The sequence below is a fragment of the Frankia sp. Mgl5 genome (genome assembly GCF_023242985.1).
Lineage (GTDB): Bacteria > Actinomycetota > Actinomycetes > Frankiales > Frankiaceae > Parafrankia > Parafrankia soli.
Genome location: NZ_JALKFY010000607.1, coordinates 1 through 56,863, shown reverse-complemented (window position 1 = coordinate 56,863; position 56,863 = coordinate 1). Strand labels below are relative to the sequence as shown.

Genomic DNA, 56,863 nt, shown 5'->3' with positions numbered 1-56,863 from the left:
CGAGGGAACCCGGCAGGGCAGGGCGTTCGTGCTCGAATACCGCATCGTCCGGGCCGACGGAACCGTCGCCTGGGTCCGCGAGCGCGGCCAGGAAGTGCACAGCGGCAACGGCCGGAGCTGGTTGGACGGGGTGATCTTCGACATCACCGAGTGGAAGCTGACCGAGGATCAGTTGGAGCAGTCGCGCCGCCAGCTCGCCGTGGCCGACGAACGCCAACGTATCGCCCGGGAACTGCACGACGGGGTGATCCAGTCACTGTCCGGGGTCCTGCTGACGCTCCAGGCGGCCGAGACACTGGCCGACCAGCCTGACGCGACCCGCGCCCGCCTGGCCGACAGCGTCGACCGCATCGACATCGCGATCCAGGAAATCCGGGATTACGTCTTCAACCTGCGTCCGGCGTTGCCGCCCGACCGGCACCTCTACGACGAGCTCCAGGCCCTGGCGGAGAGCTTCCAGCGTGATACGGGGATTGTCGTCGCCGTCGACCGCGATCCGACGGTCACAGCCGAGCTTGCCCCGCAGGCCGGCGACATTCTTCAGATCGCCCGGGAGGCGCTGTCCAACGTCCGCCGGCACGCGCAGGCCACGACCTGCCGGCTGAGCCTCATCCGGGCGACGGGCACGGCGGTGCTCGAGATCGACGACGACGGGCGGGGATTCGACCTGGCCGCGGCGGCCGGGCGGGGCCAGGGGCTGCGGAACCTCAGCGAGCGGTCGGCGAACCTGCGCGGCCGGCTCGACATCGAGTCCGGTGCGGAGGGCAGCACGGTGACGGTGCGGATACCACTTCCGCCGGGATGAGTGAGCCGTCCGCCTACCGGGTGCCCCGGCGGGCCAGGAAAGCCGCCGCCTCGCCCCGCCGGGAAAGGCCGAGCTTCTGAAGAATGACCGACACGTAATTGCGGGCGGTCTTCTCGGCCAGATTCAGGTGGAGGCCGATCTCCCGGTTGGTCCGGCCGGCCGCCACGAGCGCCAGGATGCGCCTTTCCTGGGCCGACAGCCGGCTCAGCCGCTCGTCGGCTCCCGACGGTTCGCGGGCCGCCCCGAGCCGGATCTGTTCCAGCAGTACCCCGGTGACCGTCTTGTCGACCACGTGCTGGCCGTCACCGACCGACCGGACCGCGGAGACCAACTCATCGCGCCGGATCTGTTTCAACACGTAACCGCTCGCGCCGGCCTGGATCGACGAGATGAGCGCCTGCTCGTCGGGGAACGATGTCAGCATCAGGACCCGAACGTCGGGAAACCGGGTCCGGACGGTCCTGGTCGCCTCGATGCCGCTGCTGTCGTCCAGCCGGATGTCCATCACGACCACATCCGGACGGTGGTCGCGGACCACCTCGACAGCGGTTGAGGCGGAGGTGGCTTCGGCGACCACGACGATGTCCGGGTGGGCTTCCAGCATGGTACGGACGCCCTGACGGACGATTTCATGGTCGTCCACGAGGATCACACGCAGACGGTCGACCACGACGACATGATCGCATGACCTCAGCCGTTTGTGGCCGTTTACCGAAGCCAAGCTCTGAATGCCAATGGCTGCGCGTGGCCGAGTGATCAGATCCGGGCCGCGCCGGCCCCTGGATGGGCACCGGAGGTCGGGGCGCGGTGATGCGCGTGTTACATCGGCCTGATCATCCGCGTCAGGGTCGTGACGGCGGATGGCGAGACAAGGGCGATCATGACTGGACAGGACTGGCTGGCCGCGCGGTTCGACGAACATCGGGCGCATCTGCGCTCGGTCGCGTGTCGGATGCTCGGCTCGTTGCACGAGGCGGACGACGCGGTGCAGGAGTCCTGGTTGCGGTTCAGCTCGGCCGACACCAGCGACGTGGCGAACCTGCGCGGTTGGCTGACCACGGTCACCGGCCGGGTCTGCCTGGACATGCTGCGGTCGCGCGGCACGCGTCGGGAACAGTCGTTGGACGTCCACGTGCCGGACCCGATCGTGAGTCCGGCCGACGGCGTCGACCCTGAGCGGGAGGCGCTGCTCGCGGAGTCGGTGGGGCTCGCGCTGCACGTGGTCCTGGGGACTCTCACCCCTGCCGAGCGGCTGGCCTTCGTGCTGCATGACATGTTCGCGGTGCCGTTCGGCGACATCGCGGCGATGCTCGGCAGGTCTACGGCGGCGACCAAGCAGTTGGCGAGCCGTGCCCGGGGGCGGATCCGGACCGGCGGGCCGCTGCCGGAGGCGGACCTGGCCCAGCAGCACGAAGCGGTCCGCGCGTTCTTCGAAGCGGCACGCGGCGGTGACTTCGACGCCCTCCTCGCGCTCCTCGCCCCGGACGTCGAGATGCGCTCGGACGGCGGCGCCGCCCGCCCGCGGGCCACCGCGGTGCTCCGGGGAGCGGCATCGGTCGCCGGCCGGGCGCTGATGTTCGCCCGGCCGGACGCCGAGGTTCACCCGGCCCTGGTGAACGGGGCTGCCGGCGCGGTCATCACCCTGGGCGGCCGGCCGATTTCGATCATGGGATTCATCGTCCGGGACCGGCTGATCGTCGCGGTCGACGTGCTCGCCGACGTCGACCGGTTGGGACGGCTCGAGTTGTCCGCCTTCGCGAGCTGACGGCAGGGGCGGCGGCCCGAGCGGGGGCCGGGCCGCCCCGCCTCGCCGTTCCTCAGCCCCAGTTGGCGCCCGCCGGTTCCTTGATCGTGGTGTTGATCCGGTTGAAGAAGTTCGTGGTCGCGATCATCAGAATGATCGCCGCGAGCTGCTTGTCGTCGTAGTGCCCGCGGGCCTCGTCCCAGAGCTCGTCGGTGACCTGACCGGGCCGGTCACTGAGTCGGGTGGCCGCCTCGGTGAGCGCGAGGGCGGCCCGTTCGGCGTCGTCGAAAAGCGGAGACTCGTACCACGCCGCCACGGCGAGCAGGCGGTCCGCGCTCTCGCCGGCCTTCGTGGCTCCGGTCACCCCGGCGTGCACGCACGCGCTGCAGCCGTTGATCTGGCTGGCTCGCAGGTGCACCAGCTCCAGCGTCCGCTGTGCCACGCCGCCCGTGCTCATCGCCTTGTAGAGGCCCTGGATCGCCTCCATCGCGTGCGGGAGCACCATCGCCGGGTTGGTCATCCGTGCCTGCATCGTCAACTCTCCTCCTGGGGCGTCTGCCCGCTCGACTGACGAGTCACGGCTATGACGGATCGGAGCGACGGAAGGTAACGAGCACGGGGCCTCTGCCGCGGGACCGTGGACTCGTGTCCGTGGCGACCACCGCGCAGGCGCACAGACCTCCGAGCACGGAAGGTGGACGGCGGATGGTGACAGTGGCGATCGTGAGTCCCGGCGCGATGGGCTCGGCGCTGGGGCGCGGCTACGTCGAGGGCGGCGCCAGGGCCATAGCCTGCGCGGCGGGCCGATCAGAGCGGACCCGCGCGCTCGCCCACGGACTGGAACTGGCCGACTCCCTGGAGGAGGCGGTTGGCGCGGCGGACATCGTTCTGTCGGTGGTTCCGCCCGGCGAGGCGCTCGCGGTGGCCGGGATGATCCGACGGTCGGCTGCCGCAGTGGGCGTCTCGCCGCTGGTCGCGGAGCTCAACGGCGGGGTTGGGCCGTAGGCCGTCACCGCGCAGCCCGCAGGCCGTCGAGCATGACGGTGACGAGGTGGTCGTCGGCGCGGGCTCCCGGCCGGCAGACCATCACGTTCAGCAGGCCGACGACTTCGCGGGGCGGGATGTCCGGGCGCAATGTCCGCTCCCGCTGGGCCTGTTCGACGACGGCTGCGAGCAAGGCGTCGGCCTCGGCCGTCAGGATGGCCACCGTCGGTGCGGTGGCCACCCCCTCGGCCAGCGTCTTGACCAGGGCCAGCGGCAGCTTGGTGCAGTGCTCGATGATGCGCAGCAGGACCTGCCAGCCGGGGAGGTCCCGTGCCGCCTCGGCGCGGCCGAACGCGAGGAAGCGCTCGAGGGTGTCGGCCGCGATGGTCTCCAGCAGGGCCGCCCGATCGGGGAAGTGCCGGTAGAGCGTCCCCACTCCGAGCCCGGCCGCGCTTGCGATCTCCTCCATGGAGACAGCCGCGCCACGCTCGGTGAACAGCTCGCGTGCGGCGGCGGAGATCAGCTCGCGGTTGCGTCGGGCGTCGGATCGCACAGCCTGGCTCCCCCCGGAATCTGAGCCCTCAGATTACTGTCCAAGAGGAAGCGGAACATCCGATTCATCTTGGAGGCATCGATGCGGTTGGGTGTTTACGTGGGCGGGGCCGGTTCCACCCTGGAGGAGATGATCGGGCAGGCGTGCGCGGCCGCCGACGCCGGCCTCGACAGCGCCTTCTTCAGTCAGATCACCGCGTGGGACGCGCTCACCGTCGCCGCGCTCGCGGGGCAGCGGGTGCCGGGCATCGAGCTCGGCACCGCCGTCGTGCAGACCTATCCCCGCCATCCGCTCGTGCTCGCCGGGCAGGCGCTCACCGCCCAGGTCGCAACCGGGCACCGGTTCACCCTCGGGGTCGGGCCGAGCCACCGGCACTTCATCGAGGGCGCCTTCGGTCACTCCTACGACCAGCCGGCCCAGCACACCCGGGAGTACCTGTCCGCGCTGCGTCCGCTGCTGCGCGGGGAGCACGTCGAGCACCGGGGATCCTTCCTGACCGTGGCGGGGCAGGTCGAGGTGCCCGGTGCCACCGCCGTCCCGGTCCTGCTGGCCGCGCTCGGGCCGGTCATGCTGCGCGTCGCCGGCGAGCTGGCCGACGGGACGGTGACGGTGTGGGCCGGTCCCGAGGCCATCGCCGGGCATGTCGTGCCGACGATCACCCGTGCCGCCGCGGCGGCGGGCCGGCCCGCCCCGCGGATCGTGGCCGCCGTCCCGATCAGCGTCACCGCTGATCCGGAGGGGGTGCGGCAGGCGGTCGAGGCGCACGTGGGCTTCGCCGCCAGCTTCCCGGCCTACCGCACGATCCTGGCGCGGGACGGCAGGTCGGCTGTGCGGGAGACGGTCGTCGCGGGAGACGAGGCGACCGTCGCGTCGTCGATCCGGCAGTTCGCCGACGCCGGGGTGACCGATCTGCTGGCCAGCCTCGTCGGCAGCGACGAAGATCGACGGCGGACCCTGCGGTGGCTCGGGTCGCGGCGTCGGGCCGACTGGAATTAGCTGAACGACCGGGCGGGATCGGCGCCTTCGTCGCTCCCGCCCTGGCCGGTCCGCACCGTATCTGGGAGAGCCGTCGCGCCCACGGATGCCGCGGAATCAGCTGTCGGAGTTCCTGTCGGGGATGCGCCTACCGGTCAGCCGGCCCCTGGCTGACCGGTGGACGGCTCACCGCGTGGGTCGGGGACGCCGACGGGGTTGGGCCAGAGCAGGAGGGGGGCGGCGGCCTGGGCGATCGGGGCCAGCAGGGCTGCGGTGCGTCGGGTGGCGTCCGGGCCGAGCGTGTCCCAGGGGGAGCGTGCGAGTCGGTCCGTCGTCGCCTCCAGTTCGCGGGCCGCGCCGAGGGCCGCGTCGGTCGGTGTGCCGGTGGGATCCAGCCATCCGCGGGTGCGCAGCCGGTCGGCGGCGGCGTCCCACTCGTCGTCCGTCCAGCCGCGGATCTGCTGGTAGAAGGCACGGTCGGTGCCGCCTCTGCTGACCCGCCACACGAGGCTCTCCGGGCCGTCCAGGCCCGCGGTGACGAGGGCGGCGACGTGCCCGTCGCCGCGGTGTTCCCGGAGCACGGTGGCGGCGTGCCAGATGATCTCCAGTGGGTCCTCGGGCCAGGGCAGGGCGGCGTTCGCCGCGCCCAGCACCCGCCCGGCGACCGGGACGCGCGCCGCCGCCGCGCGCAGCAGCCCGGCGAGCTCCGCGAGTTCGGCCTGGTCGATCTCGGCGACCAGCGGGCCGAGTGCCGCCCTGGCCGCGCCGAGCCGGACGGCCAGGGCCTTCTCCGGTGCGATGCGGGTCCAGACGTCCGGCAGCGCCCTGGCCACCATGGCCGGCGCGAACCCGAAGAAGCTCCCGACGACCGGCCCTGGTCCGACCGGCCCGAGCGGGGCGACCCGGCCGGCGAAGTACCCGCGCCAGTACCCGCGCAGCCCGGCGTCCTGCCACGCCTGAAGGCAGGCCGGCGCGAAATAGGTGACGGCGTGCACCGGTTCGAACAGCCGCCACATCTGCTGGGCCACGCTCCGCTCGGCCATGGCCCCACCCAATTGCGACCGCCGGCCTGGGTCAAGCTCTGGGAGCCTCGCGCACGGTACCTGCGGCGCTTGACCTTCACGCGAGCGTCAAGGTTTAGCGTCCGGCGGCATGACCGGCCTTTCGCGTCCTGGCAGTCCGTCAGACAGCCCCGCAGGCAACCCCGCAAGCCCCGCCGGGGGCGGCAGTGGTTGGCAGGTTCACCTCGCCGCTCGTCCCGCCGGGTTGCCCGTCCCCGATGACTTCGCCCTCGTGCGGACGACGGTCCCGGAGCCGGCGGCGGGGCAGGTGCTCGTGCGCAATCTGGTCCTGTCCCTCGACGCCGGGATGCGGCTGCGGATGAGCGACGTGGGTGTTCCGCTTCCGCTGTACACCGTCGGCGCCGTGATGGACGGGGACGCTGTCGGGGAGGTGGTTCGCAGCGCCAGCGTTGACCTCGCCGTCGGTGACCTGGTCCACCACGGCCTGGGCTGGCGGGAGTACGCGGTGGCCGACGCGGCGCGGTTCCGGCGGATCGACGACACTGCCTTCCCCACCGTGTCCGCGCATCTCGCGTCCTACCTGACCGCATGGGTCGGGGTGGTCGACGTCGCCCGGATGGCTCCGGGAGACACCGTCTTCGTCTCGGGGGCCGCCGGTTCCGTCGGCGGCCTGGCCGGCCAGATCGCCCGGCTGAAGGGTGCCGGTCGCGTCGTCGGCAGCGTCGGCTCCCCGGCGAAGGCCGCCCACGTGACCGGGCGACTCGGTTTCGACGCGGCTTTCGACCACCACGACGGCCGGCACGCCGACCGGCTGCGGGAGGTCGCTCCGGACGGCGTCGACGTCTATTTCGACAACACCGGCGGCGCGCAGCTCGAGGCGGCGATCGAGGTGATGAATCCGCACGGCCGGATCGCGCTGTGCGGGGCATTGGCGGCGCAGAACGGCGGCACCGGCGCGGCCGGGCCGTCGAACCTGATCCTTGCCATCGGCAAACGGCTCACGATGCGGGGTTTCCTCACGAGCGATCATCTCGACCGCGCGAAACAGGCCCACACCGACGTCGCCGGATGGCTCCGTGACGGCAGCCTGACCCTTGACCAGACGATCGTCGACGGGCTGGAGAACGCCCCGCAGGCCTTCATCGACATGCTGGGCGGTGCGTATACCGGCAAGGTCGTCGTCCGGCTCCCGAAACAGACCCGTCAGGCTACGGTTGTCCGCGGAGGTGGTGGCGGTGCGAATCGGTGAACTGGCGTGCGCGGCGGGGACGACCACTCGGGCGCTGCGCTACTACGAGGAGCAGGGCCTGCTCAATCCACAGCGCGCCGCGAGTGGTTACCGGTACTACGACCGCGAAGCCGTCACGCGGGTCGAAAACATCCGCAGACTGCTCGCGACGGGCTTCACGCTGCAGGACATCCGCTCCTTTCTTGCCTTCCTCGACCGCCCGCTGCCCGACCAGTTCCGTCCGGCGCCCATGTGCCAGGACGCGCTCGCGGTCGCCGCTCGGCGTCTTGCCTCGCTCGACGAACGCATCGATGCCCTGACACAGCTCCGGGACCGACTGGCGCGGCGGCTTCCCGAGCTTGCGGCGAACACGGGCGAGGCGCGTTCGGCGGGGTGGCCGAGGTCCTCGGCGACCTGATCTGTCGCGAACGGCTGACGTTCCGCGTCTGAAAAGTGACTGCTCGGGTGCTCATGGGAAGCGTCTGCGCCTTGACGGGGTAGTAAGTATGCGCTTACTTTTGACCGGGCGCCGCGGCCCCCACGGGTGTGGGTTCCGGCGGGAGGAGGACTGTGTCCACCCAGGCTTTCGAGGACTTCGATCCGTTCGACCTGGCGCACGCCGAGCGCCATCACGCTGTGATGGCGGACATGCGCGAGCGGTGCCCGGTCGCGCGGCTGTCCTCCGGCATGATCGCCGTGACCCGGTTCGCCGACGTCCGCGCGACCCTGCACGAGCCCGCCCCGCGTAACTCCCACGCGGCCACGTGGGATTGACCGCCGAGCCCGCGGCCGAGTTCCTCCACCTGGTGCGGACGAAGTCCCGCGCCATTCTTTCCGTTCTGATGTCCAGTTTTTCGCGTGCTGCGAGTGCGGGTCGGCGGCGCATTGAGTTGGGAGCATTCTCGTGAGTATTCAGCAACCCGAAGCTCGTCCGGATCTCGGCTACCCGCTGATCGACGCCGACAATCACTACTATGAGCCGCACGACTGTTTCACCCGCCTGATCGAACCGGCCTTCGCCGACCGTGCCATCAACGTGCGGGTCGACGCCAGGGGCCGCGGCAAGCTCTACTTCGGCGACCGGCAGTTCCGTTTCATGCGGGTGATCCAGACCGACTACATCGGCGCGCCGGGCTCGCTGCGCCGGATGCTGGACGACCCCGACAGCAAGGACGGCTTCGTCCACCGCGAGATCATCCGCGGCTGGGACCACCCCGACATGATGCAGCGCGACGCGCGCATAGCGAAGATGGACGAGCAGGGCGTCCAGGCGGGCCTGATGCTCGGCACGGCGATGCTGCAGGCCGAGAACGAGCTGCACGACGACGTCCCCGCGCTCTACGCGAACATCCGCGCCTACAACCGCTGGCTGGACGAGGAGTGGGGCTTCAACCGGGACAACCGGATCATCACCGCGCCGATGATCTCCCTGGTGGACGCCGAGCTGGCCACCGCCGAGATCGAGCGGGTCATCGCCGCCGGTGCCCGCGCGGTCGTCATGAAGCCCGGTCCGCTGTGGGGCCGCTCCCCGGTCGACCCCGTGTACGACGGGTTCTGGTCGCGGTTGCAGGAGGCGGACGTCAAGCTCGTCTTCCACAGCACCGACCCGCGCTACCTGGCCACGCTCGGCGTGCAGTTCGGCGAGTCGCCGACGCCGCCCCTGCAGGGCCAGACGCCGTTCCAGTGGTACCTCGTCTCCGGCAGGCCGGTCGCCGACACACTCGCGTCCTACGTCCTGAACAACCTGTTCGGACGGTTCCCGCGGCTGACCGTCGTCGCGCTCGAGTGCGGCGTCAACTGGGTCGTCCCGCTGCTGCACGACGTCGACCACGCCGCGCACATGGGCCGTAAGGGGCACTGGCCGGGCGGTGAGGTGGTCGGCCGGCCGAGCGAGATCCTCATGGAGCACCTCTACGTCTCGCCGTTCTACGAGGAGGACGTGGTCGGCCTGGTCAGGGCGATCGGCCCGGAGCGTGTGCTCTTCGGGTCCGACTACCCGCACCCGGAGGGGGTCCTGTGGCCGGTGGAGTTCGCGGCCAGGCTGGACGGCCTCGACGAGCGTTCGGTGCGCATGATCATGCGCGGTAACGCCGCGCGCCTGCTCGGCATCGAGGACTGATCCCGACCGGCGCGAAACCCGACCGGCGCGAAACCCGACCGGCGCGAAACCCGACCGGCGCGAAACCCGGCCGGTACACAGTCCGTCCGGCGTGCAACCCGTCCGGAACGAAAAGGGAGCGAGCGGAAACGGTGACCGAAGCTGTCAACCGGCCGGCCGGCATGCCCGACCCCGTCGTGGCCCCGGTCAACGAGGGGATGTGGCGGGCGGCCGCGGCCGGGCGCCTCGACGTCCAGCGGTGTGCGTCCTGCGGCGCGCACCGCTACCCGCCCACCGAGGGCTGCTACCGCTGCAGCTCACCGGAGTGGGAGTGGTCGACGGTGCCCGGCACCGGCACCGTGTACTCCTACATCTGGGTGCCCGACCGGACGCGGGCGGCCGAGCCGCGACCGGCCGTCTACAACGTCGCCGTCGTCACGCTGGACGGCACCGAGGGAGATCCCGTGCGGATCCTCAGCAACGTCGTCGACGCCTGGACCCAGGACGACCTCCAGGTCGGGCAGCGGGTCGGGCTCGCGCCGGTGACCTTCGGCGACGGCCTGGCCCTGCCCTGCTTCCGGATGCTGGCATGAGCGGCGGGTTCATCCGGGACGCCGCCTGCATCGTCGGGATCGGTCACTCACAGTACGGAACCCGCGGCTCGCTGGCGCCGCTCGGCCTGACCCGCATCGCCTTCGACGCCGTCCACGACGCCTGCGCCGACGCCGGGCTCGACGTCAGGGACATCGACGGGTTCGCCGGCTACTGCGACGACCCGACCCTGCCCGCCGACCTGGCCGTAGCGCTCGGCACCCGGGAGTTGCGGTACGCCGGCATGACCTGGGGCGGTCGTGGCTCGGGGCTGCCCGGCGCGGTGGCGGGCGCCTACGCCGCGGTCGCCACCGGACTGGCCGACCACGTCGTGGTCGTGCGCTCGATCATCCAGCAGGCGCGGCTGGGGCAGTCGGTGGCCGCCGGTGTGCAGCCGGGGCAGGCGATTGGGCTGTCGGCGTCCTACACCTCGCCGTTCGGCATGGCGCTGCCGGCCGCGATCTACGCGATGAAGGCCCGCCGGCACATGGCGCTGCACGGCACGACGACCGAGCAGTTCGCGCAGGTCGCCATCAACGCGCGGCGCAACGCGGTGAACAACCCCGACGCGCGTTTCCGCACGGAGATCACCGTTGAGGATCATCACGCCTCCCGGCTGATCTGTGACCCGCTGCGGCTGCTGGACTGCTGCATGGAGTCCGACGGCGCCGCCGCCGTGATCGTCACGACGCCCGAGCGTGCCCGGGACCTGCGCCAGCCACCCGTGCGCGTCCGCGCGGTCGCGACGACCGGCGAGTACAAGTGGGCCACCGCGTCGTTCAACACCGTCGACGAGGATTTCGTCAGCACCGGGCACCGCCGAGCCGCCCGCGATCTCTACCAACGGGCGGGCCTGGGCCCCGAGGACGTCGACGTCGCACTGATCTACGACGGGTTCACGCCGTCGGTGATCATGAGCCTCGAGGATTTCGGCTTCTGCGGTATCGGCGAGGGCGGCCCGTTCGTCGAAGGGGGCGCCATCCGGCGGGAGGGCGGCATTCCCGTCAACACCCACGGCGGGAATCTCGCCGAGGTCTACCTGCAGGGCATCACCCACCTGCTCGAAGGCGTCCGGCAACTGCGCGGGACGGCCGTCAACCAGGTGGCCGGCGCCGACGTCGCCCTCTACGCTTCCGGGGTCGGCGCCTCGCCGGGCGGCGGGGTGCTGCTCCGCCGCTGGTGAGCGGCGTCCATCCGGAAGGAGAATCATGAGCTTGTTGGAGAAGTACGGACCCTGGGCTCTGGTGGTCGGCGGCTCGGAGGGAATCGGCGAAGGCTATGCCCGCAAGCTCGCCGCCCAGGGATTCAATCTGGTTCTCACGGCGCGCAAGCCGGGCCCGCTGAACGCCCTCGCCGACGACCTGCGCGAAGCCGGCACGGAGGTACGGGTCTTATCCGTCGACCTGAGCCGGCCGGACGCCCTCGAGCAGACGCGGACCGTGACCGACGACATCGAGATCGGCCTGCTCATCTACAACGCCGGGGCCAACAGCGTCCGCGGGGACCTCGTCGAGCTGGATCCAGAGGTCTACCGGGCGGTCATCGCCGTCAACGTGCTCGGCCAGACCGAGTTCGCGCGGCACTACGGCGGCCTCATGCGCGGGCGGAAGCGCGGGGGAATAATCCTGTCCGGATCGAGCGCCGGTTACATGGGCGCGCCGTCGCTCGCCGCCTACTGCGGCTCGAAGGCCTTCAGCCGCATCTTCAGCGAGGCGCTGTGGATTGAGTGCGAGAAGTACGGAGTCGATGTGCTCCACTTCTGCGTCGGCTTCACGGCCACTCCCGCGATGGCCCGGCTGGGGTACCCACTGGACGCCGCTCAGCCCGCCGACGAGGCCGCGCAGGAGGCCCTGGACAATCTCGCGAACGGCCCGGTGTGGATCGCCGGCGGGCAGCGGTCCGTCGAGAACGCGATCAACCGGTCCAGAGTCGACGACCGCGCCGAAGCCGTTCGCACCTTCGCCACCCCGGGAAGATTCTAGGAAGGCAAGCCTCTAGGAAGAACTGACGGAGCCTGGGTGCGGGACGGTGCCGTGACCGCGGATAAGCAGGTCGTCGTGGTGCCGGCGGGCGGCCAGGAGGTCGTCGAGGTTGTCCCGGGCCCAGCTCCGGGCCGCGTCGACCAGTTGCAGCAGCGACCGGCCGAGGGCGGTCAGCCGGTACTCGACCCGGGGCGGGTTCTCGTCGAAGGCGTTTCTGCTCACCAGGCCGTCGCGTTCCATCGCGCGGAGGGTTTCGGCCAGGACCTTCGCGCTCACCGAGCCGAGGATCTGCCTGAGCTCGGTGAACCGCCGCGGCCGCGCCTCGAGACACAGGACGACCATCGCGGTCCACTTGTCGCCGATCCGCACCGGGAATGCGCTCATCGGGCAGGCCGGATCGAACGTCGGGGCTTCGGCCGCGTTCTCCATCCGGCCAAGGGTAGCCGGTCACGTTGCGGTAACCGGCCCACCGCCCCCTAGTTTCTCCACCATGACAGGAACACAGCCCGCCGGGACGGGACCCCGGCCACCTGCTCAACTGCGCGCTGCCGTGCTCGGTGCCGGTGGCCGAGCCGGACGAGCCGTCAGCCGGGAGCTCGTCATCCGGGGACATCGAGTGACCGGGGTGGTGCGGGACATCCGTCGACACTCCTCACTCGGAGACCTCGGGGTCGACGTGGCAGAGGCGGATGCCACCCGCGGCGCCGACCTCGTCGAGATTCTGCGCGAGGCCGATGTCGTCATAGTCGCCGTGACGCCCTTTTCGGCGCCGCCGCCGTCGTTCGACGATTTTGACGAGGCATTTTACGAACATGTCGTGGCCGGGGTCGCCGGCGCCGCGCGGGGGTCGCCGACGACCCGGCTGATCACGGTCGGGCTGTTCGCCACGCTGACCATGGCCGACGGGCGCACGGTCATGGACGACCCGGCGGTCTTCCCGCCGCGGCTTCTGCCGTTCGCACGGGCCCACGCCCGCGAGCTGCCCGCGCTACGCCGCCTCGCGTCGGCGCACGACTGGTTGGTCGTCACCCCACCCGCGGGGCTGCGGGCCGATGGCGTCGATGACACGGCGGGCTACGCGCTCGTCGAACCGCCCGTCGACCACCGCCTGTTCGAAGGGGTGCTCGGGTACGGCCAGCTGGCGCGGGCCGTGGCGGATCAGTCCGAGACCCCGACCCTGCACCGGACCCAGGTGGCCGTTCTGCCCGCGCCGAGCACAACCGCGGACGAGGCGGGCACCGGAATCGGGTGACCGCGGGCCGTGGCGCGAACGGGCGGCCGCCGGACGCCGGGACGGTGGGATGCCACCGCCCCGGCGTACCCGGATCAGGACCTCGCGTACGGCCCCGTCCAGAGTTCCTTGTAGCGCTGTGCGGCCGCCTGGTGGTAGTCGTAGCCGCAGTCCTTGTCATGCAGGGTGAACTTGCAGCTGTAGGCCTTCGAGCCGTCGAAGTAGGACTCGTAGGCCAGCCCGGTCGGTGACGCGGCGGCGTTGGTGAACACCGTGCGCATCTGCGTGATGAACGCCGGGTCGGTCGAGCCCCAGTCCTGGTCGTTGACGCCCCACTCGGGCACTGCCAGCGGGACGCCCTTCTCGGCGACCCAGGCCGCCCAGGCGCCGATACCCAGCGGTTCGCCGTGCGGCCCGCGCTTGTCCGGGTCGCGCAGCTGGCCGTTGTCGCTGATCGCGTAGAAGTCCGGCCCGGCGGCGTCGACGTACTGCGCGCCCGGCCAGAACTCGGTGACGTCGACGTCCTGGTTGGAGCTCTCGGCGTTGGGGTTCCACACCAGCTTGAAGTCCGGCGAGATGGACTTCACCACGTCGTGCCAGCGGATCCAGCAGGCCTTGAACGCCTCGGCGTCGCCCGGCTGCACGCTCCAGTGGTACCAGTTTCCGTTGAACTCCCAGCCGAGCCTGATGAAGGCGTTCTTGGACGGCCAGTACTCGACGAGCTTGTTCATGAGCGTCGAGATCTGGTCCTCGGACGCGCAGTCCTTCACGTTCTGGTCGCCGGCGAACATCGGCTGGGCGAGGCTGAGCTCACCCGGCCAGGCGGCGTCGGTGAAATACTGCTTGACCGTGTAGAGACCGTTCATCGACCCCCAGGTCGTGACGCCGGTCGCCGGGTCCTTGGCGTCGTTCCAGGTCTCGGAGATCTGGACCGGCCAGCCGCGCCACGAGGCCCATTCATCGTGGTCGGCGTAACCGGTACCGCTCAGCGCGGCCGCGGCGGGAGTCCCGCCGCCTCCGCCGGGCGCCGGGCTGGTGCCCGGCGTCGCCCCGGCGGTGGGAGTGGCACCCGCGGTGGGCGGCGTGCTCGGGCCGGGTGTGCCGGCGGGAGCGGTGCTGGTCGGGGCGGTGCTGGGCGGAACCGTGCTCGTCGGCGCGGCGGTGACCGAGGCGGTCGCGCTCGGTACCGGGCCGGCGCCGCCGCCCGAGCCCTGGGCCGGAAGGCAGGCGGACAGCCCCACCGCGGCGGCCGCGACAACGAGCGCGGCTCGCGCGGGCAGCACGGCTCTGTTTCTGGCCGCTGGTTTCGCCCGCCGGTTTTTCTTCACTGTTGACAGCATTGTCGATTCGTCTCCTCAGACGTTCGGGCATGTCCCCCTCCCCATCCCGTCTGCAATTAACGGCGCCGGTCGCCGGCTTCTCCAAGGCCATCTGTCCGGACGCAGGGCGACCGTAGGAAAACGGTCGTCGGGTTGTCAACGACCGGGAGTTGGGTAACGCCGTGACTGTTGCGGCGACAACATTGCGCGCCGTGTGGCACATCGGCGGCGCCGGCCGGAATTGTGTCCCCGTCGTTTTCGGGGTGATGTCCGCGGCCGGGCGGTCGGCGGGTCACGGGGCGTCCCGGACCGGCTGCGGGGAGCGGACATCCCCGGTGGCGCACGTGGTCCGGGGGCACCCGTGCGGCGGTGCCCGACGGGCCGGGCGCGACGCCGGTTGATCTACCGGTCGGTAGCGATGCCACTGTTCGAACCGCCAGCGGTGTCAGGTTCGCGACCGGCACCTTCGGGTCATGTCTTTCGTCCCTTTTCTACCCTTGTGGCCCCTCGGCCAGCGGCGGTCGCGCGTGCGGCCGGCGGGCCCGGGTGCGGCGATCGCCCCGTTGCGATGGCCGGCGGGGTGGGTCGCCGTCGGCGAGAACACTGGGAGCCACGCGGCGGCTGGTGTCGCGGCCACGACAGGTCGCCGCGTGGCGCCGGGCGTCGAGGCGTTTCTCCGCCGCGGCCGGGGCCTCGAATGCGTGCCGTAATCCGGGCACGTCGCCCCGAATCGCCAAACGTATCCGGACTTTCCTTCTGTTTCGGCCGGACGTGTGCGACACGTGCGTGACGGTGACATTCCGCCGGCCATTGCCGTCGACACGCGCCATGGTGGGCGTCCTGGACACCGGCCGCCTCGCCCCCATATTTTCGTCGCGCATACGGGTTCTACTTATCCGGGCAGTGGTTTACGGCCGAAACGTGATCCGGCGGCAGGCGCGAAATGTGTCCGTCAGGTGGCGGTTCGAGTCGTGGTCGATCTCGCGGTCAGGTCGGAGGGACACCCGGCCGAATGATGCGTGAACGATTTCGATCAACTTTCCGGAGAGTGATCCAGATGCCGTCGCGGGAGCGGCACGCACGAACCGACCCAACTACGCAAGGAGCTTCTTCATGAACAGAACAGCCATTCGTCGCGGCATGGCCATCGCGTTCGGCGGGGCCTTCATGGCCGGAATGGTCGCGGTCGGGCAGCCGGCCGGCGCGGCCACCGGCTCCGTCACCAGCCCGAAGGTCGACGCGCCCGCGCCGGCGAGCGTCTCGAGTGTCGGGGCGTCCTCGACCAAGGCCAGCCGTAACAGCACCGGGGGTGTCGGCGCCGCGCACCTGGACGGCGCCTGCAACCTGTACAGCAACGGCGACGGCGACCTCTGCCTGTGGTACTTCCAGAACTACTCGGGCAGCCACGCGGACTTCTTCTTCTCGGACAGCAACCTCAACAACAACCAGTTCAACTCGCCGGGTGCGGGCCAGGGCTCCTGGGTGGGCAACAACTCGGAGTCCGTCTGGAACTACGACCGCCACCTGACTGCCCGGGTCTACACCGGCGTGAACTACACCGGTACCAACGGAACCATTGCCCCGAACAGCGGGGGAAACTTCACCAGCACGTTCCGCAACAACGTCGAGTCGTTCCAGTGGATCTGAGCCGGACCAACGGCTGATCCGTCCTGATTTCACCGCTCCCGCCGGCGGGACGCTGTGCGGAGCCGGTCCCCGTCACCTGTGACGGGGACCGGCTCCGGGGTCGTCGGCCGGAGTCCGGTGGTGGAACGAGAGGAGACTCGATGCCCTCCAGGGCGGACCGCCACCGGTGCCCTGCTCCCCGCCGGTGGATCGATGCCCGGTGGCCGCGGCGGGCCGCGCGCTGCCTGCTGGCATCCGCGCTGGTGCCGGCGGCCACGGTGTCGGCAACAAGCCCGCCGGCGCTGCTCGACGGCGCCGCGCTGCACCTTCCGCTCGACCGCTACCTGCTCGGGCCGCGGGAGTCCGAAGCGGTCGCGCGGTCCTACCGGATTCTGCTCGCCGAGTGCATGCACCGGTTCGGGCTGCCCAGCCCGCAGCGGTCCGGCGCGGTGGACGGACCGGCCACGCTGAACGAGCGCCGTTACGGCATCACCGACCTGGAACAGGCCAGGGCGACCGGATTCCGGGTGTCGGAGCCCGATCCCGACTCCGGTGCCGATCCCGGGTCCGGCCGGTCGAAGCCCGGGGGACCGGCGGGATCGGCGGGACCGGTCGATCCCCGGACGCTGGAGGTGCTCACCGGGACCGGCGGCGGGACGGTCGCGGGCCAGGCCGTGCCGGACGGCGGCTGTTCCGGTGAGGCGCAGCACCGGTTGACCGCGGGCGCACCGCCGGTCGAGGACATGTACCTCGCCCAGCGGCTCGCCCAGGACAGCTATGTCGACTCCGGACGTGACCCCCGGGTACGCGCGGCGCTGCGGGCCTGGTCGAGGTGCATGCACGGCCATCATTTCGACTACCCGACACCGCTGGCGGCCGCCAGCGACCCGCGTTTCCGCAGCGGGCCGGTGTCGGCGGCGGAGATCACCGTCGCGACCACGGACATCGCCTGTAAGCGGCAGACCAATCTGGTCGGCGTCTGGTTCACCGTCGAGTCGGAGATCCAGCGCCCCGAGGTCGCCGTGAATCGGGAGCCGTTGGAGCGCATCAGGCGCACCAACGAGATCCAGCTGAAGGTCGTGCGGAGCCTCGGACTCGGTTAGCCCTGCCAGCCCGAGGAAGTCAGCGAAAGCGAACCGAAGTTCGGCTTCCAGTCACCAAGCGGAATCACGCGCGACGAGGCCGGATATCCTCCGGCCGGGTTAGGAGAAGTACGCAGCAGTGAAGAGACATCTACTCCGGGCCGCGGCTACCTGTGGATTCATCGGCGCAGTGGCGATGACCCAGTTAACTGCTCCGGGTGCCGCGTCCGCGGCGCCGCCCGACCTCACCGGCCGTTACATCGTGGTGCTGAAATCCGCGCCCTCGGTGGCCGCCTCCGCGGCGGCCGCGACCCGGGCCCGGAATCTCGGTGCCCAGGTGACCCGCGAGTTCCAGTACACGCTGAACGGGTACTCCGCGCAGCTCGACCCGGCGCAGCTTGCCGCCGTCCGGGCGGATCCCGAGGTCGCCTACGTGGAACCCGACCAGGTGGTGCGGGCCGATACCGAGCAGCGAACGGCAGACTGGGGCCTGGACCGCATCGACCAGCGCAAGCTCCCACTGAACCGGGCGTACACGTACGTCTCGACCGGCGCCAGGGTCACCGCCTACATTGTCGACACCGGTATCCGCACCGGCCACCGGGATTTCGGTGGCCGCGCCTCCGGCGGTTTCTCCGTCATCGATGACGGTTACGGAACCGAGGACTGCAACGGCCACGGCACGCACGTCGCCGGAACGACCGGGGGAACGGCGCACGGCGTCGCCAAGTCGGTGCGGCTCGTCTCGGTGCGTGTTCTGGACTGCGCCGCGTTCGGCACCGTCAGCGGCGTCATAGCCGGCGTCGAATGGGTCACCGCCCATCACGGCAGTGGCCCCGCCGTGGTGAACATGAGCCTGACCGGTGGTGCGTCGCGGGCGTTCGACCAGGCGGTGCGGCAGTCGATCGCCTCCGGCCTGGTGTACTCGGTGGCCGCGGGAAACAGCAACGGCGACGCCTGCGCCATCTCGCCCGCGCGGGTGCCCCGGGCGATCACCGTCGGGGCGACGACGACCGCCGACAGCCGGGACACCACGTACTCCAACTTCGGCTCCTGCGTGGACGTCTTCGCTCCGGGGACCGGGATCACCTCGGACTGGAACACCTCCGACACCGCCACCAACACCATCAGCGGGACGTCGATGGCGACCCCGCACGTCACCGGTGTGGCGGCGCTCTACCTGCAGCAGCATCCCGGCGCCGGGCCCGACAGGGTGCGCGACGCGATCGTGGACACCGCGACCCGCGGCGCGCTGACCGACATCGGCGCCGGCTCGCCGAACCTGCTGCTCTACTCACGCGGGTCGGGCTTCTGACCCATCAAGATAGTCAACAATGTTGACGTTCCGCCTCGAGTAAAAACGATCTTGAAAACCTGAGGCAGCCCAGTACAAGGCCGGGCTCGGCGGGGGAGGCGCGCTTCGCGTCAGCCCGCCGAGCCCGGCTCGCGCAGTGTGGCCAGGCCGTCCGCGAGGACGTCGATCGTGCCCCGGGGCGGGAGCAGGGCACGTGAGCTCCAGGGGAGTTCCGCGCGGATCTCCTCGGGCGTGTGCCGGCCCCCCAGGATTCCGCCGGTGAGGGCGGCGACCGTGTCGGTGTCCCCGCCGAGACCGATCGCGGCCGTCAGCGCCGCGCCGAGCGTCGGCCGCGTCGCCACGCAGTGCAACACGGCACCGAGGGTCTCCACCGGGTCGAGGCTGACCCCGGCCGGCGGTGGTGCCCACCGTCCCCGCTCGATCGCCCTCACCAGAGCGGAAAGTGACTGAACCGCGTCGACCCCTGCCAGCTCGTCGGCCTCCGCCGCCGCCACGGCCAGCAGCATCGGCCCGTCCACGCCCTCGACCGCCCAGGATGCGCAGGCGGCGGCGACGGCGGCCGCGGCCTGCGCGACCGGGTCGGGATGGGTGATCGCCGACAGCGCGCGCACCCACTGACGGCGCCGTTCCGTCGCCTCCGGCGCGGTCGCCCAGCCGATCGGCAGCGCCCGCATGAGGGCGCCGTTGGTACGGCCGCCCCGCGCCGGTGGCCTCCCGTGTGCGCGGAAATGGTCGATCGCGGCGATCGTGCTCGGGCCCAGCCCGTAGATCGACGCCGCCCGGTCGGCCAGCGTCCCCATCAGCGCGGCCGGATCACCCGCGCCGCCGTGGGTGGTCAGGTGCTCCGCGACGAGCAGAGTCAGCGCGGTGTCGTCGGAGGTGCTGCCACGCTCCCACCGCCCGCGGGCCGGGATGTCCGCGGCCCGCCGGAGGTCGACGTCCCGCGGTGCGCTTCCCTCCCACGGGAGCCCGAAGGCGTCGCCGCACGCGTACGCCGTCAGCGCCCCCGCGATCCGCCCCGCCGCGGACGCCGCGCCAGGCTGGTCGCCCGCGAATGTCTGGCCCCTGGACGTCACGACACCCTCCCCCAGCGAGCCATCCCAACGCCCCCGGATGCCCCGACGCAGTCCGGGGCGATGCGTGGCGGCTGAGTGTCACTATGGACTCGCTCAGGCCGCCACGGTTCACCGTTTTCGCGATCCGCCTCGCCGTCCGCGGACGGTCAGACCGTCGCGGGAGGCTGGGTGCGGGTCGAGATCGCGACGCGGTTCCAGACGTTGATCGTCGCGATGGCGACCACCAGGTTCGCCACCTCCTCCTCGCTCCAGACCTTCGTCGCGCCGTCCCACACGTCGTCGGGGACGCCGTCCTGGCCGAGCCGGGTGACGGCGTCGGTCAGTGCGAGCGCCGCCCGCTCCTTCTCGCTGAAGAAGGGCGACTCGTGCCAGGCGGCGACCGCGAACAGCCGCCGGCTCGTCTCGCCGGCGGCGAGCGCGTCGCGGCTGTGCATGTCCACGCAGAACGCGCAGCCGTTCAGGATCGACGCGCGCAGCTTCACCAGTTCCAGCACGGTCCCGTCGACGGTCGACCGGACGTACTTCTCCAGGCCCATCACCGCCTTGTAGGCGTTCGGTACGACGCTCGCCATGTCCATGCGCTGCATGGTGACCTCCTCGTCATCGTGCGTGCCGTGGGATGGTTCCACCTCGACGACGACGTCCCGGGGCGCACCGTGACACCGTCTCGATGTGCTCCCGGTCACATGCTCGGGGCTGCGTCGGGGCGCCGCCAGCGGGTGGGCCGGGGCGTCGGCGTCGGTGGGGCGTCCTGTCAGCAGGGCTCGGGCGTGGCGGTGGCGACAACACCCTCCGGCCGGGCTCCGGCGGCGCACGGTGTCGCCGAGAGCGACGGGTCGGGTGTCGGCGGGGCGGAGGCGTCGCCGGTGGGGGAGACGGCGTGCGTCGGTGTCGCCTGCGCCGACGGGTCGGTCTGGACGTCCGCCGGCGGCTCCGGGCCGGCCGGGATGCCGGCCTGGGTCGGCGGCGCGCTGCCCTGCCCCGGCTCGGCACGGCCGGTACGCGCGACGGTGGTCGGCGCGACCATGGTGGGCCGGGAGGTGGGGGCGGACGCGGTGGTGGCGGTGACGCCCCGCTGCGACGGGCCCGGGGACGGGCGGCTCGGGCTGCTCTCCGCCCGGGAGGCGTCCGACGCGGTGAGCAGGACGACCACGCCGACGACGAGCCCGAAGGCGACGACGGCCGCGACCATGGCGGCGCGGTCCCGCCGGCCGGATGCCGCCAGCAGGCTCAGCCACGCCCGCGGGTCGGGCGGCCAGGCCCCCGGCTCCGCCCTGGCGCCACCTGGGTGGTCCGGCTCGCGGTCGCGGCCGGTCGGCTGGTCGCCGGCACCGGCCCGGGTACCGGCGCCGCCGGCGGCGCTACCGGTACTGGTACCGGCCCCACCGACCCCACCGGCCCCACCGGCCCCGGTGGCGGCGGGGGCCTGGGTGGTCAGCAACGGCCCTGTCACCTCCGCCGCGTTGAACGCCGACACCGAGGCCACGGTGGCGGTCCGGCGCGGCCGGATCGACGGGTCGGTGATCTCGTTCCGGTTGTCGGCCAGCGCCGACAACCGTGGCACGGGCACGGTGCCGAGGGAGGAGTCCCCACCCGGGGGCTCCTCCCAGGAACCGGGGTCCGCGCGGGTCGCCAGTGGCTGGGTGGGCCGGTCGACGGCGCGGAACTTCGCCGGGTCGGCGGCGCCGGCCACCGCGCCGGCCGCGGCCGCGATCCGTCCGGCACGTTCTCCGCGCTCGCCCCGCTCCCCGCGTTCTCGTTCCCCGCGCGCCGTCTGCGTCGCCCGTTCGTCCCGGTCCGGTCGCTCGCCCCGGTCTGGTCGTTCGGCCCGCTCGGCGGCCGGTCGCTCATCCCGGCCGGATTGGGCGGGGTGGTGCGCGAGTGACGCGGGCGGTTCCCACTGCCACGGGGTGAGCGCGTTCGCGGCCGCCCGGGCGGGATCAGGGGAGCCGCCGCGCGAGCCGGGTTCGGTGACCAGCGTCCGGACCAGCTCCGCCGCGCTCGGGCGGGCCTCGGGCCGGCGGGCCAGCGCCGCCCGCACGGCGGCCAGCAGGTCCGGCGGGACGCCGTCGAGGTCGGGCTGCTCGTCGCGGCGTAGCGCGGTCAGCACGTCGGCCGGCTCGGCGCCGCCGAAGGGCGGGTGCCCGGTCGCCGCGTAGGTGACGCAGGCACCCCAGGCGAACACGTCGGCCGCCGGGGTCGCGCGCTCGCCGCGCAGCTGTTCGGGCGCCATCCAGGCGGGGGTGCCGACGAGGATGCCGGTGCGGGTGTGGGTCGGGGTGCCGCTGGCCCGGGCGATGCCGAAGTCGATCACCTTCGGCCCGTCCCAGGCGAGCAGGATGTTGGACGGCTTGAGATCGCGGTGTACCACGCCGACCGCGTGGATGGCGACGAGGGCGTCGGCGAGGCCTACCCCGAAGCCGTGCAGCAGCCGCTGCTCGAGCGGGCCGTGCCGGATCACCGCGTCGGCGAGGCTGGTGCCCTCGACGTATTCGACGGCCATCCAGGGCGAGGTCGCGTCGGGGTCGGCGTCGACGACCGCGGCGACGGCGCGGCCGCGGACCCGGCGGGCGGCCTCGACCTCGCGCCGGAACCGGGCGCGGAACTCGGGGTCGCCGGCGAGGCCCTCGGCGGGCACCTTGACGGCCGCGGCGCGGCCCTCGGCGGTGAACCCGAGGTACACCGAGCCCATCCCGCCGGCGCCGATCCTGTTGTGGATCTCGAACGGGCCGATGCGCCGGGGGTCACCCGCCGCCAGCGGTGTCAGCACCGTGCCCCCTCGTTACCGGCCCGGCCGGGCCGCTGCGTCGATCCTGCCGTGGGCGTCGTCCGCCCTCTGTCCGTGATGTGACGCTGTCCGTGATGTCGTGAGCGCGCTGCTTTCGCCCGACTGTGTCAGGCGTCCCACAATGCCAACTCTCGTGCCCGAATCGCGGTAGGCCCGTCCGGGTGCGTCCGTTGTGCCCGTCACACTCGCCCGGTTGGGGGGTGGGCCGCCGGTTCTCGATGGCCACGTCAGCGGTGGTTGTCCACCGTCGGATCATCGGACGGGATGGGGTCGAGGGCCACGAAATCCGTGCCGTTCCAGCGGAAACGCACCGACGTCGTCCCCGTGGGTGTCGTTCCGTTCGCGACGTAGGTCTGGTAGGTCACCGTTGCGTCGGTGTTCGTCCTGACCTCCACCGTGATGGCGTTGCTCGGCGCTTTGGTGTCGGTGCCCTGGTACTCGCCGTCGGCGAAGACGAACGCTGTCTGGCGCTGCCGGCCGTCATCCCCCTGTCTGGTGCCGCGGACGAGGTTGAGCATCCGGTCCGGGTCGTAGGAGCCCATGTCGGGGGTGTAGCCATGCTCGCGGACAACCCCGGCCGCCTCGTCGGCGGTCATCACCCGCCGTGGCGTCGAGGTGGACGTCGGCCCGCTCCCCGGCGTGGTCGGCGGCACCGTGGTGGCACCCGAGCCGGGGCTCGTCGGGTTCGTGACCGGCCCGGTCGGCCCGGCCGAGGCGGTGGGCCCGCCGTCGGGGGCGGTGGACGGGCCGCTCAGGGTGGCGGTCACGCCCGGCCCCGTGGACGGGCCGGCCTGGCCGCCGTCCCCATCGCCGCCCGACAGCAGCAGGGCTCCCGCGGTGACGCCACCGACGACGAGCAGCACCGCCAGGGCGGCGAGTACGGCCACGGGCATCCCGCGGCGGCCGTGATCGGGCCGTCCGCCGCCGTCCGGGCGTCCCGCTCCGGGCGGTCCCGCGCCCGGCCCACCGAAGCCGGGCCAGCCACCGCCGGACTGGTCGGAGTCGGCCCAGCCGCCGCGCGGTCCGGAGTCCGGACCGCGGTAGCCGGCGTCCGGCGGGCCGGGGTTCGGCCGGTGGCCGGGCTGGAGCTGCGCTCCGCCCGGATACCCGTCGTGGGGACGGGCGTCCCGGTAGGAGCCGCCGGGAGGTGGGCCGCCCCGTGGACCGGCACCGTGTGGATCGGCGTCCCGGGGATGACTGCCCGCCGGCGGGTGCCCGCGCAGTGGCGTGGCGCCCTCGGGCGGGGTCGGCGGCAGGTTCCACCACCGGCTCATCAGGAGCCCGGTCGCCGCGTCCGAGTCGGCCGGGCCGCTGACCGGCCGACCGAGCAGCCCGCCGAGGATCTCGGCGGCGCTGGGCCGCGCGGCCGGCTCCTTGCGCAGCGCGGCGCGCACGTGCGGCTCGATGGTCGGTGGCAGGCGTTCCAGCACCGGCTCGCCGGTGAGGATCTGCAGGCCGACGGCCTCGGCCCGGTCGCCGCGGAACGCCGGCTGCCCGGCCGCCGCGAACGCGACGCACGCCCCCCAGGCGAAGACGTCGGCGGCCGGCCCGGCCCGCTCTCCGCGCAGCTGCTCGGGTGCCATCCAGGTCAGGGTGCCGATGAGGCTGCCGGCCCGGGTGTGCGAGGTGTTGTTCTCGGCCCGGGCGATGCCGAAGTCGATGACGCGGGGCCCGTCCCAGGCCAGCAGGATGTTGGACGGTTTGAGGTCGCGGTGCACCACGCCGGCGGCGTGGATGGCGACCAGGGCGTCGGCCAGACCGACGGCGAGCCCGGTGAGCAGGCGCTCGTCGAACGGGCCCCGGGTCGCGACCGCGTCGGTGAGGTTGCGGCCCTCGACGTACTCGGTGGCCATCCACGGGCGCGTCCCGGTGAGGTCGGCGTCGATGACGGCGGCTACGGCGTTGCCGCGCACCCGGCGGGCGGCGTCCACCTCCTGGCGGAAGCGGGCGCGGAACTCGGGGTCGTCCACCAGCCCCGCCGAGGGAACCTTGATCGCGGCCGGCTTGCCGTCGTCGGAGAAGCCGAGGTAGACGATGCCCATGCCGCCCGCGCCGATGCGGTTGGCCAGCCGGTACGGACCGATCCGCTGCGGATCGTCCGTGGTCAGGGGCGTCAGCACCGCGTCCTGGATACCTCCTCGTGCGGGGGCGCCCTGCGGCGCTCGGTGGTGGCCCGCCCGGTGCGTGGTGACGCCGGACGTTCCGGGTGGAACCCGTCGGGGACGCCGGAACGCGACCGGTCGGACTTTTCCGGTGATCCCAGACTGGGATGTTCCCAGAAGGCAGGGTGGACGCACCACGCCAGGTGCCTGTATTGATGTCTGGTCTGTCCTGGTAGAGCATGGTTCGTACCGGTGGTGGGGTGGCGGGCGGCCGGGTGCCGACGGTCCGCGGGGCCGGCCCGCCGTGATCGGATCGCGGTTCCGCTCGGTACCCGCGACCCTGGTGCCCTGACGCGGACGTCCTCGTGGGCCGGCCGCGCGGTGCGGAAGGAGGCCGGCCGTGGCCGTCATGAGTGTCGCGGGCCGTGCGGGCGAGGGGAGCCGGGCCCGGCCGGAGCCGGCCGACGTGATCCCGATGTTGTCCAGACACGTCCTGACCGACGGATACGACGTCGTCTGCGACCTGACGGCCAGCACGGGCAGCACGATCGTCGACGCCCGCACCGGGACGCGCTACCTCGACCTCTACAGCTTCTTCGCCTCCGCGCCGCTCGGGATCAACCCGCCGGCCCTGCTGGGCGACCCGGAGTTCCTCGCCGAGCTCGCCCGGGCGGCCGTCAACAAACCGGCGAACCCCGACCTGGCGACCGTCGCCTACGCCGAGTTCGTCGAGACCTTCGCCCGGGTACTGGGCGACCCGGAACTGCCGCACCTGTTCTTCGTCGAGGGCGGGTCGGCCGCCGTCGAGAACGCCCTCAAGTGCGCGTTCGACTGGAAGAGCCGACACAACGAGGCACACGGGCGCCCCGCCGAGCTCGGCGGGCGGGTGCTGCACCTGCGGTCGGCGTTCCACGGCCGCGGCGGGTACACCCTCTCGGTGACCAACACCGAGCCGGTGAAGACCGCGCGCTTCCCGGTCTTCGACTGGCCGCGGATCGACTGCCCGGCGATGACCTTCCCCTGCACCGGCGCGGCGCTGGACGCGGTGGCCGCCGCCGAACGGCGCGCGCTCGCCCAGGCCGAGGAGGCGTTCGACCGCCACCGCCACGACATCGCCTGCTTCCTCGCCGAGCCGATCCAGGGCGAGGGCGGGGACAACCACCTGCGGGGCGAGTTCCTGCGCGCGATGGCGGCGCTGTGCGAGCGCCACGACGCGCTGTTCGTCGTCGACGAGGTGCAGACCGGGGTGGGCCTGACCGGCTCCGCCTGGGCGCACACCCAGCTCGGCCTGCGCCCGGACGTCGTCGCGTTCGGCAAGAAGGTCCAGCTCGGCGGGGTGATGGCCGGGCGGCGGGTGGACGAGGTCGCCGACAACGTCTTCCGGCTGCCCGGCCGGATCAGCTCCACCTGGGGCGGCGGGCTCGTCGACATGGTGCGTTCCCGGCGGATGCTGGAGATCATGGAGTCGGAGCGGCTGTTCGACCGGGCCGCCACCCTGGGTGCCGGACTGCTGGCTGGGCTCGAGGAGTTGGCCCGCCGTCACCCCCGCCTGCTGCGCAACGCCCGCGGCCGTGGGTTGATGTGCGCCGTGGACCTGCCCGACCGCGCCCGGCGCGACGAGGCCGTCCGGCTGCTGCGGGAACGCGAGCACGTCCTGCTGCTGCCGGCGGGGGAGCGGGCGCTGCGCTTCCGCCCGGCGCTCACCGCCGGCGCCGAGGAGCTCGCCGCCGGGGTGGAGGCCCTCGACCGCGTGCTCACCTCCCTGGACGCCTCCGTGGCACCGACCGTCCCCATGGCACCGATCGCTCCCCTGGCACCGGCCGTCCCCGCGGCACCGGCCGCCCCCGCACACGAGAAAGGACCGCGATGACACTCGTTCATCCACGCCGGGTGGCGGCGGTGATCGGCGGCCGCCAGCACGACCTGTACGCCGCGGCCGGCCCGGCGGGGATCGCCCCGGAGACCGCGCGCGTCGTCAGCTCGACGAACCCGGCCCGCCTCAGCGACGTGGTCGCCGAGGTCGTGCTGGACGGGGCGGAGGCCATCGTCGCCGCCGCGGCCGCCGCCCGCGCCGCCCAGCGGGAGTGGGCCGACGTCCCGGCGCCGGTGCGCGGCGAGGTCGTCGGCGCCTTCGGACGGCTCGTCGAGGACAACGCGGAGACACTGGCCCGGCTGGTCACCCGGGAGATCGGCAAGCCGCTGGCAGAGGCGCGCGGGGAGGTCCGCGAGATCATCGACACCTGCGCGCTGTTCCGCGGCGAGGGCCGGCGCCCGCACGGCCAGACGGTGCCGTCCGAGATGCCCGACCGGGAGCTGTTCACCTACCGTGAGCCGCTCGGCGTGGTCATGGTGATCACTGCCGGCAACTTCCCGGTGGCGGTGCCGTCCTGGTATCTGGTGCCGGCGCTGCTGACCGGCAACGCGGTGGTGTGGAAGCCCGCCGAGTACGCCGCCGCCTGCGCCGCGGCCCTGATGGACCTGCTGACCGCCGCCGGCGTTCCGCCCGGGGTGGCGAACCTCGTCCTCGCCGACGGCCCGGCCACCTCGCTCGGCCTCGAACGCGCCCTGGACGCCGGCCTCGTCGACAAGGTCGGCTTCACCGGCTCGACGGCCGTCGGCCGCTTCGTCGGCGCGCTCTGCGGCCGGCACCTGCAGTCGCCCTGCCTGGAACTGGGCGGCAAGAACCCGATGGTCGTGGCCCCCGACGCCGACCTGGACGCCGCCGTCGCCGCCGCGTTGTTCGCCGGGTTCGGGACGGCCGGCCAGCGGTGCACCTCGCTGGGCACGGTGATCGCGCACGAGTCGGTGCACGGCGCGTTCCGGCGCCGGCTGGCCGCGGCCGTCAGCGGCGCCGTGCTCGGCGACCCGACCCGGGACGTCCTCTACGGCCCGCTGCTCGACGCGCGGTTCGCCGCCGGGTTCGAGGATCATCTGGCGTGCGTCCGCGACCACCACGAGCCGTTCGGGTCCACCGCGCTCGGCCGGATCGGCCCGGCCAGCCCGCGGCGCGGGTTCGTCGGCGACCCCGAGACCGGCCTCTACTACCACCCGGTCGTCGTCGACCGGGTGCGCCCCGACGACGAGCTGTTCACCGCGGAGACCTTCGGCCCGATCGTCGGGCTGACCACCTACCGCCACCTGGAGGAGGCCGTCGAGCTCGCGAACCTGCCCGGCTACGGGCTGTCCTCGGCGATCTTCACCGGGGACCCGGTGACCGTCCGGCGCTTCCGGCGCGGGGTGCGCGCGGGCATGGTCAGCGTGAACACCTCCACCTCCGGCGCCGAGGCGCACCTGCCCTTCGGCGGCAACGGGCGCTCCGGCAACGGCGCCCGTCAGTCCGGCCAGTGGGTCCTCGACCAGGTGACCCGCTGGCAGTCCCTGACCTGGGAACTCTCCGGCCGCCTCCAGAAGGCCCAGCTGGACGTCTCCGTCCCCCCGGCCGACCTCGGCTTCCGCCTGCCGCGGTGACCGGACCGGGGACCCGACCCCGGCCCGGGCGCCGCGGCCGTTCAGGAAGGCGGCCGGTCAGTACGACGGCCGGTCAGTACGACGGCCGCAGTGGCTGGTGCGAGGCGCCGGAGTCGGGGCGCACGCCGAGCACCTGGTGGATCTGCGACCGGCCGGCCTCGAAGCTGAGCGCGGAGCCGGCCATGTACAGCCGCCACACCCGGGCCCGGCCCGCCCCGACCAGCGCGACCGCCTCGTCCCACCGGTTCTCCAGGTTGGCGACCCACGCCCGCAGCGTCAGCGCGTAGTGCTCGCGCAGGTTCTCCACGTGGCGCACCTCGAAGCCGCCGGCCTGCATCAGCGTGACGAGCGCGCCGATCTCGTGCAGCTCCCCGTCGGGGAAGACGTAGCGGTGCAGGAAGTCGGCGTCGCGGGGCAGTGGGAGCGGACCGAGCCGCGGCCGGCCGCGGGCGGCCCCGACCGGGTCGCCGGGGAAGGAGATGCCGTGGTTGAGCAGCCGCCCGCCCGGCCGGAGCAGGTGGAACAGGTTGTCGAAGTAGATCGGCAGCTTCGCCCGGCCGACGTGCTCGACCATGCCCACCGAGCTGATCGCGTCGAACGGGCCGTCGGTGATCTCCCGGTAGTCCTGCAGGCGGATCTCGATCTTGTCTTCCAGGCCCGCCTCGGTGACCCGGCGGCGTGCCTCGGCCGCCTGCTCCGCGGAGATCGTGATCCCCACCGCCTGGACACCGTGGTGGCGCGCGGCATGTAGCGCCATGCTGCCCCAGCCGCAGCCGATGTCCAGCAGCCGCTCGCCGGGCCGCAGACCGAGCTTGCGGCAGACCAGCTCGTGCTTGGCTGTCTGCGCGGCGGTCAGTCTGGTGGCCGGTGAGTCCCAGACCGCGCACGAGTAGGTCATGGACGGCCCGAGGACCAGCCGGTAGAAGTCGTTCGAGACGTCGTAGTGGTGGGAGATCGCGGCGGCGTCGCGGGAACGGCTGTGCTGCCGGCCGCGCCCGCGCATCCGGGCCTCTTCGGGCGGCGGCTGCGGCGGCCGCGGGCCGAACTGGCGGACGAGCACCGCCAGCGCCCGCACCGCCGCCGGGGACGGCCGCAGCCGCGCGATCCGCTCCCGCAGCGCCAGCGCGGCGAAGACGTCCCCGTCGATCTCGACGTCGCCGGCCACGTAGGCGCGGGCGAACCCCAGCTCGCCGGGGTGGAACAGCGCCCGTCGCAGCGCGTGCGGCGAGCGGATGACCACCTTCGTCGAGGTGTCGGGCCCGAGGATGAATCCGTCCCACATCTCGACGCGGACTTCCGGGTCTGGCCCGAACAGGTCGAGCAGCAGGTCCCGGCCGGCCCGGTCGACCTCGGGCGGCCAGTCGAAGCCCGCGGGCCGGGTCGTCGGGGGGCTCCACTGCCGAGGCGGCCCCGCGTTGGCCGTCAGCGGCGGCGCTGAGGGCCGGTCCGGCCGTGTCGCGGCGGCGGGCTGGTGATCGAGCGCGGGCTGGTCGAGCGCGGATTGGTCGGGTTCTGTGTCGACGGGACGATCGACCGTCACATTCTCCTCCGGTCCCGGGATACCGGGTCCGCCTGCCGGAGGCGCCGCCACCGGGCCCGCGCGGTGCGCCACGCGGCCCGGAGGCCGGTCTCGCGGTGCACGCGGAACTCGGCCCATCAGTCTGCCAGGGGCGGCGTCGGCGAAGGCAGGGCGACGCGAACCCACGTCAACGCCCATGCTCCCCCCGGCGAGGGGTGTCGCAAACGGTGTCGCGGATCGCGTCGCGCGTGTCGCGGTGATGGGCCACCAGCCAGCGTCGCGCGGAGGAGGCGACGGCAGGGGTCGGACCGCGGCGGGAGCCCTGGGCAGGGGCCCCGGCCGGGGTTTGTTCAGGCGACGGCGGAGGCCCCCAGCAGGGCCTTGAGGTCACCCATCAGCGCGGCCGTCCGCTGCACCTTGTAAGCGTCGTCGAGCCGGAGCAGGGTCGTGCGGCTCGCCGACTGCAGGCGCAGGTGGACCTCGGTGGTGCCGGGGTGGTCACCGAGCACCTCGCGCAGCCGATCGACGGTGGGCGGGTTGACCCGCGACGCCGGCAGGGTGATCACCACCGGCGGGCTCAGGGAGTGCTCGCTGAGGTCGGGCACGGTCAGATCCGAGGCGACCAGGCGCGGGGTGTCCTCCCGCTTGTCGACCCGCCCCTTGACGATGACGACCGCGTCCTCGGCGAGCTGGGTCGAGCAGGTCTCGTAGGTCGCCGGGAAGAACATGACCTCCAGGCCGCCCTCGAGGTCCTCCACGGTGGCCAGGGCCCACAGCTTCCCCTGCTTGGTCACCTTGCGTTGCAGGCTGGAGATGATCCCGCCGATGGTGACGACCGAGCCGTCCGGGTAGTCGCCGCCGTTGAGGGAGGCGATGCCACAGTCGGCCTTCGCCGCGAGGATGTGCTCGACCCCGAGCAGCGGATGGTCCGAGACGTAGAGCCCGAGCATCTCCCGCTCGTGGGAGAGCAGTACGGACTTGTCCCATTCCTGGTCGGAGAACTCCTGCACGCCGAAGATGGGGGCGGTGTCCTCCTCGGCGTCCTCGCCGTCGAAGGCGAAGAGGTCGAACTGGCCCTCGGCGTTCTTCTTCTTCACGCCCATCACCGCGTCGACGGCTTGTTCGTGCTTCTCCACCAGGCCGCGGCGGGTGTGGCCGAGGGCGTCGAACGCACCGGCCTTGATGAGCGACTCGATCGTGCGCTTGTTGCAGGCGACGGCGTCGACCTTGTCGAGGAAGTCGGGGAACGAGGTGAACCGGCTCTTCGCCTTCCGGTTGCGCACGATCGACTCGACGACGTTGATGCCGACGTTGCGGATCGCGGCGAGGCCGACCCTGATCTCGTTGTCGCCGTGCGCGGTGTAGTCGGCGTCGGAGGTGTTCACGTCCGGCGGCAGGACGCGGATTCCCATCCGGCGGCACTCGTTGAGGTAGATCGCGCTTTTGTCCTTGTCGTCGCGCACCGAGGTCAGGAGCGCCGCCATGTACTCGGCCGGGAAGTTCGCCTTGAGATAGGCCGTCCAGTAGGAGACCAGGCCGTAGCCGGCGGTGTGCGCCTTGTTGAAGGCGTAGTCGGAGAAGGGGACGAGAATGTCCCACAGGGTCTTGATGGCGGCCGCGGAGAACCCGTTGGCCTTCATGCCGTCGGAGAACGGCACGAACTCCTTGTCGAGGATCTCCTTCTTCTTCTTGCCCATCGCGCGGCGCAGCAGGTCGGCCTGGCCGAGTGTGTAGCCGGCGACCTTCTGCGCGATGGCCATGACCTGCTCCTGGTACACGATCAGGCCGTGGGTGGTGTCCAGGATGTCGGCCAGCGGCTCGGCGAGCTCGGGATGGATCGGGGTGATCTCCTGCTGGCCGTTCTTGCGTAGCGCGTAGTTGATGTGCGAGTTGGCGCCCATCGGCCCCGGCCGGTACAGGGCGAGGACGGCGGAGATGTCCTCGAAGTTGTCCGGGCGCATCATGCGCAGCAGTGAGCGCATCGGCCCGCCGTCGAGCTGGAACACCCCGAGGGTGTCGCCGCGGGCGAGCAGCTCGTAGGACGCGGTGTCGTCGAGCTCCAGGCCCATCAGATCGACCTTGAAGCCGCGGTTCGCCTCCACGTTGCGCACCGCGTCGTCCATCACGGTGAGGTTGCGCAGGCCGAGGAAGTCCATCTTCAGCAGGCCGAGGTTCTCGCAGGTCGGGTAGTCGAACTGCGTGATGATCGCGCCGTCGGCGTCGCGGCGCCACACCGGGATGTGGTCGATGATCGGCTCGGCCGACATGATCACACCGGCGGCGTGCACGCCCGCCTGGCGGATGAGCCCCTCCAGGCCCTTCGCCGTGTCGATGACCTTGCGGACGTCCGCGTCGGACTCGTAGAGACCCCGGATCTCGCCGGCCTCGCTGTAGCGGGGGTGCTTGGGATCGAAGATCCCGCCGAGCGGGATGTCCTTGCCCATGACGGCCGGCGGCATCGCCTTGGTGATCCGGTCGCCCACCGCGTAGGGGTAGCCGAGGACCCGGGAGGAGTCCTTGATGGCGGCCTTCGCCTTGATGGTGCCGTAGGTGACGATCTGCGCGATGCGGTCGTCGCCCCATTTCTCGGTGACGTAGCGGATCACGTCACCGCGCCGACGTTCGTCGAAGTCGATGTCGATGTCCGGCATCGAGACGCGGTCGGGGTTGAGGAACCGCTCGAACAGCAGGCTGTGCGGGATGGGGTCGAGGTCGGTGATGCCCAGGGCGAAGGCGACCATGGAGCCCGCCGCGCTCCCGCGCCCGGGGCCGACCGGGATTCCCTGGCTCTTCGCCCACATGATGAAGTCGGCGACCACCAGGAAGTAGGACGGGAAGCCCATCGCGAGGATGACCCCGAGCTCGTACTCGACCCGGGCGCGGTGCTCCTCGTCGAACCCGTCGGGGAAGCGGCGGGCCATGCCCGCCCAGGTCTCCTTGCGGAACCACGACTCGTCGGTCTCCCCCTCGGGGACGGGGAAGCGCGGCATCAGGTTCTGCTTGGTGAACATGCCGGCCGGGTCGACCCGCTCGGCGATCATCAGCGTCGTCTCGCAGCCCTGCTGCCAGGCGTCGGACGTGTCGATCGCGTACATCTGCTCGGCGCTCTTCAGGAAGTAGCCCGAGCCCTCGAACTGGAAGGACGGGTTCGCCACCGTCGAGGCGGTCTGGACGCACAGCAGCGCGGCGTGGGTCGTCCGCTCGGACTCGTAGGTGTAGTGCGAGTCGTTGGTGACCACGAAGCGCATGTCGAGCGCGCGGGCGATGTCGACCAGCCCGTCACGGACCCGGCGCTCGATCTCGATGCCGTGGTCCATGATCTCGCAGTAGTAGTTGTCGCGGCCGTAGATCTCCTGGTAGGTCGCGGCGGCCTTCAGCGCGGCGTCGTACTGGCCGAGCCGCAGCCTCGTCTGGACCTCTCCGGACGGGCACCCGGTCGTCGCCATCAGGCCCGCGGCGTGCTCGGCGATGATCTCCTGGTCCATGCGTGGCCACTTGATGTAATGGCCCTCGATGGACGCCCGGGAATTGAGCCGGAAAAGGTTGTGCAGGCCCTCGGCGTTCCGCGCCCATATCGTCATGTGGGTGTAGGAGCCACCGCCGGAGACGTCGTCGCTCTTCTGGTGCGGCTCGCCCCAGCGGACGCGCTGCTTGAGCAGCCGTGATTCCGGCGCGACGTATGCCTCGCAGCCGATGATCGGTTTCACGCCCGCCGCGGTCGCCTGCTTGTAGAAGTCGTACGCGCCGTACATGTAGCCGTGGTCGGTGATCGCCACGGCGGGCATGCCCTGCTGCGAGACCTCGTTGAACATGTCCTTGAGTCGTGCCGCACCGTCGAGCATCGAGTACTCGGTGTGAACGTGAAGGTGGACGAAAGAGTTCGGCATGTCGTCGGACCTTCCCGCGCGCGGAGGGCACGCCGGTCGATGCTCTGTGGGAGGCGGTGCTGGGGCGGTGGCTCAGGGTGTTCGGTGACGCGCTGAGAAACGTGTGACGAGATTTAGGTAGTTCCCTCGTTCAATTGTCCTCAGGTTGATTCTCGGGGTGACGGTGACGGCATTGTGTCTCTCGGTGTCCGTGTGGGGTGTCGGTCGTCGTCCGGCGTCTTCCCAGCAGCCTAACCCGGCCCGCTGGACGGACTTCGGGAAGATGCCGACGTGTCCCTCCCGGGGGCACGCAAACAGGCTGTCGTACACCCGTCGGGCCCTTCATCGGACTACACGCGGGACTACGCCTCCCGGCTGCCGGCGCGGGCCCGGGCGGGGGCGGCCGCCACCGCCGCCACCGCCCGGTCGACGTCGGCCTCGGTCGTCGTCCAGTTGCAGACCGAGACCCGCATCGCCACCCGGCCGCGCCACACCGTGCCCGACACGAACGCCTCCCCACCCGCGACCACCAGATCCGTGGTCGCGGCGGTCGTCGCGTCGTCGTCGTCCACCCGCACCAGCACCTGGTTGAGCTCGACCTCGTTGAGTACCGCGACGCCCTCCAGCGCGGCGAGGGACACGGCGAAGCGCCGCGCGTGCGCGCAGCAGCGGTCGACCAGCTCGGTCAGGCCCGACCGCCCGAGCGAGCGCAGCGCGGCGTACAGGGCGAACCCGCGGGCCCGCCGGCTGAACTCCGGCGTCCACTCCAGGGGGTCGAGCTCGCCGTCCGTGGCGTGGACGAGGTAGTCCGCCCGGGTGGACATCGCCGCCCGGTGCGCCCGATCGTCGGCGACGATCGCGATCCCGCAGTCGTAGGCCACGTTGAGCCACTTGTGCCCGTCCGTGGCCCAGGAGTCGGCAGCCGCCATCCCCGCGACCAGGTCCCGGCGCCGGGCCGACGCGGACACGGCCGCCCACAGCCCGAAGGCGCCGTCCACATGCACCCACGCCCCGTGCTCGTGGCCGATCGCGCAGATCTCCGCGAGCGGGTCGAAGGCGCCGGTGTTGATCTCGCCGGCCTGGGCCACCACGATCGCCGGGCCGGACCCGTCCGCGAGCGCCGCGCGCAGCGCGTCGGGCCGCATCCGCCCCGCCTCGTCCGCGGCCACCACTGTCAGCCGGCGGGTACCGAACCCCAGCAGGCGCAGCGCGACGTCCACCGTGGTGTGCCGGTCGGCGCCCACGAGGACGCGCACCGGTGGGGCCCCGTGCAGGCCGTCGGCCTCCACATCCCAACCGTGGCGGGCCAGCACCCGGTGCCGTGCGGCGCCCAGCGCGGTCACGTGTGCCATCTGCGTGCCGGTGGTGATCCCGACCGAGGCGGACGCGGGCAGCCCGAGCAGCTCCTTGACCCACGACCCGGCCACCGACTCGGCGGCGGCGGCCGCCGGGGCCAGGCTGGACAGGCCCGCGTTCTGGTCCCAGGCGACGGCCATCACGTCGGCGGCCAGCGCCGCGGGCACGATCCCGCCGATCACGTACCCGAAGAAGCGGGGCGACCCGGTGGCGGTGAGCCCGTCGGCCGCCGCGGCGGCGAGCGTGTCGACGACCTCGACGGGATCGCAGGGCCCGGCCGGCAGCGGCCCGCCGAGCTGGGCGCGGATCTTCTCGTATCCCGAGGCCGGGGCGACGGGGCGCTCCCGCAGGCCGTCCAGGTACCCCGCGACATGCTCGAAGGCCCGGACCGTCGCCGCCCGGACCTGCGCGGCCTGGGCCGTCGAAGTCTGCGCGCCGTTCGGGGTGTCCGTGCCGCCGGGTGTGTCCGTGCCATCCAGCGTGTCCGTGCCGTCGAGTGCGTCTGTGCCGTCGAGTCGGCCTCCCGCCACCGGTCACCCCTCCAGTCCTGGACGGTCCGCGCCGGCCGCCGAGCCGCCTGCTTCCCGTCGGCCGTTCCGGCCCGTCCGCGAGCTGTGTCCCGAGAATGCCGGACATCCGGGCCCACCCGCGCGCCGGCGTGACCCTCCCGACTGGAGGCGCGGCATCACAGCACATCGGGCCCGGCGCCGGGGGCGGGTCGGGATCACTGTGACCGCAGACACCTGGTGCGTAAGGATGCGGGTCCACTCGATACCGTTTTGGTATCCAGTGTCGATTCGGCGCCTCTTCGGAAAGGTGTTGCGCATGGAGCAGGACGAGTCGGTTGGCCCCGAGGTGGGGTCTGTGGTGCCAGGTCAGCGGGAGGTGGTCTCAGTAACGGCGGACGTCGCCGACCTCTCGGAGACGAGCACCGAGGGGCTCTCCTTCGGCCCGCTGGCGAACCCGAGGCGGCTGCGACTGGGCGTCTCGCCCTCGCTCTGACCACCGTCGGGTGATCCTCCGGAGGTCGCGGCCCGCGACCGATCCAGGAGACCGAGGCGAAACCACCGGTGCCCCGGAACGCTTCCGCGTTCCGGGGCACCGTTCGTATGAGAGCCATCCCCGGGCCTGACCCGAAGTCGGAGTCAGGCCCGAGGCGGTGGGATCAGGCTCCGGGAGCGGGGTGGGGGTCCACCCGCGGCGCGGGGCGCGTCTGGGCCAGGCCCCGGGCCGGGCGGCCCGGGCGGTGAGCGTCGCGGGCCGCCCCGGTGAAGGTCGAGCCGGCGGTGCGGGCGCCCGGCCCGCCGCGCCGGTGGCCGCCCTCACGCGGCGCGCCGTCGCGCCGGGCGGAGTCCCGGCGGCCGCCACCGTCGCGTCGGCCGTCACCACGCCGGCCGTCGCTGCGCTGGCGGCGGGCCTGGATGGTCGCCGGGTCGACCGGCGGCGCCGGCGGTCCGGCGAGCTCGGCGACGATCGGGTCGTCGGGCTGCGTCGGGACCGGCTGGGTCGGGATGCCCACGGCCCGCAGCAGCGACCGGGCCTTGCCACGCTCGGCCGGCACGGTCACCAGGACGTCGGCGCCGTCGGCCCCGGCCCGGGCGGTGCGCCCGCCGCGGTGCTGGTAGGTCTTGGCGTCCTCGGGCGGGCCCAGGTGCAGCACGAGGCCGATGCCGTCGACGTGGATGCCGCGGGCGGCGACGTCGGTGGCGACCAGAACCCGGTAGAACCCGTCGGTGAACCCGGCGAGCGCCCGGGTGCGGGCCCCCTGCGGCATGCCGCCGTGCAGGGGCTCGGCCGGTACCCCGGCCTCGGTGAGCGCCTGTGCGACGCGGTCGGCGTCGCGCTGGGTGCGCACGAACACCAGGGTGCGGCCGGCGCCGCAGGCGAGCGCGGTGACCAGCCGGAGCTGGGCGGTGCGGTCGACGGACTCCATCGCGTGCCGGGCCAGGGTCGAGACCTGCGACACCTCCGGGTCGACGGCGACGAGGACCGGCTCGGGCAGGTAGCCCCGGACGAGGACCTCGACCTCGCGGTCCAGCGTGGCGCTGAACAGCAGCCGCTGGCTGTCGGACGGGGTCATGTCCAGCAGCGCCTTGACCGCCGGGAGGAACCCGAGGTCGCACATGAAGTCGGCTTCGTCCAGGACGGTGATCTCGATCTCGTCGAGGATGCAGGCGTCGCGCTCGACCAGGTCGGTGAGCCGGCCCGGGGTGGCGACGACGAGGTGCACACCCCGGCGCAGGGCCGAGATCTGCCGGCTGATCGACGTTCCGCCGTAGACCGGGGTCATCCACAGCCCCAGCGCCCGGGTGAGCGGGGCCAGCACGTCGTTGACCTGCTGGGCCAGCTCACGGGTCGGGACGAGGATCAGCCCGCGGGGCTGACGGGGGCGGGCGGCGCCGGTGGTGGCGAGCCGGGCGAGCAGCGGCAGGCCGAACGCCAGGGTCTTGCCGGAGCCGGTGCGGGCCCGGCCGAGCACGTTCTCGCCGGCCAGCACGTCGGGCAACGTGGCGGCCTGGACCGGGAACGGCCCGTGGATGCCCTTGTCCGCGAGCGCGGAGACCAGCCGCGGGGGCAGGCCCGCCTCGGCGAAGGACTCGGCGGGCGGACGGGGGGAGCGGGTGGCGAGCGCCGGGCGCGCCGCCGGGCGCTCACCACCGCGGAACGGGGCGGGACGAGGCCCGCCGCGGCCGTGTCCGGTGGGACGGGTACGGCCGCCCCGGGAGGGACGGGCCGGACGGTGGGCGGGGGTGGGCTGGGTGCTGCGGGGCTGAGTCAGGGGATCCGCCGATCAGGTCAGGGCCGACAGAACAACGCCACGTCGGTTCCACGCGCCATGCGGCGTGGTCTACAAGCGCGGAAAGTGTTGTCCGGCGGCCAGGGGGCGGCCGGTTTTCACGCGACCGGACCCAACCGCGGTCTGAGACCGCCATGGCGCTCGCACCGACCTTCGGACATCCGGCCCGATTGGCCGGATGCCCCAGAGATCTTGTCGCCGCCCCGGGGGTGGTTGCCCTCGGTGACGCCGACATGAAGACGTTACCTCGTACCGGGCCGTGATCGGGGGGCGCGAGGTGTGTGGTTAACCATCAGGGGAGGAGGTTCTACGTCACATCTGGTCCAGTGAAGCGCCGAACTGCGGTTCGGAGTCAGTTGGACGACATTTCCTCTTTAGATGACCTTGAAGACCTCAGCATACGCCGGATTGCCCATGCCTGGCGGGCATCTGTTACTGGGGGTGCACCCGGCCCGTTCGGGTGCGCAGCGCGCCGGTGGCGGGCATCGGCACCGGTCGCCGGGTCCGGCGCCGGTGCGGGCTCACCGGGCCGAGCGGGCCCGCCGGACCAGGCTGCGCGGCCTCCCGGTCCCGGCTGGCGGCGACCGCCCAGGCCAGTAGGGCCAGCGTTCCGACGAGCGCCCCGTAGGCGCCGACGACCCGCGCGTCCTCGCCGCGGGCGCGCGCCGCCATCCAGCACACCGCCCCGACCCCGCCGACCAGCGCGGCCACCAGGACAGCCCGTAGCGCCGTCATGGCCATCCGTGGCGCCGCCACCGGCTCGGACGCGGCCGGCCCGGGTACGGGGCTCCCAGGCACCGCCACGGCCGGTGCCGCGACCGCCGGCTCGGCCACATGGCCCGACCCACCCACATGGCCCGGCTCGGCCGCCTGGTCCGGGTTGGCTGGACGTCCTTCCCGCCGCCGACGGGCCGTGCGCACCAGCGGCAGGGCGACCAGCGGACCGAGGACGACGGCCGCCACGAGCAGGTCGATCGGCGTGCTCAGATGTGGGGTCACCAGCAGCCAGCTGCCGCCGGTGAACAGAGCGAGGGGCAGGTCCGGGTCGCCGGGGGCGGCCGGGTGGCCCGGGCCGCCGCGGGTGATCGCGAGCAGCGGGGCCACCAGCAGGAGCAGATAGTGGCTCCACACGATCGGCGAGGCCACGAGTGCCGCCGCCACCACGCCGGCGAACAGCAGCCCGTCGCCGCCGGCGCGGCTCCGCCCGCGGGCCCGCCACAGACATCCGGCCAGCAGCAGGCCGGCGGCGGCGCGGGCGCCCCAGGTGGCGGCGCCGAGGCCGAGCCCGACGTTCATCAGCAGCCCGGTGAGGCTCAGCCCGTCGGGCGCCTCCTCGCGGGCGAGGACGGACAGCATGTCGGCGTAGGTGTGCGCCGCCACCGGGCTGTAGATCTCCCCGACGCCGAACAGCGCGGCCAGGGTGACGAGCGCCACCACCGTCGCGCGCGGCCGGCGGGTCAGCGCGAGCCAGAGCACGACCGGGACGAGGAAGAGCTTGCTGTACACGAGCACCGCGGTGAGGACCCCGGCCGCCACGGGGACGTCCCGCAGCCGCCACAGTGCCACCAGCCCGCAGAACAGCAGTGCGTTGAGGGTGCCCATCTGCAGCCCGGTGATGGTGCAGGACGCCGTCAGCACCAGGGCGAACGTCCACCGGCCGGCGCCGGCGAGCCGGCAGGCGGCGAGCAGGGCGACCACCGACAGCGCGATGAACAGCTCGGCGGCGCCGGGAAGGGCGGAGAGCGGGACGAACGGCAGCGACACCAGGTACGGGTAGACGAAGGCGAAACCGGAGTAGACCTCGGGTGTGCCGGGCGGGGGGTAGGGGTCGCGGCCGTCGGCGACCGCCGCGCCCGCGCGGAGAAAGACGTCGACGTCGAAGTGGGCGATCGGGGCCACGTAGCCCACCCAGATCAGGGCGAGGAGCCCGGCGATGACGAGCGGGCCCGCAGCGCCGGCCGCCGCGGCCGCGGCCACGGCCGCCGGCGGCCGGGCACGGGCCGGCCCCGTGCCGCGTTGCTCCGGTCGGCGCTCCACCCAACCCCCCGGGTCGTCGTGTGCTGCGTCGGTCATGTTCCCACCCGTCAGAGCAGCAGCTCGGTGAGCAGGTGGATGACCAGGCCGGCGAGCGCGCCGACCACCGTCCCGTTGATGCGGATGAACTGCAGGTCGCGACCGACGTGCAGCTCGATCCGCCGGGACGTGTCAGCCGGCTCCCAGCGGGCCACGGTGTCCCCGATGACGGCGGCGATGTCCTCGCGGTAGCGGCCGACGGTGCGGGCGGCGATGTCGGCGGCGGCCCGGTTCACGGTGGACGCCAGCGCCGGCTCGGTGGCGAGCCGGTTCCCGAAGGCCGCCAGCTCCTCGGTGGCCCTGGTGCGCGCGGTTCCGTCCGGGTCCGTGGTCAGGTCGAGCAGTACGCCGCGGGCGGTCGCCCAGATCGCCGACACCGCCCGGTCGGTCTCCGGGTGGGCGATGATCCGCCGCTTCAGCGCCTCCACCCGGTCGCCGAGCTCGTCGTCGGTGCGCAGGCGCTCGGCGAACGTGGTGAGGAAGGAGTCCAGCGCGCGGCGCACCCGGTGGTCGGGGTCCGTCCGCAGGTCGGCGGCGAACCGCAGCGCCTCGGCGTACGCCTTGGCGGCGACCGCCTCGTCGAGCCACCTGGGCGACCAGGCCGGCGCCTGCTCCCGGACCATCCGCACGACCGTGTCCGGGTTCTGCTTCAGCCAGTCCTCGATCTCGGTGACGAGCAGGTCGACCAGGTGATGATGCGTGCCCTCCGCGACCACCCGGTCGAGGGCCACCCCGAGCGCCCCCGCCCACCGCCGCTCCACGAGCCGGGGCAGGACGGTCTTCTCGACCAGCTCGCGGACGAGGTCGTCGCTGATGCCGGAGATCATCGAGGCCACCCGTGCCGAGATCTCGGAGGTCACGCGTTCGGCGTTCTCCCGGCGGCGCAGCCAGCCACCGACCCGGCTGGCGACCCCGAGCTGGTCCAGCTTCTCGCGGATCACCTCCTCGGCGAGGAAGTGCGTCCCGACGAAGTTCTGCAGGCCGCGGCCGAGGGCGTCCTTACGGCGCGGGATGATCGCGGTGTGCGGGATCGGCAGCCCGAGCGGGTGCCGGAACAGCGCGGTGACCGCGAACCAGTCAGCCAGCGCGCCGACCGTGCCGGCCTCGGCCGCGGACGCCACGTAGCCGACCCAGCCCGGCGCGCCGGAGGCGTCCCACCGCCAGGCGACGACGTACACGGTGACCATGAAGGCGAGCAGCCCGGTCGCGATGGTGCGCATCCGGCGCAGCCCCTGGCGCATGCGGGCCTCGCTGAACGGGTCGCCGCCGAGATCGCGTGGGGCCCCGCCCGTCGCTGTCAGTGTCATCGCCCGCCCACCGGTGTCATCCGCGCCCGCCCGCCCCTCCGCAGGACCCTGCCGGAGAGCGCGGGCCCGGGCCGGGCTCGCGCGGCGGCGCCGACCCGCTCCGGCGGGGAGACAGCAACACCCTACGGGCGCGGCCCGTCAGCCCGGCGGGCCGCGCTCGCGCGGCGATGGATGACGACGAGGTCGACCAGCGCCGTGGCGGCGATGATCCCGAGAACGACCGCCGGCACGGTTCGGCCGGCCACCGCGAGCAGGCCGCTGACGACCCCGGAGAAGACCAGGCCGAACACGGCCAGCGCCCGGCGCAGGCCGAGGGCGCTGGTGGCCGGCGCGGCACCCGTCCGCGCGTCGCCGAGCGAGCCCAGCCGGCGCCACCACGGTGTGCGCCACCAGGGTGGGGGGTGCGCGGGGCGTTCGGTGCGCTGCCGGGGCACTGGAGCGGTCACGCCCTGCGGTGTGCCCGCCCAGGCGCGGACGAACCAGGACCACCCCGCAGCAGGGGAGGTCACAGGAAAGCAATCATCAGACATAAAAAGGGTATCGAAAAGGTTTGGCAGGAAGTTGCCTGTCGGCCTGCCTGGCCCCCTCTGGTACTTCATCCCGTGATAAGGGCGTTGAGGGGTCTGTGAGCATAGGTGACGGTGCGTTCCCGCCTGTTCCCGCGATGTTCTCGCCAGCGCGGCCCGGTCGGTCGCCGGGCGGCGGCCTCGGCGTCCCGCCGCCGGAGCCCCGGTGCCGGTAGCCCGGCGTTAGCGTGCCTGCGCGGCCGCGGCGTCGCCGACCGCGTCGATGAGCAGTTTCGTCGCGGTGAAATCGACGGGGACCTCGATCACCCGGACCCCGCGCGCACCCAGCGCGGCGGCCAGGCGTTCGCGGTGGTCGGCGGCCGAGCGGAGCCCGCCCCTGCGGCCCCACACCTCGACGACCAGGCTGGCATCCAGATCCGAGGCCAGCTCGAGCAGGGTGGCGGCGGTGCCGGTCGGGGGCTGCTCGACGACCGCCACCCCCACCCGGCCCTGCCGCCATGCCAGCAGGGCACCGGCCACCGCCACACCGCCCCCGGCTGGCGCGACGCGCGCCTCTCCACCGACGGTGGGCACGGTGTGATCCACCCACAGCCCGGCGGCACCCGGCTCGGCCAGGACGATCCCGTTCGCCGGCAGTGTCTCGGCGACGTCGGCGGCGGCGCGGGCCGGGTTGAGCGGCGCGTCGTCCCGCGCGAGGAGCGAGCCGACGACCTCGGACGCCGCACCGGCCGCGGTGCCCGATTCCGTCGCCGTCGCCGTCGCCGTCGCCGTCGCCGTCGCCGCGGGCGTGGGCGCGGGCGCGGCGGCGGACACGGGAACGGGGGAGTCCAGGGGGAAACCCAGTCGCAGCCGGATCTCGGCCGTGCCACGGGCGCGGGCCGCCTCGAGCGCGGCGACCAGGGCGGCCGGTGAGGGGATCGGATCCACCCGGGTCGGGGCGGCGGCCGGGGCCCCGGGGGAGGCCCCGGCCGGCGCGGACAGCAGCGTGAGCACCTCGCCGTCCCAGGTCGCGCCAGGTCCGTGGTCCAGGGCGGCGGCTGTCGCCAGCAGTCGGGCGCAGGCCTCATCCGGGGCGGCGATCTGGTGTGGCGAGCCCGGCCCCGTCAGCGCCGCACCCGGGGACGGCCCGTCCGGCATCGTCACCAGATGACGCACCCCGACCGAGACGAGCCACTCCCCGACAGTCATGGACCGAACGCTCCTTCTCCAAACGGATGGCGGGCGTCGGTGTGATTCGGCTGCTCATGGTGGTCTGGCCGCGTCGACCCCGTTGCGCCCCGGTGTCCTGCATGTCCACGGTGGCGTGCCAGGTGGCGGCGGGGAAAGTGTTGTGACCTGCATCCACGGGGGTCGGCCGCCGCTGGTCGCGCTGCGTGGGCGGCGCCTGGCGCTGAGCGCCTGCCCGCCGCGTCGGGCGACCATATCGAGAGTGGGCGCTCGCTCAGCGTGTGCAGGGGTCGAGGAAGAGGACGCCCGGCAGTTCCCGGGACCACCACCGCTCGTCGGGCGCGTCCTCGCCGGCGCAGGCCAGCCGGACGAGCCGCGCCGGGTCCACGGCGAACACGGTCGGGCCGCCCCCGCCGCCCCCGCCGCCCGCGGCGGCGAAGGTCGTCCCGTGGGACCGGAGCCGAACGGCGGACGGCCGGTACCCGCGCAATGCCCGATCGAATGAGCCTGATCGCTCGCGCCCTGTCCGCGGTCTTGCGACCATCCCGTGCTCGGACAGCGGCTTGCGGGTTGTGCGGGTCCGCGGGTTGCGCGCGGCGGCCGGCGGGGAACGGCCTGGTCGAAGCTGCTACGCGAAAAATGTCCCTTTTGGTCAAATCCAGGGGTGCGAGGGCGGGACCCGGTCCGTCCCGGCCGGTCTCTCCGGGGCGCGTCCCACCTGGGTCTTCGCGCGGTTGTGTGCGGGATCGCCGTCGCGCGGCAGTGAGTTCGGCCGCGACAGCGACCGTCCGAGGCGCCGGCGGTGGATGGCCGCCGGGTCGCGCGGCGGGTCGGCGCAGCGCTCCGGATCGCGAACCCAAACCCGACTTCAACCCAACGGGCGGCGGATTTGCTCATCCGGGGCGCTCCGTGCCGTCAGGATGCCTCGGGCGTGCCGGCCCGCGTTCGGGTGCCGGGCATGGTGGCCCGAGCCGCGGGCGAATGGGTCACCGCGGGCCGCCGGGGCTTCCCCGTCCGCTGCTCCGTGCGTCGACGGGGATCGGTTCCCGTTTGCGAATGCGCAGGTAGTACGTCCGCTGACGGCTATCGGGACACGATCTAGACCACATCTGATGTGAGGTGCATCACCATGCCGTATGTATTCCTGTATATCAAAGGGCGTCCGACAATCGCTGGCGCCAAGGCGGGGAGCGCTTACAGCCTGTGATTCCGTGATTCCTGCCGGGAATACCCCTTCCGTGAGCCGGTTGACAAAGGCCGCCCACTCTCGCCGTCCTCATCGGTGTGCTGATGGGACGTGCTGAGGGGACTTGCAGGCAGGCTCGCTACAGTTGTCCGACGTCGGACGCTTTCAGGCGGGTGCGGGCCGGGTGTCATTCGATCGCGGTCCGCCCTTGTCGCGCGCCGTCCGTCGCGGACCAGGCATCGAATGAGCGACTCGCTCAACCCGCACACGAGGCGCCCAACCCCGGGGCGTCGGACGAGAGGACTGGATGCTCCGGAATTGGCCCATCCGCTCGAAGCTAGTGGTGATTCTCATCGTCCCGCTGGCCGCGCTGGCCGTGCTGAGCGCGATACAGGTGCGCGGGGACGTCGACAACGTCCGGGCCGCGGACCGCATCGAGGCGCTCGCCGACTTCTCGATCAAAGGTAACAACCTGGTCCACGTGCTTCAGCGGGAGCGCTATGCGACCAACTCTTACGTTGGATCGAACTTCCTCATCCCGATGCTGGGCCAGCAGGCTGTGGATGCCCGCAAGCCCGTGGACGACGCCCTCGCCGTCTACCTGGCCGACGAGCAGGCGCTGCCCGCGTCCGCGCGGGACGCCCTCGGCTCGACGCTGAGTTCCATCCGTACGCATCTCGACCAGCTCGGCGAGCACCGCAAGCAGATCGACGCGCACCAGACCGAGATCGCGTCGAACGGGGCCTTCTACAACGAGGCCGTGAACGAGCTGCTGCTGCTCAACGCGCGGATCGCGGCCGGTAGCTCGGACGCCAAGCTGGTCAACGGCGCTACCACGCTGGCCGGTATCGCCCAGGCCAAGGAACAAGCCTCCCAGCAGCGCGGCTCCGTCGCCCAGATGCTCTCCTCGCGTCAGGCCACGCCGCAGATGCTGCGTGCTCTGCTGGCCTACGCCGGTGCCGAGACCGCCTGGACCGAGCAGTTCCGCTCCACGGCGACGCCGGCCGAGCTGGAGCTGTTCACGAACACGGTCGGGCGCTCCGCCACCGGCGTCAACCAGATGCGCGAGGACGTGGTCAACACGTTCAGCGGGCAGCCGGCTTCCAACGTCACCCTCGACGCCTGGCGGACCGCCGCCGACGGCAAGATCGCGCAGATGCACGACGTCGAGGTGCGGATCGCCAACGACCTGGCCGAGACAAGCCGTGACATCGCCTCGACGGCCTCCCGGGACGCCCTGCTCGGAAGCATCGGCGTGGCGATCATTCTCGTGCTGTCGGTCGTGATCTCGCTGCTCGTCGCCAGCCCCATGATCGGCCAGCTCCGCCGGCTGCGAGGGGGCGCGCTCGACGTCGCCAACGACCGGCTGCCCAGCGTCGTCGAGCGGCTGCACCGAGGTGAGCCCGTCGACATCGCGGCGGAGTCCTTCCCGGTACCCGCGACCAGCAAGGACGAGATCGGCCAGCTGGCGGAGGCGTTCGCCACGGTGCACCAGGTGGCGGTGCGCACCGCGGTCGAGCAGGCCGCGATGCGTAAGAGCATCGGGGACACCTTCCTCAACCTCGCCCGCCGCAGCCAGGCCCTGATCCACCGCCAGCTGAAGATCATCGACGCGCTGGAGCGCAAGGAGACCGACCCGGACGAGCTCGAGGAGCTGTTCCGGCTCGACCACCTCGCGACCCGTATGCGCCGCCACGCCGAGGACCTCATCGTCCTCTCCGGCTCCAAGCCCGCCCGTGGCTGGCGCCGCCCTGTGCCGATCAAGGACGTCGTCCGCGGTGCCGTCGCCGAGGTCGAGGACTACACCCGGGTCAAGGTCCTGCCCATCACCGGTGGCGCCGTCTCCGGCCACGCCGTCGGTGACGTGATCCACATGTTCGCCGAGCTGATCGAGAACGCGACCTCCTTCTCGCCCCCGCACACCCCCGTGCAGGTCGCCGGACACCCGGTCTCCAACGGCTTCGTGGTCGAGATCGAGGACCGCGGGCTCGGGATGAACCAGGAGGAGATCGACGCGCTCAACAACCGGCTGGCGAACCCGCCGCCCTTCGACCTGTCGACCAGCGAGCGGCTGGGCCTGTTCGTGGTCAGCCGGCTCGCGGAGCGCCACGACGTCCAGGTGCGGCTGCGGCCCTCGCCGTACGGCGGCACGATGGCGATCGTCCTGCTGCCCGCGACCCTGCTGCGTGCCTCCGACGACAAGGGTGAGGACAGCGGCCCGCGCGAGTTCGCCGCGGTCGGCGCTTCGAGCGCCGGCACGCAGGGCTCGGACCTGGCCGGTTCGCTCAACGGCACCGGTGACCGGGTGAACCGGGTGAACGGGGTCGGTGGCGCCGGCTCGGAGAGCAACGGCCACTGGGCGGGGGACATCCCCGAGGACACCCTGGACGCGGCGGCGCTGTCGACGGCTGGGGCCAACGATGCCGGCACCAGCGCCGACGAGACGCTGATCGACGACCTCCCGGTCTTCGCCACGGCGCGGTCGAGCTGGTTCGTCGCGGAGAAGCCCGGTGGCAGGAACCGGACAGACGACGAGGGAGACGACGACGGTCCGGTACCGCCGCGCCGTCCGGGCGAGCTGACCGGCCCGACGCGGCGGGCCGAGCTCCCGCCGTCCCGGGACGGCGCCGGTTACCCGGACGACGCGGGGGCCGGGAGGAACACGGGCTGGTCCGACGGACGGTCCGACCCGGCGGCCTCGCTGTTCGGTCCGCCTCCGGGCGGTGGCGGCTCGCTGTTCAGCGCTCCGCCCGACACCGGTCAGTTCAGCGGCTTCGGTCCGAACGGCTTCGGTGACGGCGGCGGCTACGGTGACGCGGGCTTCGGTGACGGCGGCGGCTACGCCGGCGGCTACGCCGGCGGCTTCGGTGGCGGCGCGACCGATGCCGGCGCCAACGGCATGGCCGGCAACGGATCGGGTGGCTTCGCTGACTCGGATTACCACACCGCCGAGTTCAGCCGGTCCGGTTTCGGTACCGGCGGCGGCTTCGGGACCGATGGTGGTCCCGGGAACGACGGCGGTTTCGGGAATGGCGGCGGCCTGGGGCAGGAGACCGGCGACGGCTTCGGCTCGGCCGGCGGTTTCGGCTCGAGTGACGGTTTCGGTTCGGGTGACGGCTTCGGCTCGGCTGACTCCCAGCCCGGGGCCGGGCTGCCGTCCCGCTCCCGGACCGGGCGGGCCTCGGGCGACTACGCCCGCGCCGACTACACGCCGCCGGGCCAGCAGGGCCCGGCCGGGGACGGGACCGGCTACCGCGAGCCCCGCGCGGACCGCGGCCAGGAATTCGGCCGCCCCATGCGGGAGAACGGGTACGGCGGGGCGGAACAGGCCTACCCCGGACGCCAGGACGGCGGCATCGGCGACGGCGCCTTCCGCCGCTCGGCCCGGTCGTCGCAGCCGGGGCAGTCCACCGGTGGGGGCTCCGCCTACCCCGGGGCCAACCCGCCGCCGGCGGCGCCGCCGTTCGACACGGCAGCCGCCGCGGCGGAGGAGTCCGCCGACGACGGTCTCGACGAGCTCGGCCTGCCCAAGCGGCGGCGGCGCGCGAACCTGGCGCCGCAGCTGCGCCGGGAGAACGCGGACGCAGGCCGTTCGTCGCTCGCCGCGGGCCCTCGTTCACCCGAGGAGATCCGCAGCATGATGTCGTCCTTCCAGGCCAACTTCGGCCGTGGGATCGAGGACGGAACGGTGTCCAATGACGGAGATGATGTGAGGAAGGTAACCTGATGCGTCCGCTGGGGCCGTCGGAGAACATGAACTGGTTGCTCAACAACCTGGTCAAGAAGGTCCCCGAGGTCACCTATGTGATCGTGCTTTCTTCGGACGGTCTGCTGCTTGCGACCTCGCGTGGAATGGACCGGGCCACCGCTGACCAGCTCGCCGCGGTGGCGTCCGGATTCAACAGCCTCGCCCGGGGTGCCGGCCGGTTCTTCGGCGGCGGTAACGTTCGGCAGACCATCGTCGAGATGGAGGCGGGATTCCTGTTCGTCACCGCGGTCGGTGACGGCTCGTGCCTGGCTATTCTCAGCAGCCCGGGCGCGGATATCGGTCTCATCGCCTACGAGATGGCGCTGCTGGTGACGAGGGTGGGTGAGTTTCTGACGCCGGAGCTTCGCGCCGAAATGCAGTCGGCGCTGCCGATTTAGGACCTGTCCGAATGCACGCGCGGTGGACGCGTCACCGGCTTCCGGCCCGTTCCCCACGGACTGGAACCGGTGACGCGTCCACCGCGGGCAAATGACGATCCCAGGCAGGAGGACCGCGGTGTCAGGGGATGAGGAATGGTTCGACGACGAGGCCGGGCCGGTGGTGCGGCCCTACGCCGTCACGGGGGGGCGCACCCGTCCCAGTAACCGGACCCTGGATCTGGTGGCCCTGGTGTCCACCTCTCCGCAGGGGCGGGCCATCGCGACCACGCTGGAACCGGAGCAGCGTGCCATAGCGGTGCTCTGCCAGCGACTCCAGTCCGTCGTCGAGATCTCCGCCCGACTCAACCTCCCCGTCGGCGTGGCACGTGTGCTCGTCGGCGACATGCTCGACGCCGGGCTGGTGAGTGTGCACCGGCCCGAACGAACGTCGGACCGCCCCAGCGTGGCGATTATCGAAAAGGTGCTCAGTGGACTCCAGGCTCTCTAGGACCCGAGCGGCCGATACACCGGCGCCGCATCCGGTCAAGATCATCGTTGCCGGTGGTTTCGGAGTCGGGAAGACGACATTCGTCGGCGCCGTGAGCGAGATTCCCCCGCTCACCACCGAGGCCGCGATGACGTCCGCGAGTATCGGTGTTGACGACACCAGCGCCGTCGCGTCCAAGACGACGACGACGGTGGCCATGGACTTCGGCCGAATCACCCTGGTCGACAGCGTGATTCTCTACCTGTTCGGGACCCCCGGCCAGGACCGCTTCTGGTTCATGTGGGACGAACTCGTCCTGGGTGCGATCGGCGCGATCGTGCTCGTCGACACCCGCCGTCTCGCCGACTCGTTTCCCGCCATCGACTACTTCGAGGAACGTGACATCCCGTTCCTCATCGCCCTGAACCACTTCGAGGGCGCGCGCCGTTACCGCAGCGAGGACATCCGCGCGGCGCTGGACCTCGACCCCCGCCGGCCGATGGTGCTGTGCGACGCCCGCCAGCGGGAGTCGGTGCGCCAGTCGCTCATCGCGCTGGTCCGCCACGCCCTGGAGGTGGTCTCCGCGGAGAGCCAGCGACCGGGACTGCCGACCGGCTCACGGTGAACGACACCGCGCGTGCCGCCCCAGCGCCCGCGGGCCATCCGCTTCGACCTGGGAAGGGGATCTTGCTGGAGCTTCTCGGTCTCGACGACGTCACGCTGTCGGCCTACCGGTTGTGGCTGAGACATCCCGACATGGATGTCGACGGGGTGGCCACGGCGGTGGGGCAGGCGAACGACACAGTCCGCCGGTCACGGGACCGGCTCGTCGAGCTGTCACTGCTGTTGCCCTCCACCGAACACCCCGGCCACCTGGTTGCCGTCCACCCGGAGGCCGGTCTGGAGCATCTGCTCCAGGCTCAGCACGAGGCACTCATCCGCCGCCACGAGCGGCTTGTCCGGGCACGGGCACAGGTGAGCACGTTCGTCTCGGAGTACCTGGACAACCGGCCCGGTGGGGACGGCGCGGAGGTCGAGCACATCGACAGCGCCGACCAGGCCCGGGCCGAACTGCTCACCCTTGTCGGCCGGGCCGAGAAGGAGGTGCTCGCGCTGCATACCCGGCGCGGCCGCCCGCCGGCGTTGACCGCGGAGGTTCTCCCGGTCGAGCTGCGGGCGCTGCAGCGCGGTGTGGCGATGCGCAGCGTCCTCCCACGCACGGTCAGCACCGACGAGACGGGTGTCGGCTACGTCCGCACGGTCGCCTCGCACGGCCTGGAGGCCCGGCTCGCCGACGACCCGCGCATCGACGCGACGACCGTGGACGGCCGGGTCGGGCTGGTGCAGTTCGTGCAGCACGGCACCGACCCGCACGCGCTGATCGTGCGCTCGCCCGCGCTGGCGAACCTGGTCACCATGCTGTTCGAGCAGGTCTGGGACAGCGCCGAGCCGCTGGCCGCGGAGGCCGACGGCGACCTGGAGAGCCCTGCGGACGACCGGCCGAACGACACCGAGCGGCTGCTTTTAAGGCTGCTCAGCCTGGGTGTGAAGGACGAGGCGGCAGCCCGCCATCTCGGGGTGTCCGTCCGTACGGTGCGTCGGATGGTCGCCGACCTCATGACCCGCCTGGACGCCCGTAGCCGCTTTCAGGCCGGGACGGTCGCGGCCCGGCGGGGTTGGTTGTAACCGCGTTGTGATCAGTTGGTCGGATCGTTGGCAGTAGATGGTCAGGGCAACTTCCTGCCACCCGGAACGCCGGACAGGAGTTCCGATGGGCCGCATGATTCCGATGAGCAACCGGAATTACGTATAACTGGCGCGGACCACCACAGCAGGAACCGGCCAGGTGGCTTCGCCGACCGGCGAACGCGTGAGACCGGTCACTTGCGCGTGTCGGTGCCGAGCGCATCCGACAGGGCCGGTGCCTTCGGGTCGATCCGGCCCTTCGGCAGCGGTCGGCTGTGCTCGAACACGCGCGGCGCAGCCTGTTCATCGTGACTCCGAAAGAGGAGATCGAGTGCCGACGGAATCCGGCTCGGTTCCGAACCAACGCACGACCAGCCAGCGGACGCTGATTGTCGCCCGGATGAACCCCGAAGACGCCGGTGCGGTCGCCGACGTCTTCGCGGAGTCGGACGCCGGCGAGCTTCCACATCTCGTCGGCGTCGCCCGGCGCGACCTTTTCCGTTTCCACGGGCTGTACTTCCATCTCATCGAGAGCCGGGCGGACATCAACGGCACGCTGCCGCCGGTTCGGGAGCACCCGCTGTTCGTCGACGTGAACAGCAAGCTCGAGAAGTACATCGCGGCGTACGACCCGCAGACCTGGCGCGGCCCCCGGGACGCGATGGCCGACAGCTTCTACACCTGGGTGGCCGATCAGAGCGGTCCCTGAGCCCGCGCCCGGCCGCGCCGGCGCGGGACCAGGTTCCGCGCCGGCCCCGGGGCTCCGCCTCCGCGCGGCCGGCCGCCGCAGGACGAACGGGCCGTCCCGACCTTCGTCGCATGCGCAGCCATCCGCCCCGCGCGGCTGGTGGCCCCGCCATGCCCGCAGGCCGCCCTGCCCGAGCCCCGGACGCCGCTGTCCGGGCCGGGTCCGCGCGCCCGCGGCCGGCGGTTCCGCCGGCCGTCCGCTCCCAGCTTCCCCGAATGCAGGTCACCGTGGTTTCGGGTGCCCTGGGTTCAGGTCGCCCGGTCTCCGGAGCGCTGTCTTTCGAGTTTTCAGGCTGCCCGAGTTTCAGAGATTGATGTCACAACCGTATCCCGCGGACGCGGGAATGGTGAGAAGGGAACGCAGATGCCCCTGCAGTGGACCGCCGACGAGCTTCTCGACTTCCTCGTGGAGCAGGCCGGCCTGCCGCCGGAGGACCGTCCGGCCGAACTCGGCGTGACGTTCACCGACATCGGTCTGGACTCGCTCGCCTACCTGCAGCTCCAGGCCGAGGTACAGGAGCGGTTCGGTGTCGACCTGCCGAACGAGGCGCCGGAGGGATACACCCTCGCCGACATCCTCACCACGGTGAACAGCGCGCTCCTGCAGTCCGAGGTCGCCTGAGACTCCCAGGCCGAAACTATTTCCCTCCAGTGAGCGAACCGGAGAAACACATGAGCGGGCACACCGACAACTCGATCTTCATCGATGCCGACATCGACCTCGTCTGGTCCATGACGAACGACCTGGAGTCCTGGCCGTCGCTGTTCACCGAGTACGCCTCGGTCGAGATCCTCGAGAAGTCGGCGAACACCTTCAAGTTTCGCCTGACGATGCACCCCGACGAGAACGGGACGTCCTGGAGCTGGGTGTCCGAGCGCACCCTCGACCCGGTGAACCACAAGGTCCGGGCCTACCGGGTGGAGACGGGCCCCTTCGAGTACATGCACATCGAGTGGACGTACCTGCCCGAGGGCACCGGCACCCGGATGCGCTGGGTGCAGGACTTCAAGATGCGCCCGACGGCGCCGGTGACGACCGAGCAGATGACCGAGCGGATCAACACGAATACACCGCGCGAGCAGGCGGCCATCCGCGGCAAGGTCGAGGCGGCGGCCCGCGCCGCCGCGCCGGCGGCCGACCAGGTCCAGGTTCCCGAGCAGGTCTGAGGAGATACCGGTGAGCTTCGCAACCCCCGCACCCCTGACGGTCCCCAAGGTCCTCTCGATCCACGACGTGCCGGCGAACCGGCGCCGCGGCGGTGACATCCGCACGCTGCTGTCCCCGGCGACCGTCGGCGCCAAGTCCGGGTTCCTGGGCACCCTCACCCTGCAGCCCGAAGAAGTGGTGACCGAGCACTGGCACCCCTACTCGGAGGAGTTTCTCTACTGCGTCAGCGGCGCGGTCACCGCCCGCCTCGACGGCGAGCACACCGCGCTGCCCGCCGAGCACGGCCTGCTCATCCCGATCGGCATGCGGCACCGGATCGTGAACACCGGCGACGAGGTGGCCTTCCTCGTGTTCCACCTGAGCCCGCTCGCCCCGCGGCCCGACCTCGGGCACGTGGACACCGAGCCGCTACCCGAGCAGTCGCAGCAGTGAACAAACCCACGCAGCGGTCGCGGCCGGACGGCGCCCACGGGCCGGCGTCGCGGGATGGGGGTCCGCGCCGCACCGCGGTGACCGGGGTCGGCGTCGTCGCCCCCGGTGGCTCGAACCGCAAGGAGTTCTGGACCCTGCTCACGGACGGCCGCACCGCCACCCGCCGGCTGTCCTTCTTCGACCCGTCGCCGTTCCGGTCGCAGGTCGCGGCCGAATGCGACTTCGACCCGCTCGCCGCCGGCCTCACCCGCCAGGAGATCGCGCGCAACGACCGGTTCGTGCAGTTCGCCCTGGCCGCGGCCGCCGAGGCGGTCGCCGACAGCGGGCTGGACCTCGGCCTCGGCGTCGGCGGTGCCGAGCGTGAGCCGGGCGACGGCCCGGTCGTCGGGGTGAGCATGGGCAGCGCCGTCGGGGCGACCACCCGGCTCGAGAACGAGTACGTGGTGGTCAGCGACGGCGGGAAGCACTGGGAGGTCGACCCGCGCTACGCGAGCTCGTTCCTCTACCACGCGCTCGTGCCGAGCTGCCTGGCCACCGAGATCGCCTGCCGGTTCGGCGCGCACGGCCCGTCGTTCGTGGTCTCCACCGGGTGCACCTCCGGCATCGACGCGGTCGGATACGGCCACCAGCTCATCGTCGACGGCGAGGCGGACATCGTGATCGCCGGTGCCTCCGACGCGCCACTGTCGCCGATCTCGATCGCCTGTTTCGACGCCATCCGGGCCACCTCGGCCCGCAACGACGACCCCGAGCACGCCTCGCGGCCGTTCGACGCCAGCCGGGACGGCTTCGTGATGGGGGAGGGCAGCGCGGTGCTGATCCTCGAGGAGCTGGAGTCGGCGCGGGCCCGCGGTGCGCACATCTACTGCGAGGTCGGCGGGTACGCCTCCCGGTCGAACGCCTTCCACATGACCGGCCTGCGTCCGGACGGCGTCGAGATGGCCGAGGCCATCCGCATCGCCCTGGGCCAGGCGCGCCTCGACCCGACCGCCGTCGACTACGTCAACGCGCACGGGTCGGGGACGAAGCAGAACGACCGGCACGAGACGGCCGCCTTCAAGCGGTCGCTGGGCGCCCACGCCCACGAGGTGCCGGTCAGCTCGATCAAGTCGATGGTCGGTCACTCCCTCGGCGCGATCGGCTCCATCGAGCTCGCCGCCTGCGCCCTGGCGATCGAGCACAACGTGGTGCCGCCGACGGCGAACTGGTCGACCCGCGACCCCGAATGCGACCTGGACTACGTCCCGAACACCGCCCGCGACCACACCGTGAACGCGGCGCTGTCGGTGGGCAGCGGGTTCGGCGGCTTCCAGTCGGCGATCGTCCTGGCCTCGGCGGACCGGGCATGACCGTCCTGGACACCGCACCCGCCGGCACGGCCGGGCGGGCCGCGGGCGCGGTGCGGCCGGTCATCACCGGGCTCGGGGTCATCGCGCCCAGCGGGATCGGCCTCGACGCGTACTGGGCCTCGACGCTGCGCGGCGAGCTGCGCGTCGCGCCGATCACCCGCTTCGACGCGAGCCGCTACGACACCCGGATCGCCGGCGAGGTCCCCGACTTCGCCGCCGAGGAGTTCGTCGACCACCGCTACCTCGTGCAGACCGACCGCTGGACCTGGATGGGCATGGCCGCGTCCAAGCTGGCGCTGGCCGATGCCGCCTACGACCCGGCCGAGCACGACCCGTACGAGACGTCGGTGGTCTTCGGTAGCGGCTCGGGGGGCAACGACTTCGGCCAGCGGGAGCTGTCCCGGCTGTGGACGCGCGGGCGCACCGCGGTCAGTGTCTACCAGTCGATCGCCTGGTTCTACGCGGCGACGACCGGCCAGACCTCGATCCGGCACGGGCTCAAGGGCCCGTCGGGCGTCCTCGTCTCCGACGGCGCCGGCGGCGTCGACAGCCTCGCCCAGGCCCGGCGCACCATCCGGCGCGGCACCCCCACGGTGCTCGCCGGCGGCGCCGAGTGCGGGCTGACGCCGTACGCGCTGGCCTGCCACCTCAGCAGCGGCCGGGTCAGCTCCGCGGCGAGCCCCGCGGACGGCTACAAGCCGTTCGACGTCCGCGCCAACGGTTACCTGCCCGGTGAGGGTGGGGCGACCCTGCTCGTCGAGGACCCGGCTGCCGCGGCCCGCCGCGGCGCCCGCGTCTACGGCGAGATCGCCGGCTACGCGGCCACCCACGACGGCGCGCACCACGAGCAGGCGCCGGCGGACTCGCGCTGGCTGGCCGCGGCGATGCGCCGCGCGCTCGCCGACGCGGAGCTCACTCCCGCCGACGTCGACGTCGTGTTCGCCGACGGCGCCGGCTCACCGGACCTCGACGCGCTGGAGGCGGAGGCCATCCGGGCCGTCTTCGGCGCCGGAGCGGTGCCCGTCACCGCCCCGCAGGGGCTCATCGGACGGCTGTGCGCCGGCGGCTCCGCGCTCGCCGCGGCCACCGCGCTGCTGTCGATCCGCGACGGGGTGATCCCCGCCGTGGGCAACCTCGACGAGCCCGACCCCGCCCACGGCCTCGACCTGGTGCGCTCGCCGCGCGAGGGCCGGGTCCGGGTCGCGCTGGTCAACGCGCGCGGCCACGGCGGGTTCAACAGCTCGCTCGTCCTGCGGGCGGTCGACACCGACTGACCTGCCTCTCCGGCGCGCTGACGACGCCGTCGGCGCGCCGGGGGATCCCGGGTGGCCAAGGCCACCGGAACGTTCCGGACTCACCTTTCGAGAGGATCACTGATGTTCCCAGACCTGGCCGGCAAGCGTGCCCTGGTCACCGGCGGCACGCGCGGTATCGGCCGGGCCGTCGTGCTCGGGCTCGCCCAGGCCGGCGCCACCGTCGTGGTCGGCCACCAGCGCCAGACCGAGGACGCCGAGAGCCTGCGCCGCGAGCTCAAGGACACCGGCAACGACCACCTGCTGGTGCAGGCCGACGTCGCCGACCCGGCGCAGATCACCGAGCTGCTGTCGGCGGCCGGCACCCACCTCGGCGGCCTCGACATCGTCGTGAACAGCGTCGGGACGATCAGCCACATCCCGTACGCCGACCTGCCGCTGGACGCCTGGACGCAGGTGCTGACCACCAACCTGACCGCGACCCACCTCGTCACCCAGGGTGCGCTGCCGCTGCTCGGCGACTCCGGGACGGTCGTCAACATCGGGTCCGGTGCCGGGCTCGTCGGCGTGCCGCTGCGCGCCCACTACACGGCGGCCAAGACGGGCCTGATCGGCCTCACCCGCTCGCTGTCCAAGGAGCTCGGCTCCAAGGGCATCCGGGTGAACCTGGTCTCGCCGGGCGTCATCGAGACCGACCAGGCGGCCGGCATGCCCCCGGCGGCGCGCGCCGCGTACACCAACCGCATCCCGCTGGGCCGGCTCGGCGAGGCCAACGAGGTCGCCGCCGTCGTCCTGTTCCTCGCCAGCGACGTGTCCAGCTACGTCAACGGCGCCACCTTCACGGTCGACGGAGGAATCTGATGGGCCACCCCCAGCCGTTCCGCATCATGCTGACCATGCACATCCACCCGGGCCGCGAGCAGGAGTTCGAGCAGACCTGGCTGCGGATCGGGGACGGCGTGACCAGCCACCCGGCGAACCTCGGGCAGTGGCTGATCCGCTCCGAGGACGAGCCGAGCACGTACTACATCATCAGCGACTGGGTGGACGAGCCGAAGTTCCGCGAGTTCGAGCTGAGCCCCGGGCACCTGGAGCACCGCAAGATCCTCCACCCCCTGCGGGCCAGCGGCTCGATGGTCACCGGGACCGTGCTCACCCACCTTGTCGGCGCGGCGGCCGAGTGATCCGCCGCAAGAAGAAGGCGGATGCCCCGCCGGAGACCGACCCGCAGGAGACCGCCTCAGCGGAGTCGGCTCCAGCGGAGTCTGCCGCTGCGGAGTCGGCGACCGCGGAGCCGGCTGTGGCCGAGTCGTCCACTGGCGAGTCGGCTGTTGCCGGGTCGCCCGCGTCCAGCCCGGTCGAGGCCGAGGTCGAGGCCGAGGCCGGTGGCCGGGTGCGGGTGATGCTGTGGGCGGTCGACCCGGCCGAGGATCAGGGCGCGGTCGAACGGGCCTACCACGAGATCAGCTCCAAGCTGGTGGGCACGCCCGGCCTGCTCGGGAACCGCCTGCTGCGCTCCGCCGCCGAGCCGACGAAGTTCGCCGTCGTCAGCGAGTGGGCGAGCATGGCCGAGTTCGTGACCTGGGAACGTGGAGCGGACCACAAGCCGGCCACCTCGCCGCTGCGTCCGCTGCAGGACCCGGCGATGCGCGCGACCATCTTCACCGAGGTCGCCGCCTACGGCCCGGACGGCCCCTTCACCGAGCCGGACGGATTCTGAACCGCGGCAAATTCGAGCCGGCGAGAGTCGGCACGTTCCGGCGGGGGGGGGGGCGGCGGGGCCGCCCCCCCCCCCCCCGCCGCCGGCCCGCGGCCGCCCCCCCCGC

General features: G+C 72.4%; 51 protein-coding genes (1 of these 51 cut by a window edge). 32 read left to right on the top strand and 19 right to left on the bottom strand.

Annotated elements, in window-relative coordinates:
* On the top strand, nucleotides 1-805 hold the 3' portion of the coding sequence (locus MXD62_RS12310; protein WP_248829408.1) for a PAS domain-containing protein. The gene continues 593 nt to the left of window position 1, outside the view; the window shows 805 of its 1,398 coding nt (coding positions 594-1,398); the start codon falls outside the window, past its left edge; the stop codon is at nucleotides 803-805.
* 13 nt (nucleotides 806-818) lie between these two features.
* Here MXD62_RS12310 and MXD62_RS12305 read toward each other — a convergent pair whose 3' ends face one another.
* Nucleotides 819-1,475 (bottom strand): response regulator transcription factor, encoded by a 657-nt coding sequence (locus tag MXD62_RS12305; protein ID WP_248829407.1) that lies wholly within the window; start codon nucleotides 1,473-1,475, stop codon nucleotides 819-821.
* Nucleotides 1,476-1,685: 210 nt separating this feature from the next.
* Between MXD62_RS12305 and MXD62_RS12300 the strand changes: the two genes are divergently transcribed.
* On the top strand, nucleotides 1,686-2,570 hold the full coding sequence (locus tag MXD62_RS12300; protein ID WP_248829406.1) for a sigma-70 family RNA polymerase sigma factor: 885 nt from the start codon (nucleotides 1,686-1,688) through the stop codon (nucleotides 2,568-2,570).
* 52 nt (nucleotides 2,571-2,622) lie between these two features.
* Here the strand turns inward: MXD62_RS12300 and MXD62_RS12295 are convergent, their stop codons facing one another.
* Nucleotides 2,623-3,081 (bottom strand): carboxymuconolactone decarboxylase family protein, encoded by a 459-nt coding sequence (locus tag MXD62_RS12295; RefSeq protein WP_248829405.1) that lies wholly within the window; start codon nucleotides 3,079-3,081, stop codon nucleotides 2,623-2,625.
* 173 nt (nucleotides 3,082-3,254) lie between these two features.
* Between MXD62_RS12295 and MXD62_RS12290 the strand changes: the two genes are divergently transcribed.
* Complete coding sequence (locus MXD62_RS12290) at nucleotides 3,255-3,554, top strand: NAD(P)-binding domain-containing protein (protein WP_248829404.1); 300 nt, start codon at nucleotides 3,255-3,257, stop codon at nucleotides 3,552-3,554.
* A 4-nt stretch (nucleotides 3,555-3,558) separates the two neighbouring features.
* Here the strand turns inward: MXD62_RS12290 and MXD62_RS12285 are convergent, their stop codons facing one another.
* Complete coding sequence (locus MXD62_RS12285) at nucleotides 3,559-4,086, bottom strand: TetR/AcrR family transcriptional regulator (RefSeq protein ID WP_248829403.1); 528 nt, start codon at nucleotides 4,084-4,086, stop codon at nucleotides 3,559-3,561.
* Between the two features lie 81 nt (nucleotides 4,087-4,167).
* On the opposite strand from MXD62_RS12285, the gene MXD62_RS12280 reads away from it, so the two are divergent.
* Nucleotides 4,168-5,082, top strand: coding sequence for a TIGR03564 family F420-dependent LLM class oxidoreductase (locus tag MXD62_RS12280; protein WP_248829402.1), 915 nt, complete (start codon nucleotides 4,168-4,170; stop codon nucleotides 5,080-5,082).
* 134 nt (nucleotides 5,083-5,216) lie between these two features.
* On the opposite strand, the gene MXD62_RS12275 is transcribed toward MXD62_RS12280, so the two are convergent.
* Nucleotides 5,217-6,104 carry a hypothetical protein gene (locus MXD62_RS12275; RefSeq protein ID WP_248829401.1) on the bottom strand — a complete coding sequence of 296 codons (888 nt, stop codon included), beginning with the start codon at nucleotides 6,102-6,104 and terminating at the stop codon, nucleotides 5,217-5,219.
* A gap of 109 nt (nucleotides 6,105-6,213) precedes the next feature.
* Here MXD62_RS12275 and MXD62_RS12270 point away from each other — a divergent pair, with 109 nt between their 5' ends.
* From MXD62_RS12270 to MXD62_RS12240, 7 genes are all read left to right on the top strand, one after another.
* The gene (locus MXD62_RS12270; RefSeq protein ID WP_251081554.1) at nucleotides 6,214-7,332 is read left to right on the top strand and encodes an NADP-dependent oxidoreductase; all 1,119 of its coding nucleotides are present in this window, start codon (nucleotides 6,214-6,216) and stop codon (nucleotides 7,330-7,332) included.
* The gene (locus MXD62_RS12265) at nucleotides 7,319-7,729 is read left to right on the top strand and encodes a MerR family transcriptional regulator (protein ID WP_248829399.1); all 411 of its coding nucleotides are present in this window, start codon (nucleotides 7,319-7,321) and stop codon (nucleotides 7,727-7,729) included. The genes MXD62_RS12270 and MXD62_RS12265 overlap by 14 nt, the downstream gene beginning before the upstream one ends.
* Before the next feature lie 152 nt (nucleotides 7,730-7,881).
* Nucleotides 7,882-8,085: a cytochrome P450 gene (locus MXD62_RS12260; protein WP_248829398.1), complete on the top strand. Its 204-nt coding sequence runs from the start codon at nucleotides 7,882-7,884 to the stop codon at nucleotides 8,083-8,085.
* A 130-nt stretch (nucleotides 8,086-8,215) separates the two neighbouring features.
* Nucleotides 8,216-9,430, top strand: coding sequence for an amidohydrolase family protein (locus tag MXD62_RS12255; protein WP_248829397.1), 1,215 nt, complete (start codon nucleotides 8,216-8,218; stop codon nucleotides 9,428-9,430).
* A gap of 131 nt (nucleotides 9,431-9,561) precedes the next feature.
* A complete protein-coding gene (locus MXD62_RS12250; RefSeq protein ID WP_248829396.1) occupies nucleotides 9,562-10,002 on the top strand; it encodes an OB-fold domain-containing protein in 441 nt (146 codons plus the stop codon).
* Nucleotides 9,999-11,183, top strand: coding sequence for a lipid-transfer protein (locus MXD62_RS12245; RefSeq protein WP_248829395.1), 1,185 nt, complete (start codon nucleotides 9,999-10,001; stop codon nucleotides 11,181-11,183). The genes MXD62_RS12250 and MXD62_RS12245 overlap by 4 nt, the downstream gene beginning before the upstream one ends.
* Nucleotides 11,184-11,208: 25 nt before the next feature.
* The gene (locus tag MXD62_RS12240) at nucleotides 11,209-11,982 is read left to right on the top strand and encodes an SDR family oxidoreductase (protein WP_131626672.1); all 774 of its coding nucleotides are present in this window, start codon (nucleotides 11,209-11,211) and stop codon (nucleotides 11,980-11,982) included.
* Between the two features lie 12 nt (nucleotides 11,983-11,994).
* Here the strand turns inward: MXD62_RS12240 and MXD62_RS12235 are convergent, their stop codons facing one another.
* Nucleotides 11,995-12,411, bottom strand: a complete 417-nt coding sequence (locus MXD62_RS12235; protein WP_248829394.1) for a helix-turn-helix domain-containing protein — start codon at nucleotides 12,409-12,411, stop codon at nucleotides 11,995-11,997.
* A 61-nt stretch (nucleotides 12,412-12,472) separates the two neighbouring features.
* On the opposite strand from MXD62_RS12235, the gene MXD62_RS12230 reads away from it, so the two are divergent.
* A complete protein-coding gene (locus MXD62_RS12230; protein WP_248829393.1) occupies nucleotides 12,473-13,234 on the top strand; it encodes an NAD(P)-dependent oxidoreductase in 762 nt (253 codons plus the stop codon).
* Between the two features lie 74 nt (nucleotides 13,235-13,308).
* Here MXD62_RS12230 and MXD62_RS12225 read toward each other — a convergent pair whose 3' ends face one another.
* Nucleotides 13,309-14,496: a hypothetical protein gene (locus MXD62_RS12225; RefSeq protein WP_248829392.1), complete on the bottom strand. Its 1,188-nt coding sequence runs from the start codon at nucleotides 14,494-14,496 to the stop codon at nucleotides 13,309-13,311.
* A 1,149-nt stretch (nucleotides 14,497-15,645) separates the two neighbouring features.
* On the opposite strand from MXD62_RS12225, the gene MXD62_RS12220 reads away from it, so the two are divergent.
* The 3 genes from MXD62_RS12220 (at nucleotide 15,646) to MXD62_RS12210 (ending at nucleotide 18,555) form a co-directional block, all read left to right on the top strand.
* On the top strand, nucleotides 15,646-16,179 hold the full coding sequence (locus MXD62_RS12220; protein WP_248829391.1) for a peptidase inhibitor family I36 protein: 534 nt from the start codon (nucleotides 15,646-15,648) through the stop codon (nucleotides 16,177-16,179).
* A gap of 140 nt (nucleotides 16,180-16,319) precedes the next feature.
* Nucleotides 16,320-17,261: a hypothetical protein gene (locus MXD62_RS12215; protein WP_248829390.1), complete on the top strand. Its 942-nt coding sequence runs from the start codon at nucleotides 16,320-16,322 to the stop codon at nucleotides 17,259-17,261.
* Nucleotides 17,262-17,436: 175 nt separating this feature from the next.
* Nucleotides 17,437-18,555 (top strand): S8 family peptidase, encoded by a 1,119-nt coding sequence (locus MXD62_RS12210; RefSeq protein WP_248829389.1) that lies wholly within the window; start codon nucleotides 17,437-17,439, stop codon nucleotides 18,553-18,555.
* A 110-nt stretch (nucleotides 18,556-18,665) separates the two neighbouring features.
* Here MXD62_RS12210 and MXD62_RS12205 read toward each other — a convergent pair whose 3' ends face one another.
* From MXD62_RS12205 to MXD62_RS12190, 4 genes are all read right to left on the bottom strand, one after another.
* Nucleotides 18,666-19,631, bottom strand: a complete 966-nt coding sequence (locus tag MXD62_RS12205; protein ID WP_248829388.1) for an ADP-ribosylglycohydrolase family protein — start codon at nucleotides 19,629-19,631, stop codon at nucleotides 18,666-18,668.
* Nucleotides 19,632-19,777: 146 nt separating this feature from the next.
* Nucleotides 19,778-20,218 (bottom strand): carboxymuconolactone decarboxylase family protein, encoded by a 441-nt coding sequence (locus MXD62_RS12200; RefSeq protein WP_248829439.1) that lies wholly within the window; start codon nucleotides 20,216-20,218, stop codon nucleotides 19,778-19,780.
* 167 nt (nucleotides 20,219-20,385) lie between these two features.
* Entirely contained in the window at nucleotides 20,386-22,401 is a 2,016-nt protein-coding gene (locus MXD62_RS12195) for a serine/threonine-protein kinase (protein ID WP_248829387.1), read from the bottom strand.
* Nucleotides 22,402-22,646: 245 nt separating this feature from the next.
* Complete coding sequence (locus MXD62_RS12190; RefSeq protein ID WP_248829386.1) at nucleotides 22,647-24,539, bottom strand: protein kinase; 1,893 nt, start codon at nucleotides 24,537-24,539, stop codon at nucleotides 22,647-22,649.
* A 391-nt stretch (nucleotides 24,540-24,930) separates the two neighbouring features.
* Here MXD62_RS12190 and lat point away from each other — a divergent pair, with 391 nt between their 5' ends.
* On the top strand, nucleotides 24,931-26,391 hold the full coding sequence (lat, locus tag MXD62_RS12185) for an L-lysine 6-transaminase (RefSeq protein WP_248829438.1): 1,461 nt from the start codon (nucleotides 24,931-24,933) through the stop codon (nucleotides 26,389-26,391).
* A complete protein-coding gene (locus MXD62_RS12180; RefSeq protein ID WP_248829385.1) occupies nucleotides 26,388-27,989 on the top strand; it encodes an aldehyde dehydrogenase family protein in 1,602 nt (533 codons plus the stop codon). The genes lat and MXD62_RS12180 overlap by 4 nt, the downstream gene beginning before the upstream one ends.
* Before the next feature lie 73 nt (nucleotides 27,990-28,062).
* Here MXD62_RS12180 and MXD62_RS12175 read toward each other — a convergent pair whose 3' ends face one another.
* The 3 genes from MXD62_RS12175 to MXD62_RS12165 all read right to left on the bottom strand — a co-directional run bounded on the left by MXD62_RS12175 (nucleotide 28,063) and on the right by MXD62_RS12165 (nucleotide 35,260).
* The gene (locus MXD62_RS12175; RefSeq protein ID WP_248829384.1) at nucleotides 28,063-29,529 is read right to left on the bottom strand and encodes a cyclopropane-fatty-acyl-phospholipid synthase family protein; all 1,467 of its coding nucleotides are present in this window, start codon (nucleotides 29,527-29,529) and stop codon (nucleotides 28,063-28,065) included.
* Between the two features lie 329 nt (nucleotides 29,530-29,858).
* Nucleotides 29,859-33,395: a DNA polymerase III subunit alpha gene (gene dnaE / locus MXD62_RS12170; RefSeq protein ID WP_248829383.1), complete on the bottom strand. Its 3,537-nt coding sequence runs from the start codon at nucleotides 33,393-33,395 to the stop codon at nucleotides 29,859-29,861.
* A 341-nt stretch (nucleotides 33,396-33,736) separates the two neighbouring features.
* Nucleotides 33,737-35,260, bottom strand: a complete 1,524-nt coding sequence (locus MXD62_RS12165; protein WP_248829382.1) for an aminotransferase class V-fold PLP-dependent enzyme — start codon at nucleotides 35,258-35,260, stop codon at nucleotides 33,737-33,739.
* Between the two features lie 295 nt (nucleotides 35,261-35,555).
* Between MXD62_RS12165 and MXD62_RS12160 the strand changes: the two genes are divergently transcribed.
* Complete coding sequence (locus tag MXD62_RS12160; protein WP_248829381.1) at nucleotides 35,556-35,732, top strand: hypothetical protein; 177 nt, start codon at nucleotides 35,556-35,558, stop codon at nucleotides 35,730-35,732.
* Between the two features lie 163 nt (nucleotides 35,733-35,895).
* On the opposite strand, the gene MXD62_RS12155 is transcribed toward MXD62_RS12160, so the two are convergent.
* From MXD62_RS12155 to MXD62_RS39175, 6 genes are all read right to left on the bottom strand, one after another.
* Complete coding sequence (locus tag MXD62_RS12155) at nucleotides 35,896-37,296, bottom strand: DEAD/DEAH box helicase (RefSeq protein ID WP_198145622.1); 1,401 nt, start codon at nucleotides 37,294-37,296, stop codon at nucleotides 35,896-35,898.
* Nucleotides 37,297-37,959: 663 nt separating this feature from the next.
* Complete coding sequence (locus MXD62_RS12150) at nucleotides 37,960-39,600, bottom strand: glycosyltransferase family 87 protein (RefSeq protein ID WP_248829380.1); 1,641 nt, start codon at nucleotides 39,598-39,600, stop codon at nucleotides 37,960-37,962.
* Between the two features lie 11 nt (nucleotides 39,601-39,611).
* Nucleotides 39,612-40,907 (bottom strand): DUF445 domain-containing protein, encoded by a 1,296-nt coding sequence (locus MXD62_RS12145; RefSeq protein WP_248829379.1) that lies wholly within the window; start codon nucleotides 40,905-40,907, stop codon nucleotides 39,612-39,614.
* Between the two features lie 122 nt (nucleotides 40,908-41,029).
* A complete protein-coding gene (locus tag MXD62_RS12140) occupies nucleotides 41,030-41,353 on the bottom strand; it encodes a DUF6343 family protein (RefSeq protein ID WP_248829437.1) in 324 nt (107 codons plus the stop codon).
* A gap of 303 nt (nucleotides 41,354-41,656) precedes the next feature.
* Nucleotides 41,657-42,622, bottom strand: a complete 966-nt coding sequence (locus MXD62_RS12135; RefSeq protein WP_248829378.1) for a hypothetical protein — start codon at nucleotides 42,620-42,622, stop codon at nucleotides 41,657-41,659.
* Nucleotides 42,623-42,875: 253 nt separating this feature from the next.
* Complete coding sequence (locus MXD62_RS39175) at nucleotides 42,876-42,998, bottom strand: hypothetical protein (RefSeq protein WP_285224047.1); 123 nt, start codon at nucleotides 42,996-42,998, stop codon at nucleotides 42,876-42,878.
* A 1,096-nt stretch (nucleotides 42,999-44,094) separates the two neighbouring features.
* Here MXD62_RS39175 and MXD62_RS12130 point away from each other — a divergent pair.
* From MXD62_RS12130 to MXD62_RS12065, 14 genes are all read left to right on the top strand, one after another.
* Nucleotides 44,095-47,514 (top strand): nitrate- and nitrite sensing domain-containing protein, encoded by a 3,420-nt coding sequence (locus MXD62_RS12130; protein WP_248829377.1) that lies wholly within the window; start codon nucleotides 44,095-44,097, stop codon nucleotides 47,512-47,514.
* Nucleotides 47,514-47,933, top strand: coding sequence for a roadblock/LC7 domain-containing protein (locus tag MXD62_RS12125; protein WP_018505681.1), 420 nt, complete (start codon nucleotides 47,514-47,516; stop codon nucleotides 47,931-47,933). Before MXD62_RS12130 ends, MXD62_RS12125 begins: the two co-directional genes overlap by 1 nt.
* 118 nt (nucleotides 47,934-48,051) lie before the next feature.
* Nucleotides 48,052-48,423, top strand: a complete 372-nt coding sequence (locus tag MXD62_RS12120) for a DUF742 domain-containing protein (protein ID WP_020459983.1) — start codon at nucleotides 48,052-48,054, stop codon at nucleotides 48,421-48,423.
* On the top strand, nucleotides 48,404-49,027 hold the full coding sequence (locus MXD62_RS12115) for an ATP/GTP-binding protein (protein ID WP_020459984.1): 624 nt from the start codon (nucleotides 48,404-48,406) through the stop codon (nucleotides 49,025-49,027). Before MXD62_RS12120 ends, MXD62_RS12115 begins: the two co-directional genes overlap by 20 nt.
* 62 nt (nucleotides 49,028-49,089) lie before the next feature.
* Nucleotides 49,090-50,088 carry a LuxR C-terminal-related transcriptional regulator gene (locus MXD62_RS12110; RefSeq protein WP_020459985.1) on the top strand — a complete coding sequence of 333 codons (999 nt, stop codon included), beginning with the start codon at nucleotides 49,090-49,092 and terminating at the stop codon, nucleotides 50,086-50,088.
* A gap of 331 nt (nucleotides 50,089-50,419) precedes the next feature.
* Nucleotides 50,420-50,797 (top strand): TcmI family type II polyketide cyclase, encoded by a 378-nt coding sequence (locus MXD62_RS12105; protein WP_018505685.1) that lies wholly within the window; start codon nucleotides 50,420-50,422, stop codon nucleotides 50,795-50,797.
* Nucleotides 50,798-51,199: 402 nt separating this feature from the next.
* Nucleotides 51,200-51,457 (top strand): acyl carrier protein, encoded by a 258-nt coding sequence (locus tag MXD62_RS12100; protein ID WP_018505686.1) that lies wholly within the window; start codon nucleotides 51,200-51,202, stop codon nucleotides 51,455-51,457.
* Nucleotides 51,458-51,507: 50 nt separating this feature from the next.
* The gene (locus MXD62_RS12095) at nucleotides 51,508-52,002 is read left to right on the top strand and encodes an SRPBCC family protein (RefSeq protein WP_248829376.1); all 495 of its coding nucleotides are present in this window, start codon (nucleotides 51,508-51,510) and stop codon (nucleotides 52,000-52,002) included.
* A gap of 10 nt (nucleotides 52,003-52,012) precedes the next feature.
* The gene (locus tag MXD62_RS12090) at nucleotides 52,013-52,435 is read left to right on the top strand and encodes a cupin domain-containing protein (protein WP_248829375.1); all 423 of its coding nucleotides are present in this window, start codon (nucleotides 52,013-52,015) and stop codon (nucleotides 52,433-52,435) included.
* Nucleotides 52,432-53,784: a beta-ketoacyl-[acyl-carrier-protein] synthase family protein gene (locus MXD62_RS12085; protein WP_308301240.1), complete on the top strand. Its 1,353-nt coding sequence runs from the start codon at nucleotides 52,432-52,434 to the stop codon at nucleotides 53,782-53,784. The genes MXD62_RS12090 and MXD62_RS12085 overlap by 4 nt, the downstream gene beginning before the upstream one ends.
* Nucleotides 53,781-55,058, top strand: coding sequence for a beta-ketoacyl synthase N-terminal-like domain-containing protein (locus MXD62_RS12080; protein WP_248829374.1), 1,278 nt, complete (start codon nucleotides 53,781-53,783; stop codon nucleotides 55,056-55,058). The genes MXD62_RS12085 and MXD62_RS12080 overlap by 4 nt, the downstream gene beginning before the upstream one ends.
* Nucleotides 55,059-55,160: 102 nt before the next feature.
* Nucleotides 55,161-55,898 (top strand): SDR family NAD(P)-dependent oxidoreductase, encoded by a 738-nt coding sequence (locus tag MXD62_RS12075; protein WP_248829373.1) that lies wholly within the window; start codon nucleotides 55,161-55,163, stop codon nucleotides 55,896-55,898.
* Complete coding sequence (locus MXD62_RS12070; protein ID WP_018505692.1) at nucleotides 55,898-56,221, top strand: antibiotic biosynthesis monooxygenase; 324 nt, start codon at nucleotides 55,898-55,900, stop codon at nucleotides 56,219-56,221. Before MXD62_RS12075 ends, MXD62_RS12070 begins: the two co-directional genes overlap by 1 nt.
* A gap of 116 nt (nucleotides 56,222-56,337) precedes the next feature.
* On the top strand, nucleotides 56,338-56,757 hold the full coding sequence (locus MXD62_RS12065) for an antibiotic biosynthesis monooxygenase (protein ID WP_248829372.1): 420 nt from the start codon (nucleotides 56,338-56,340) through the stop codon (nucleotides 56,755-56,757).
* Nucleotides 56,758-56,863: the final 106 nt, after the last annotated feature.

Coding starts and splice junctions, on each gene's coding strand:
- MXD62_RS12130 (WP_248829377.1), top strand. CDS start 44,095: ATGCTCCGGAATTGGCCCATCCGCTCGAAGCTAGTGGTGATTCTCATC.
- MXD62_RS12290 (WP_248829404.1), top strand. CDS start 3,255: ATGGTGACAGTGGCGATCGTGAGTCCCGGCGCGATGGGCTCGGCGCTG.
- MXD62_RS12295 (WP_248829405.1), bottom strand. CDS start 3,081: ATGCAGGCACGGATGACCAACCCGGCGATGGTGCTCCCGCACGCGATG.
- MXD62_RS12070 (WP_018505692.1), top strand. CDS start 55,898: ATGGGCCACCCCCAGCCGTTCCGCATCATGCTGACCATGCACATCCAC.
- MXD62_RS12100 (WP_018505686.1), top strand. CDS start 51,200: ATGCCCCTGCAGTGGACCGCCGACGAGCTTCTCGACTTCCTCGTGGAG.
- MXD62_RS12075 (WP_248829373.1), top strand. CDS start 55,161: ATGTTCCCAGACCTGGCCGGCAAGCGTGCCCTGGTCACCGGCGGCACG.
- MXD62_RS12275 (WP_248829401.1), bottom strand. CDS start 6,104: ATGGCCGAGCGGAGCGTGGCCCAGCAGATGTGGCGGCTGTTCGAACCG.
- MXD62_RS12215 (WP_248829390.1), top strand. CDS start 16,320: ATGCCCTCCAGGGCGGACCGCCACCGGTGCCCTGCTCCCCGCCGGTGG.
- MXD62_RS12235 (WP_248829394.1), bottom strand. CDS start 12,411: ATGGAGAACGCGGCCGAAGCCCCGACGTTCGATCCGGCCTGCCCGATG.
- MXD62_RS12200 (WP_248829439.1), bottom strand. CDS start 20,218: ATGCAGCGCATGGACATGGCGAGCGTCGTACCGAACGCCTACAAGGCG.
- MXD62_RS12135 (WP_248829378.1), bottom strand. CDS start 42,622: ATGACTGTCGGGGAGTGGCTCGTCTCGGTCGGGGTGCGTCATCTGGTG.
- MXD62_RS12300 (WP_248829406.1), top strand. CDS start 1,686: ATGACTGGACAGGACTGGCTGGCCGCGCGGTTCGACGAACATCGGGCG.
- MXD62_RS12220 (WP_248829391.1), top strand. CDS start 15,646: ATGAACAGAACAGCCATTCGTCGCGGCATGGCCATCGCGTTCGGCGGG.
- MXD62_RS12125 (WP_018505681.1), top strand. CDS start 47,514: ATGCGTCCGCTGGGGCCGTCGGAGAACATGAACTGGTTGCTCAACAAC.
- dnaE (WP_248829383.1), bottom strand. CDS start 33,395: ATGCCGAACTCTTTCGTCCACCTTCACGTTCACACCGAGTACTCGATG.
- MXD62_RS12280 (WP_248829402.1), top strand. CDS start 4,168: ATGCGGTTGGGTGTTTACGTGGGCGGGGCCGGTTCCACCCTGGAGGAG.
- MXD62_RS12245 (WP_248829395.1), top strand. CDS start 9,999: ATGAGCGGCGGGTTCATCCGGGACGCCGCCTGCATCGTCGGGATCGGT.
- MXD62_RS12150 (WP_248829380.1), bottom strand. CDS start 39,600: ATGACCGACGCAGCACACGACGACCCGGGGGGTTGGGTGGAGCGCCGA.
- MXD62_RS12230 (WP_248829393.1), top strand. CDS start 12,473: ATGACAGGAACACAGCCCGCCGGGACGGGACCCCGGCCACCTGCTCAA.
- MXD62_RS12180 (WP_248829385.1), top strand. CDS start 26,388: ATGACACTCGTTCATCCACGCCGGGTGGCGGCGGTGATCGGCGGCCGC.
- lat (WP_248829438.1), top strand. CDS start 24,931: ATGAGTGTCGCGGGCCGTGCGGGCGAGGGGAGCCGGGCCCGGCCGGAG.
- MXD62_RS12080 (WP_248829374.1), top strand. CDS start 53,781: ATGACCGTCCTGGACACCGCACCCGCCGGCACGGCCGGGCGGGCCGCG.
- MXD62_RS12210 (WP_248829389.1), top strand. CDS start 17,437: ATGACCCAGTTAACTGCTCCGGGTGCCGCGTCCGCGGCGCCGCCCGAC.
- MXD62_RS12160 (WP_248829381.1), top strand. CDS start 35,556: ATGGAGCAGGACGAGTCGGTTGGCCCCGAGGTGGGGTCTGTGGTGCCA.
- MXD62_RS12240 (WP_131626672.1), top strand. CDS start 11,209: ATGAGCTTGTTGGAGAAGTACGGACCCTGGGCTCTGGTGGTCGGCGGC.
- MXD62_RS12270 (WP_251081554.1), top strand. CDS start 6,214: ATGACCGGCCTTTCGCGTCCTGGCAGTCCGTCAGACAGCCCCGCAGGC.
- MXD62_RS12145 (WP_248829379.1), bottom strand. CDS start 40,907: ATGACACTGACAGCGACGGGCGGGGCCCCACGCGATCTCGGCGGCGAC.
- MXD62_RS12095 (WP_248829376.1), top strand. CDS start 51,508: ATGAGCGGGCACACCGACAACTCGATCTTCATCGATGCCGACATCGAC.